41 protein-coding genes (2 of these 41 running past the window's edge) are annotated in these 57,671 nt (G+C 50.6%); 34 read left to right on the top strand and 7 right to left on the bottom strand.

What is annotated here, in order from left to right:
- The 6 genes in view from K7A41_RS02760 to K7A41_RS02735 are tightly spaced (at most 58 nt apart) and all read left to right on the top strand, a layout consistent with a single transcriptional unit that may run on beyond the window.
- Window positions 1-591, top strand: partial view of a RagB/SusD family nutrient uptake outer membrane protein gene (locus K7A41_RS02760; RefSeq protein WP_265712512.1) — the final stretch only. The gene continues 1,137 nt to the left of window position 1, outside the view; the window shows 591 of its 1,728 coding nt (coding positions 1,138-1,728); its start codon lies beyond the left edge, outside the window; the stop codon is at window positions 589-591.
- A 57-nt stretch (window positions 592-648) separates the two neighbouring features.
- Entirely contained in the window at window positions 649-1,104 is a 456-nt protein-coding gene (locus tag K7A41_RS02755) for a DUF5004 domain-containing protein (RefSeq protein ID WP_265712511.1), read from the top strand.
- 37 nt (window positions 1,105-1,141) lie between these two features.
- Window positions 1,142-2,131, top strand: a complete 990-nt coding sequence (locus K7A41_RS02750) for a DUF4961 domain-containing protein (RefSeq protein WP_265712510.1) — start codon at window positions 1,142-1,144, stop codon at window positions 2,129-2,131.
- A 58-nt stretch (window positions 2,132-2,189) separates the two neighbouring features.
- Complete coding sequence (locus K7A41_RS02745) at window positions 2,190-5,294, top strand: SusC/RagA family TonB-linked outer membrane protein (protein ID WP_265712509.1); 3,105 nt, start codon at window positions 2,190-2,192, stop codon at window positions 5,292-5,294.
- Window positions 5,295-5,313: 19 nt separating this feature from the next.
- The gene (locus K7A41_RS02740) at window positions 5,314-6,996 is read left to right on the top strand and encodes a RagB/SusD family nutrient uptake outer membrane protein (protein WP_265712508.1); all 1,683 of its coding nucleotides are present in this window, start codon (window positions 5,314-5,316) and stop codon (window positions 6,994-6,996) included.
- Window positions 6,997-7,025: 29 nt separating this feature from the next.
- Window positions 7,026-10,067, top strand: coding sequence for a SusC/RagA family TonB-linked outer membrane protein (locus K7A41_RS02735; protein WP_265712507.1), 3,042 nt, complete (start codon window positions 7,026-7,028; stop codon window positions 10,065-10,067).
- 126 nt (window positions 10,068-10,193) lie between these two features.
- On the opposite strand, the gene K7A41_RS02730 is transcribed toward K7A41_RS02735, so the two are convergent.
- The gene (locus tag K7A41_RS02730; RefSeq protein ID WP_265712506.1) at window positions 10,194-11,018 is read right to left on the bottom strand and encodes a hypothetical protein; all 825 of its coding nucleotides are present in this window, start codon (window positions 11,016-11,018) and stop codon (window positions 10,194-10,196) included.
- Window positions 11,019-11,082: 64 nt separating this feature from the next.
- Window positions 11,083-11,880, bottom strand: coding sequence for a helix-turn-helix domain-containing protein (locus tag K7A41_RS02725; RefSeq protein ID WP_322784007.1), 798 nt, complete (start codon window positions 11,878-11,880; stop codon window positions 11,083-11,085).
- Window positions 11,881-12,198: 318 nt separating this feature from the next.
- Between K7A41_RS02725 and K7A41_RS02715 the strand changes: the two genes are divergently transcribed.
- The 6 genes from K7A41_RS02715 to K7A41_RS02690 all read left to right on the top strand — a co-directional run bounded on the left by K7A41_RS02715 (window position 12,199) and on the right by K7A41_RS02690 (window position 16,170).
- Window positions 12,199-12,468, top strand: a complete 270-nt coding sequence (locus K7A41_RS02715; RefSeq protein WP_265712503.1) for a hypothetical protein — start codon at window positions 12,199-12,201, stop codon at window positions 12,466-12,468.
- 169 nt (window positions 12,469-12,637) lie between these two features.
- Complete coding sequence (locus tag K7A41_RS02710; protein ID WP_265712502.1) at window positions 12,638-13,465, top strand: helix-turn-helix domain-containing protein; 828 nt, start codon at window positions 12,638-12,640, stop codon at window positions 13,463-13,465.
- 77 nt (window positions 13,466-13,542) lie between these two features.
- Window positions 13,543-14,133, top strand: a complete 591-nt coding sequence (locus K7A41_RS02705; RefSeq protein ID WP_265712501.1) for an NAD(P)H-dependent oxidoreductase — start codon at window positions 13,543-13,545, stop codon at window positions 14,131-14,133.
- Window positions 14,134-14,292: 159 nt separating this feature from the next.
- Window positions 14,293-14,559 carry a hypothetical protein gene (locus tag K7A41_RS02700; RefSeq protein ID WP_028069748.1) on the top strand — a complete coding sequence of 89 codons (267 nt, stop codon included), beginning with the start codon at window positions 14,293-14,295 and terminating at the stop codon, window positions 14,557-14,559.
- A gap of 241 nt (window positions 14,560-14,800) precedes the next feature.
- Window positions 14,801-15,400 carry a hypothetical protein gene (locus tag K7A41_RS02695; protein WP_265712500.1) on the top strand — a complete coding sequence of 200 codons (600 nt, stop codon included), beginning with the start codon at window positions 14,801-14,803 and terminating at the stop codon, window positions 15,398-15,400.
- Between the two features lie 209 nt (window positions 15,401-15,609).
- Window positions 15,610-16,170, top strand: a complete 561-nt coding sequence (locus K7A41_RS02690; protein WP_265712499.1) for a DUF4468 domain-containing protein — start codon at window positions 15,610-15,612, stop codon at window positions 16,168-16,170.
- A gap of 57 nt (window positions 16,171-16,227) precedes the next feature.
- Here the strand turns inward: K7A41_RS02690 and cobA are convergent, their stop codons facing one another.
- A complete protein-coding gene (cobA, locus tag K7A41_RS02685) occupies window positions 16,228-17,001 on the bottom strand; it encodes a uroporphyrinogen-III C-methyltransferase (RefSeq protein WP_028069751.1) in 774 nt (257 codons plus the stop codon).
- A gap of 199 nt (window positions 17,002-17,200) precedes the next feature.
- Here cobA and nirB point away from each other — a divergent pair, with 199 nt between their 5' ends.
- The 4 genes from nirB to K7A41_RS02665 are packed head-to-tail and all read left to right on the top strand — an operon-like array spanning window position 17,201 to window position 21,364.
- Window positions 17,201-19,717 (top strand): nitrite reductase large subunit NirB, encoded by a 2,517-nt coding sequence (gene nirB / locus K7A41_RS02680; RefSeq protein ID WP_265712498.1) that lies wholly within the window; start codon window positions 17,201-17,203, stop codon window positions 19,715-19,717.
- A 32-nt stretch (window positions 19,718-19,749) separates the two neighbouring features.
- Window positions 19,750-20,097 carry a nitrite reductase small subunit NirD gene (gene nirD / locus K7A41_RS02675; RefSeq protein ID WP_028069753.1) on the top strand — a complete coding sequence of 116 codons (348 nt, stop codon included), beginning with the start codon at window positions 19,750-19,752 and terminating at the stop codon, window positions 20,095-20,097.
- 45 nt (window positions 20,098-20,142) lie between these two features.
- Window positions 20,143-20,949 carry a formate/nitrite transporter family protein gene (locus tag K7A41_RS02670; RefSeq protein WP_265712497.1) on the top strand — a complete coding sequence of 269 codons (807 nt, stop codon included), beginning with the start codon at window positions 20,143-20,145 and terminating at the stop codon, window positions 20,947-20,949.
- Window positions 20,950-20,956: 7 nt separating this feature from the next.
- A complete protein-coding gene (locus K7A41_RS02665) occupies window positions 20,957-21,364 on the top strand; it encodes a hypothetical protein (protein ID WP_265712496.1) in 408 nt (135 codons plus the stop codon).
- 72 nt (window positions 21,365-21,436) lie between these two features.
- Here K7A41_RS02665 and K7A41_RS02660 read toward each other — a convergent pair whose 3' ends face one another.
- Window positions 21,437-22,135 (bottom strand): Crp/Fnr family transcriptional regulator, encoded by a 699-nt coding sequence (locus K7A41_RS02660; RefSeq protein ID WP_265712495.1) that lies wholly within the window; start codon window positions 22,133-22,135, stop codon window positions 21,437-21,439.
- 241 nt (window positions 22,136-22,376) lie between these two features.
- Here K7A41_RS02660 and K7A41_RS02655 point away from each other — a divergent pair, with 241 nt between their 5' ends.
- Window positions 22,377-22,901, top strand: a complete 525-nt coding sequence (locus K7A41_RS02655; protein ID WP_265712494.1) for a hypothetical protein — start codon at window positions 22,377-22,379, stop codon at window positions 22,899-22,901.
- 43 nt (window positions 22,902-22,944) lie between these two features.
- Here the strand turns inward: K7A41_RS02655 and K7A41_RS02650 are convergent, their stop codons facing one another.
- Entirely contained in the window at window positions 22,945-23,859 is a 915-nt protein-coding gene (locus tag K7A41_RS02650) for a helix-turn-helix domain-containing protein (RefSeq protein ID WP_265712493.1), read from the bottom strand.
- 61 nt (window positions 23,860-23,920) lie between these two features.
- Window positions 23,921-24,790 carry an SDR family NAD(P)-dependent oxidoreductase gene (locus K7A41_RS02645; protein WP_265712492.1) on the bottom strand — a complete coding sequence of 290 codons (870 nt, stop codon included), beginning with the start codon at window positions 24,788-24,790 and terminating at the stop codon, window positions 23,921-23,923.
- A 190-nt stretch (window positions 24,791-24,980) separates the two neighbouring features.
- Between K7A41_RS02645 and K7A41_RS02640 the strand changes: the two genes are divergently transcribed.
- From K7A41_RS02640 to K7A41_RS02560, 17 genes are all read left to right on the top strand, one after another.
- Window positions 24,981-25,532, top strand: coding sequence for a hypothetical protein (locus K7A41_RS02640; protein ID WP_265712491.1), 552 nt, complete (start codon window positions 24,981-24,983; stop codon window positions 25,530-25,532).
- 186 nt (window positions 25,533-25,718) lie between these two features.
- On the top strand, window positions 25,719-26,180 hold the full coding sequence (locus K7A41_RS02635) for a redoxin domain-containing protein (RefSeq protein ID WP_265712490.1): 462 nt from the start codon (window positions 25,719-25,721) through the stop codon (window positions 26,178-26,180).
- Between the two features lie 2 nt (window positions 26,181-26,182).
- On the top strand, window positions 26,183-26,698 hold the full coding sequence (locus tag K7A41_RS02630) for a DsbA family protein (RefSeq protein WP_028069762.1): 516 nt from the start codon (window positions 26,183-26,185) through the stop codon (window positions 26,696-26,698).
- A gap of 237 nt (window positions 26,699-26,935) precedes the next feature.
- A complete protein-coding gene (locus K7A41_RS02625; RefSeq protein WP_265712489.1) occupies window positions 26,936-30,214 on the top strand; it encodes a SusC/RagA family TonB-linked outer membrane protein in 3,279 nt (1,092 codons plus the stop codon).
- 12 nt (window positions 30,215-30,226) lie between these two features.
- On the top strand, window positions 30,227-31,996 hold the full coding sequence (locus K7A41_RS02620) for a RagB/SusD family nutrient uptake outer membrane protein (protein WP_265712488.1): 1,770 nt from the start codon (window positions 30,227-30,229) through the stop codon (window positions 31,994-31,996).
- Window positions 31,997-32,228: 232 nt separating this feature from the next.
- Window positions 32,229-34,484 carry a GH92 family glycosyl hydrolase gene (locus tag K7A41_RS02615; RefSeq protein WP_265712487.1) on the top strand — a complete coding sequence of 752 codons (2,256 nt, stop codon included), beginning with the start codon at window positions 32,229-32,231 and terminating at the stop codon, window positions 34,482-34,484.
- 365 nt (window positions 34,485-34,849) lie between these two features.
- A complete protein-coding gene (locus tag K7A41_RS02610; protein WP_265712486.1) occupies window positions 34,850-35,431 on the top strand; it encodes an RNA polymerase sigma-70 factor in 582 nt (193 codons plus the stop codon).
- A gap of 97 nt (window positions 35,432-35,528) precedes the next feature.
- Entirely contained in the window at window positions 35,529-36,755 is a 1,227-nt protein-coding gene (locus K7A41_RS02605) for a FecR family protein (RefSeq protein ID WP_265712485.1), read from the top strand.
- A 130-nt stretch (window positions 36,756-36,885) separates the two neighbouring features.
- On the top strand, window positions 36,886-40,395 hold the full coding sequence (locus tag K7A41_RS02600; protein ID WP_265712484.1) for a TonB-dependent receptor: 3,510 nt from the start codon (window positions 36,886-36,888) through the stop codon (window positions 40,393-40,395).
- A gap of 2 nt (window positions 40,396-40,397) precedes the next feature.
- Window positions 40,398-42,185, top strand: a complete 1,788-nt coding sequence (locus tag K7A41_RS02595; protein ID WP_265712483.1) for a DUF4397 domain-containing protein — start codon at window positions 40,398-40,400, stop codon at window positions 42,183-42,185.
- 7 nt (window positions 42,186-42,192) lie between these two features.
- Entirely contained in the window at window positions 42,193-43,434 is a 1,242-nt protein-coding gene (locus K7A41_RS02590) for a hypothetical protein (RefSeq protein WP_265712482.1), read from the top strand.
- A gap of 14 nt (window positions 43,435-43,448) precedes the next feature.
- Window positions 43,449-44,597 carry a fasciclin domain-containing protein gene (locus K7A41_RS02585; protein WP_265712481.1) on the top strand — a complete coding sequence of 383 codons (1,149 nt, stop codon included), beginning with the start codon at window positions 43,449-43,451 and terminating at the stop codon, window positions 44,595-44,597.
- The gene (locus K7A41_RS02580; protein WP_265712480.1) at window positions 44,594-45,874 is read left to right on the top strand and encodes a fasciclin domain-containing protein; all 1,281 of its coding nucleotides are present in this window, start codon (window positions 44,594-44,596) and stop codon (window positions 45,872-45,874) included. The genes K7A41_RS02585 and K7A41_RS02580 overlap by 4 nt, the downstream gene beginning before the upstream one ends.
- Window positions 45,875-45,904: 30 nt before the next feature.
- Window positions 45,905-46,888, top strand: coding sequence for a fasciclin domain-containing protein (locus K7A41_RS02575; protein WP_265712479.1), 984 nt, complete (start codon window positions 45,905-45,907; stop codon window positions 46,886-46,888).
- Between the two features lie 44 nt (window positions 46,889-46,932).
- Window positions 46,933-50,208 (top strand): TonB-dependent receptor, encoded by a 3,276-nt coding sequence (locus tag K7A41_RS02570; protein ID WP_265712478.1) that lies wholly within the window; start codon window positions 46,933-46,935, stop codon window positions 50,206-50,208.
- A gap of 329 nt (window positions 50,209-50,537) precedes the next feature.
- Entirely contained in the window at window positions 50,538-53,651 is a 3,114-nt protein-coding gene (locus tag K7A41_RS02565; RefSeq protein ID WP_265712477.1) for a SusC/RagA family TonB-linked outer membrane protein, read from the top strand.
- Window positions 53,652-53,661: 10 nt separating this feature from the next.
- Entirely contained in the window at window positions 53,662-55,278 is a 1,617-nt protein-coding gene (locus K7A41_RS02560; RefSeq protein WP_265712476.1) for a RagB/SusD family nutrient uptake outer membrane protein, read from the top strand.
- A 216-nt stretch (window positions 55,279-55,494) separates the two neighbouring features.
- On the opposite strand, the gene K7A41_RS02555 is transcribed toward K7A41_RS02560, so the two are convergent.
- Window positions 55,495-57,671 carry the 3' portion of a substrate-binding domain-containing protein gene (locus tag K7A41_RS02555; RefSeq protein ID WP_265712475.1) on the bottom strand. 577 nt of this gene lie beyond the right edge of the window, so 2,177 of the gene's 2,754 nt are visible here — the last part of the coding sequence; the start codon falls outside the window, past its right edge; the stop codon is at window positions 55,495-55,497.

Genomic DNA, 57,671 nt, shown 5'->3' with positions numbered 1-57,671 from the left:
CTGGCCCGCCGGCCGGTCAATATCTACATCGATAAGACCAATCCCAACAACGTGACCTCAGGGCAGGATGCCATCTACCGCGGTACACCGACGGGATACTATACGTACAAGATGGTCAACCGCGAGGTGGCAGCAGACTGGTTCAATACCTATACACCGCGCTGCCTGCCTATCATCCGCTACGCCGAGATCCTGCTCAACTATGCCGAGGCCCGCAACGAATACCTGGCGGCGCCCGACCGGGAGGTGTATGCGGCGGTCGAAGCCATACGTGAGCGCGCAGGACTGCAGCCTTTTGCGCTGCCTGCCGGCCTGAGTCAGGCGGCCATGCGCGACATCATCCACAACGAGCGGCACAAGGAGCTTGCCTTTGAAGGACACCGCTTTTTTGATGTGCGGCGGTGGCGGCAGGCCGAAACGCTTGAAAACCGGCAGCTGCATGGTACAGAACCGGTGCGCACGGCCGCGGGAACGGTTTACAACACCATCAACGTACGAAAACGCGTATTTGACAAACGGATGTACCTGTGGCCGATACCACAGTCTGAGGTGGCCAAGTCGCTCGACCTGATTCAAAATCCCGGATATTGATAGATGCGGCGATGGGCGCTGCCACAGCGCTCAGCCGACGGTAAACGAAAAAATAAAATGATGAAAAAGAACACGATACGACTGCTTCCGATGCTGATGCTCCTATGCGCTGGGCTACAGTCCTGCACAGATGAGCTGGCCAAAATCCCGGCAGAAGAGCCGGCCAAAGATATTACGGGCGACTGGAAGGTGATCCAGCTGACACGCAACGGCGAAGACCTGGGCAGCCGTATGCTGCTCGACCACTTCAGGATAAGCTTTAAGGCCGATGGCACCTACGCTGTTGCCGACCAGCTGCCCTTTGTCGTCCGCGGCAGCGGTACCTACCGGCTGGAGGATCCACAATATCCTTTTCACATCGTCCTGCGGCCCGCAGACGGTCAGGAGAATGTGCTGTTAAAGTTTCAGTTTCCCATTGTTAAGGGCAGACGCCAGCTCAGCTTATCGATGAGCCTGGGCTGTGCGGGCAATTCGTACCAGTACGATCTCGAACGGCAGGACCCCGCAGATTAACAGGAGACAAGGTTATACACTATAGCAAGTTGTTTACATGAAAAAGATAAAAAAATATGCGATTTATGCCTTCTGCGCGATAGGGCTGTTTGTCACGGTCTTTCTGGTACAGTGCGGGCTTAAGGCAATTTCGGTCACGGTACCGGCCTCGGCAGCGGTCAATGAACGGGTGACCTTCACGATGCACTGCGGTGCCGAGCCGCGCATCCAGGGAGGCGGCAGCTACACCACCCAGCTGGTCGCCGGCATCATGGTGCCCAAAGGCTGGAATGCCCGTAAAAACCTGACGATGTCCTTTACCAGCCCCAAAGGCAACGGTACCATGCGGATCATTCCGGATTCGGAGCTCGAACCCGTGTCGGGCCTCAGCTGGCATCAGGCGGCACGCAAAATGTTTGGCATCGGCCCCAACCTGGTGGACGACATGGAATGGATCGTCTTCCGGAGTACCCAGGCCTATTCGTTTGTCAATAACGAGGATATTGACTTTACGGTCAAAGCGGAATGTAATGTGGGCGCCGAAAATATGCTGGTGTCGCTGGGCTTCTACATCGGTTCGTCCATCGAAAATCTGCGTCCCGAGGATACGGACTACAAAAAGTTTACCTTCTCTGCTCCCTTTGAAGTGACGGGCGGTGAGGGCGACCTGATCGACTTTATCAACCCCCAGCTGGGTACCGTGCAGCCGGTCAAAAGCCTGGACAACGATATCATCACGCTGACCTTTGACGGCGGCGTTGCCCATACCGTGCTGGATGGCGCTGAAGCGGTGTACCTGCAGGTGAAAGCCATCGACGAATCGGGCAAAGTGATTGCCGAGGTCAGCAAGCCGGCAGCGGAGACGGCCCTCAAAGATATCGGCGGCAAAAAATACCTGCTCGACATCTGGCCGAGGGGATTTTTTAAACTGGACAAGGACCTGCATATCGCCCGGCTGGAATATTTCTATACGGATGCCACCGGCAGCAAACGCGTGGGCTATGGCAATACGGACCAGCCGTTTAAATATACTTTTAGATGTGAGTGATCTGGAATTTGGCGCTGCCGAAAACAGGATCAAGTACTAACCAATAATCGAAAAACTAATGTTTGACCGTTATATAAAAATAAGTGTTGTCGGTATGGTGCTGGCCGTCTCGGACTGCTATGCTGCCCATGCCTGGCGGCAGGGCGACGCCTTGCGGACTGCGCCACTGTTGCACCGGGTCACACCGGCAAGGCTTCCGAAAATCGTGGATGAATTCGGCAAGCCGCTGGCTGGCGCGAAGATCTATGATGCAGGGCACCGCCTGCTGGGGATCAGCAATGAGGAGGGCGAGTTTGCTGCAGTGGAGACCACCACAACGGTGTTCTGGGTCGAATACCCCGGATATTACCCGCAGCAGATCAGGATAAATGAGGCTAAGCTGGTGCGCCTGGTAACCAGCGTCCTGCGCAGCGACGAGGCGCAGACTGCCCTCTACGATCAGAAGAAGGTAACGGAGCAGCTGGGTGCTGTTACCGTAGTATACAACAGCCAGATCAAGGATACGCCAACCCCGCTCTATGTGAATGCCCTGACCGGGCGGATTCCCGGACTGTACACGCAGGAGTTCAGCGGCTTCAGGTCGCCGGCCATGGCTGCGATTACCTCCAATGACCTGGCGGGATCGCTGCCTTCGGATGCTGTAAAATACCGCTCCAGCCTGAGCGACAACAGCGAAATCGGATTTAACCTGCGGGGTCAGAGCCCGGTCACGCTGATCGACGGCGTGCAGCGCGATATTTATTCCATCGATCCCGAGAGCATCGAATCGGTGACTGTCGCCAAGGACGCGCTGTCCAGCATCCTGCTCGGCCAGCGCAGCTCGCGCGGGGTGCTGCAGGTCACGACAAAAAAGGGGCGGCCGGGGCCACCGCGGATCAGCTTCACCGCGCAGACGGGCATGCAGCAGTCGCTCAAATTGCCCAAGCCGCTCGCGGCACACCAGTATGCCTACCTCTACAATGAGGCTCTGCTCAATGCAGGCCGCCAGCCGGTGTATACCGCCGGTGATTTTAAAGCGTATCAGGATGGCAGCGACCCGCTGTTTTTTCCGGATGTCAACTGGTACGATGCGCTGATACGGGATCAGAGCCCCATCAGCAAGTACAACCTCGGCGTGCAGGGAGGCATCAAGAATGCACGCTACGCCATGTCGCTGAGCTACCTCAACCAGGAAGGTTTCTTTCAATCGGACGATCAGTTTGACTATGAAACCAACCTGCAGAATAAGCGTTACCTGATCAACAGCGCCATTGATGTGGATGTAACCGACGAACTGACCATCGGGCTGCAGTTTTTCGGCAAGATACAGGACGGCAGGCAGCCGGGAGCCAGGACGGGCGAGATCCTGTCGGCCCTCTACAATACGCCCAACAATGCGTATCCGATCTTCAACCCGGATGGCACTTATGGGGGCTCGTCGGTATACAGGACCAACCTGTACCAGATGGCCACCGGTGCGGGCTACTTGCTGGACAACACGCGCGATTTACTGGCCAACCTCGACTTCAGCTACAAGCTGGACCGCTTTCTGCCCGGCCTGTATGCAAAGGGAAAATTCAACGTGTCTTCGTCTTCTTCCAGCCTGATCGACCGCAGTCGGCAACAACCGGTCTACGATCTGACTTATAACGAACAGAAAGAGCTGGTCTATGTCAGGTATGGCAACATTGCGGATCAGCCCAACTCCTTTGCCATCACCTCCACGGCCAATTTCTACTACTTCCAGGGGATGCTGGGCTACGACAGGGAACTGGGCGGCGGGCACCGCGCCGGAGCCCGCCTGTTTGTCGACCGCCAGACGGCCAACTACCAGTTTGACCTGCCCGCGATCTACAGCAACTACGCGGCCACGGCAAACTATGCTTACCGCGACCGCTATTTTGCGGAGGCAGCGGTCAACTATTCGGGCTTCAACCGCTTTGCGCCGGGCCGCCAGTATGGCGTGTTCTATGCCTTCGGCCTGGGCTGGAACATGCTCGGGGAGGACTTTATGAAGGGGCAGGCAGACTGGCTGTCGCAGCTCCGGTGGCGGGTGACGTTCGGACGGACCGGCAACAGCAACGAAGGGGCGCTGGGCTACTATAGCTGGCGTGCTTCCTATGGTCAGGATGGTTCGAATGCCTACGACTTCGGCTCGGAATATGCTCCCACCTACAGCCTGATCGAAAAGGGCCTCGCCAATATCGAGGGCACCTGGGAAAAGGGCAACAAGCTCAATATCGGCCTGGATCTGGGGCTCTGGAACTCGACGTTCAAACTGACGGCCGATTATTTTCGGGATACCTACTTTGATCTGCTGCAGCAGCGGGGATCGACCATCGAACTGATCGGTATTGGTTATCCCAACGAGAATATCGGTAAAAATAGGTATGAAGGGCAGGAACTGAGCCTGACCTATCAGAACCACTGGGGCAGCTTCAACTATTTTGTGACAGCCAATGCCAGTCGTGTCGGCTCGAAAGTGCTGTATATGAATGAGGTATTTCAGAAGTATGACTGGAACCGCCGCACGGGAATGCCGGTGGGGCAGACATTCGGCTACCTGGCGGACGGGCTGATCCAGACGCAGGAGGAGGCCGACCGCGCGCCGCTGCTGTCGGGCAACAAGGTGTCGCCGGGGGACGTCAGGCTGCTGGATCTGAATGGCGACGGCATCATCAACCAGTACGACCAGACGGCCATCGGCAATACCAGGCCGACGCTGTATTTTGGTGCTACCCTCGGCTTTCAGGTGAGCGGCTTTGATTTCAGTGTGCTGCTGCAGGGCGTGCGCAACCGCACTTACCAGCAGACGGATTATTCTTTTGGTAGCAACGGCGAGGGGCAGGGTTTTGACTATATGCTGGGACGCTGGACACCGGAGACGGCGGCTTCGGCGACCTACCCGCGGCTGACGCTGGGGCCGAGCCCGACCAATACGCAGAACGTGTCGAGCTACTGGACGCGCCAGGGTGAGTACCTGCGTATACGCAATATGAGCCTCGGCTATACGTTGCCTGCCAGCTGGACAAGGCGCGTCAGGCTGTCGGCCGTGCGCCTCTTTGCCAGCGCCCACAATTTAGTCACCTTTACACCCTACAGCCGCCTGGATCCCGAGATTTCTTCGGGTACAGCCTATCCGGCACAGCGCACGGTCAGCCTGGGGGTGAACGTAAAATTATAAACCTTTAGCTATTGACGTTATGAACTATAATCCGTTTAAATGGATCGCCCTATCTGCGGTAGCCCTCCTGGTATTTGCCTGCGAGAGCGACCTTGAAGTCGAACCTGTAGAACTGCAGACCCTGGACCAGGTGTTTGACAGCCGCGATTCGGCGGGCGTAAATGCGGGCCGCTTCCTGGCGGACTGCTACCGTTTTTTGCCGGCCCTGGGCAACCGCGTGGGCGGCGACTTTCTCGATGCGGCAACTGACGATGCGGTATCCTCAAATCCGACCAATACCTCCGTACAGCAGCTGGCAACGGGAACCTATACGGCCGACAGTTATCAGGACAACCTCTGGTCTTCCTGGTATCAGGGAATCCGCCGGACGAGTCTCTTCATCCAGCATATCGACCGTGTGCCGGTCAAGGGCAAGCTGGAAAATGGTACGCCCATGCCACGGGTGTGGAAGGCGGAAGCCCGGTTCCTGCGGGCCCTATTTTACTTTGAACTGGTCAAACGCCATGGCGGCGTGCCGCTGCTGGGCGACAAAGTGTATCAGCTCAACGACGATATAGAGCTGCCGCGGGCCAGTTTTGCGGAATGCGTAAATTATATCGTGCAGCAGTGCGACATGGCCATGGACAGCCTGCGCACGGATCCTTTCAACCTAACATTCTATGGCCGGCCCACCAAGGCGGCAGCCATGGCGCTCAAAGCACGTGTGCTGCTGTACGCGGCCAGCCCCTTGTTTAACGGTGGCAACATCGATGGACAAAATGAGCTGACGGGATACGCCAGCTATTCGGCCGCCCGCTGGCAGGCGGCGGAGAATGCTGCCCGTGCACTGATGGACCTCGGCCTGTTCAGCCTGGAACCGGCATTTAAGGATGTCTTCATCACCCGCAACCACGAGCGTATCTTTTCGAAACAGGGCGGCAACAACACCAGTTTCGAAAATAACAATGGCCCGGTAGGCTATGCCAACGGGGTCAACAATGGGCGGACCAGCCCCACGCAGGAGCTCGTGGATGCCTTTGGCATGGCCAATGGCCTGGCGATCGACGACGAAAACTCGGGCTACGACCCAGAGGATCCTTATCAGGGACGCGACAGCCGCTTTTATGCGACCATATTCTATAATGGTGCGCCCTGGCTAAACCGCGCGGTGCAGACCTTTGAGGGCGGTGCAGACAAACCGGGGGGCTCCAAGCAGCAGACCAAGACGGGATACTACCTGCGCAAGTTTATGGGTAACTTCGAAACCCTCAATAACTACAGCAACGTCAACCACGACTTTATCCTATTCCGCTATGCGGAGGTGCTGCTCAATTATGCCGAAGCGCGCAACGAGCGGCTCGACAGGCCGGATGCCGCGGTGTACAGTGCCGTGGAGCAGCTGCGGCAGCGGGCCGGACTCAGCCCTTATCTGCTGCCGGCGGCACTGAGCAGGGAGCAGATGCGCGACATCATCCACAACGAACGCAGAAAGGAACTGGCCTTTGAGGAACACCGCTTTTATGATGTGCGCCGCTGGAAGACCGCAGAGACGGCCTTCAATGCCCAGCTGCATGCCATGCGGATCTACCAGACAGGGACGGGCACCATCCGGCAGCCGGTACCGCTGCTGAAAATGGTCTTTGACAAAAAGATGTACCTGGCGCCGATTCCGTTCTATGAGGTCATCAAAAATCCGAAAATGATACAGAATCCCGGTTGGTAGCCGGTGCATCTAAAAAAAGGAAATCAGACATGAAAAAGAGCATCTATCTTTTAGTTGTAATGGTGCTATCACCATTCATCATATATGCACAGTCGGTCAGCGGGATCGTCAAAAACAGCACGGGCCCCCTGTCGGGGGTGTCGGTCAAGGAACAGGGGGGGGCTGCGACACAGACGGACCAGAACGGCCGCTTCAGGCTGGCGCTGTCGGCAGGCAGGGTGCTGCAGTTCAGCAGCGTCGGCTACAACACGCAGCAGCGGAAGGTCAGGCCCGGCGATAATATCGAAGTCATCATGCAGTCCAGCAGCCAGGATATCGACGAGGTGGTGGTCGTGGGCTTCGGCACCACAAAGAAGCTGACCAGCACGGGTGCCGTCAGTTCGGTCAAGGGTGCCGATATCCGGCAGATACCGACCTCCAGCGTGCAGAACGCCCTGACGGGCAGACTGCCGGGATTTGTGTCGGTGCAGCGCTCAGGGCAGCCCGGACGGGATGCCTCGGACTTCTTTATCCGTGGTGTCAGCTCCCTCAATTCCGAAGGCAATCAGCCGCTCATCATTGTCGATGATATTGAGTATACCTATGAACAGCTTTCGCAGATCAATGTCAACGAAATTGAGAGCATCTCCATCCTGAAGGACGCCTCCACAACTGCAGTTTTTGGGATCAAGGGAGCCAACGGCGTGCTGGTGGTCAAGACCCGGCGCGGCGAACTGGGGAGGCCCAAGATCAATGCACGGGTAGAGTCGGGACTGCAGAGTCCCGTGACCAAACTCAAATTTCTCAATGCCTACGAAAGTGCCCTGCTCTGGAATGAGGCCATCGCCAATACGGTAGGGGATAACTCCCATCAGCCTTTTACGGAAGAGGACCTGGCACATTTCCGCAATGGCGACGATAAGTATGGCCATCCGGATGTCAACTGGTACGAGCGTATTTTTAAGCCTTCCAGCCAGCAGTACAATACCAACATCGATATCACCGGTGGCGGTGAGGCGGTCAAGTACTTTGTGTCTGCCGGGGCCTTTTCGCAGAACGGTAACCTGTATCATTTTGAGAATGAGGGCGACAAGGTCAATAACAACTATTACTACCGCCGCTTTAACCTGCGTTCCAACCTGGATGTGCAGGCCACTAAAACCTTGAAGCTGCGGCTGGACTTCCGGGCCAATTTTAACCGGATCAACTCCCCGCGGGCCGGAAATATCGTCGGCGAAGTGTTTAATTTCAACAAAATAAGACCCTGGTCGGCGCCTTTTCTGAATCCCGACGGCTCTTTCGCCTATGCCAGTGATACACAGGAACTGCTGCCGACGATCAATGCGCGGCTGGCCGCCTCGGGCTACAGCCTGGACCGGCGCAATGACCTCAACATCTTGTTTGGCGGTACGCAGGAGCTCAATAGCTGGCTGCAGGGACTGTCTTTCTCGACACGTGTAGCCTATGCGAGTGTCGAGTCTAATGGCCGCGAGCAGGCCCGGGACGAAATCCCGGTGTACCGCTACGACCCCTCGACCAACGGTTATCTGTTAAAGGGCGGGGCGCCCTATGTACTGGGCAATTATACGCTGCGTGCCTATCAGGGCGATTACAACAACCGTGTGAACGTGCAGGCTAATTTTAACTATGCGCGTTCATTCGGCGACCACAGCGTGACGGGGCTGCTGCTGTACAACCGTGAGTCGTACAAGACCAAGGGTGATCAGAAGACCAACTGGATCCCGCAGAATTTTGAGGGCTACACCTTCAGGGCGGGCTACAATTACAAAGAGAAGTTTTTGCTGGATGCCACTGCGGCCTACAATGGTTCGGACCGTTTTCGGGGGGCACAGCGCTATGGGCTGTTTCCGGCCGTGTCCGCCGGCTACAACCTGGCCAAAGAAACATTCTTTAAGGATGCCTTCGACTTTGTGGAGCTGTTCAAACTGCGGGCCTCATACGGGCTCGTGGGTTCCGACAAGGTGATTGGTGACCGCTACCTCTATCAGCAGGTATACAACCAGGGGGGCAGCTATTCTTTTGGCGAGACACACCAGCCTTCGCTGATTATCACCGAAGGGAATCTGGGAAATGATAACGTGACCTGGGAAAAGCAAAAGTCTTTTGATCTGGGGCTCGATATCAACCTTTGGAAAAATAAGTTCTCGTTGACCCTGGATTACTTCAATAATATCCGCTATGATCAGCTGGTGACCTCCCAGTCGCTGTTCCAGCATATCGGGGTGGGGGTGTCGCCGACCAATATTGCGCGTGTGCGCAACAGGGGGCTGGAGCTGGAGCTGAACGTCAACAACAATATCGGGGCGTTTAATTACAATATCAAGGGGGTGCTGACCTACTTCAAGAATAAGATCCTGTTTCAGGATGAACCCGCACCGGCATTTCCCTGGCTGCGCCTGACCGGGCAGCAGATCAACCAGCCTCTGGGCTACCTGTATGACGGCTTTTATACCGAAGAGAATATTGCCGACAGCCCCAAGCCTTCGGGCGGTTATCAGGTGCAGCCGGGCGACCTCCGCTATAAGGATCTGAACGGCGATGGTATCATCGATGACTACGACCGGACGGTCATCGGCAGGCCCGATATTCCGAATACGAGTTTCGGCCTCACCCTGGGCGGCAGCTACAAGGGCTTTAGCTTCAATGTGCTGCTGCAGGGCACCACAGACTACAGCTTCAGCATCAGAGGCAGTGGTATCGAGCCGTTCCAGAGTCAGTTCCAGCCGATCCATCAGCAGCGGTGGACACCGGAGACCGCGGCCACAGCCAAGTTCCCGCGGCTGACCACCAACCCCACGACCATCAACAGCCCCTCGACCTATATGTCGGATTTCTGGCTGATTGATGCCACTTATCTGCGGCTCAAAACCGTGGAGCTGGGCTATCAGCTGCCCAATAGGTGGCTGCCGTTTAAAATCAACAATGCACGTCTGTACCTCAGCGGGTATAACCTGCTGACCTGGACCAACTATTCGCTGTACCAGCAGGATCCGGAGGTGACGGCCAACAGTGCCGGCGATGCCTACCAGAACCAGCGCGTTGTGAACCTGGGGATCCAGATCGGCCTGTAGGGCTAGATACGCATGGTGTTGCGCGAGCATCAGGCAGCAAAGCAGAGCGGCCTGCCTCCGGAGTATATTTCCGGAAGGGAGGCCGCTGTATGTAAAGGCTGCTGGTCAGCCATTGGGGCGGGGGACTTACCTCAGTCCCAGCTGCCAGGTCTCCTGGACTTTGCCCCGGCTTTTGAGGAGTTCCAGCTGTTCGCCCGTGGCCGCCGCCAGTAGCTTGGGCAGGCTACTGTACTTGTCAAATTCGGGTGGGTACTTTTCGAGCACCCGGAAGCCCTGATCGTAAAAGAACTGCTCGGCCTGGTCGAAAGACTCGAAGTAGTTGGCGTGCACGTTGTTTTTCCGGAAGAAATCGTTCCACCGTCCGTCTCTGTCGCTGCCCACGGCCTGGGTCTCATGCCGGATATAAATATCGGCGGTGGTCCAGGTGCCGCCCTGCCGCTCGAGCAGCCTGCGGATATGCTGCAGGATCTGCTTTTTGGCCGCATCGTCGAAATACAGCAGCAGCCCCTCATTGATGATGGCGAGTTCGCTGCTGGTCTCCGGATAGCTTTCGGTGTGCAGCACGTCGAGTGGCTGTAACTGCAGGTTTTGCGGGACAGCCTGCTGCATGGCCTGCAGCATTTCACTCTTCTGGCTGATGATGGCCGGCAGGTCCGTGTCGATGTAGCTGGCGTCGGGGTGCTTGCGGGCGTAGTCCAGACCGCGCAACGAGAAGCCTGCGGAAAGCTCGAGTACGGTAGGTGCTGCGGTCTTTTCCAGAAAATAATCCAGGGAGCGGTACCGCATTTCGAAGTGCAGCACGCTGGCCCAGAAACCAAAATCCTGTTGTGGAGCGGCGGGGCTTTCGATGCCAAAATAGGCGGCTACCTCTTCCGCAAAGGGAATGGAGCCTGCGGCCGCTTTGAAGGCCAGCAAGGCGCCGGCGGTATCTGTTACGTGTTTTAATCGCATGATTGTGTGTTTTTTTTCTGCAAAGTAACAGCACCCCGGGATGGCAAAATAGGAAAAAGTAGACCTACCGTTTTTTGTTGAAGGCATTGCCCAGCTGGTTGGGGGCGCGCATAAACTGCCGGGGCCGCTGTGCGAATACCTTGCGGAAGTCTTGCAGGAAGTGGGATTCGTCATAGTAAAGGTCATACAGATGGTCTTTGTTTTCCTTTTGCTGATCACGGATATAGAGGTTGTACATCGCCTGCAGGCGCACGATGGAAGCATATTCTTTCGGTGTCAGGCCGACCTGCTGCTTGAACAGCTTATTGAGATGCCGCTGCGAGCCGGGAATATTTTCGAAGACCTCCCGGATGCGGATATTGCCCTGATGCTGGTCGATGGCATCCACTGCGCTGATGACGCGCCCATCGGCTGCAAACTGTATCCGCTCGGCCAGCAGCTGCAGCAGCGAACCGATACTGTCCGCAGGCACACCAGTGCAGGAGTCCAGTACCATGCTGCCGTCCTTCTTCAGGCGGGAGATCGATGTTATCCCGTTGACCAATGTAGGCATGGCAGCACCTGCGATGGCATAATAGCCATAGGGCCTGAAGGTGATGCCGATGGAGCTGACCGGGGCAGAACCGCGGAGCACAATATTTTTGTTGTGAGGGCCCACCAGATGCAGGTCGTACAGCGGATGATGAAACACCGTGTCGTCCACGACATGCTCGTAAGTACCTTGATAGTTCCACAGCAGTACGCATTTACCGGTCGGGATCACCAGGGCCTGCTCGCGCTCGGGGAGCTGCTCCGGGCTTTCGAACGACCAGATGGACTCGATCAATGGAGATAAACTGTCAGGTACGGTATAATACTGCATGCCGGCATGTAAAAAAGCAAATATCGGAACAATGGGCCAGTCGCGCAACAGGGGCTCCGTGAATTCTGATAGCGGTAAGTTAACTTATTTTTTTTCAAACTTTTTGTGTACGGGAGATGTTCAGACCGTAGCAATCATCCCCGACAGGGGCTCTCATAAAATTAGGTAAAATGACAGCACGCCAGTTTCCCAGACTGGCGTGCTATTTTTGTTGCGCCCGTGTCACCCGGTTATTGGGCACAAACCGCCTTCGCTCAGCATGTCCTGCTGCGGGTGTTGCCGAAATCTTTATCTTTGTGTATGTCCAAAAACAAAATAATGTCCAATGCTAATTTGAGCTTGATTGCGACAGGTGCGCATATCGTTATGGCCATTGTGCTTTTTAGCTATCAGGAGAAGCTGTATGTTTACGACCTTGAGGGGGCGGTTATCACCCTGTTGTTCGTGTTGGTGATCCTGGCCCTTGCCCTGGCCATCAATTCGAGAAAGACGACGTTGGGTCTGTTGCTGCTCTTTCTGAATGCGCTTTACCTGCCGGTTTGCCTCCTGCTGCTCTATATTGGGCTGACTTTCACCTTTAGGGTATAACGGCCCCGCGGGTATCTGCTTAACTGAGGCGAATCATAATCTGCTGGCCAGCATGCGACGGACCAATCTGTACTATGTTAATGAAAGGCTGACATTGGCAAAAGTCGCGGGCAAAATAGGGTTTAGATCGGATTTAGGTAGATTTTTTATAAATTGAGCGTACCAAACAATGATGGCCAACAGCGGTTCAACATATCGGGATGTGCGATTGCCGGTTCCGGAAGAATTTTCGGACGTCTTTTCGCATTTTTACTTCGCCGCCAATCGCAGCACGGAGGCCGTGACCAAAACATTGATGCCCTCTTTCCAGACGATAATGGTCTTTAATTTTGGCAGCAGGGCCGTCCTGCATACCCGGCAGGGGACGGCGGCCGAAATGCACAGGTGTATTGTGCTGGGGCCGGTAAAGACGGCATTTGACTATACGCTGCCGCCCGGATCAGAGATTCTGGTTGTCAATTTTAAGGCTGACGCCTTTTTCCGCTTTTTCGGGCAGGCCCGCCTGTCGGACCATCTGCCGGCAGATCCCAACGATGCCTTGGCAGACGACTGCTTTGCCCGGCTATGGCATCAGCTGGACCCGATGTCTGCCGTAGCCGATCGCGTCGGTAGCATCCTGGACTTCTGCAGGCCGTATCTGAGGCCGCAGGATGGTGCTTCATCCCTGCTGTCGGGATTCGAATCGGACTCCCAAAGCGTCATCAAGTCCGTCGCCGGCAGCATCGGACAGACGGAGCGCAACGTGCAGCTGATGCACAAAAAGTACTTTGGCTACAGCGCCAAGGAGCGTGGCCGCTACGAGCGCTTTATCAAAGCGGTGGGCCTGCTGCAACAGCTTGCCTCCAGTGGCGATAAAGTGGACTGGTTTGAAATCATTGGCGCCTGCGGCTACTACGATCAGAGCCAGCTGATCCACGACTTCGGGCATTTTATGAACATCTCCCCTAAAAAATACCTACGGTTGCAGACGGATATCTGCCGGGCCACGGCCGACTAAGCTTTTCGTTTTCTTACAATTTTTCGGATCCGCCTTCCACTACTTTTGTTTCAGTCATTCAAATAAAACAAAAGAATATGAAACATCTGATTATTTATGCACATCCCAACCCAGAAAGCCTCAACCATCAGTTTAGACAGACAGCCGAAGCGGCGCTGCGCATGCAGGGACACGAGGTTGTCGTCCGGGATCTGTATGCATTGAATTTTAATCCGGTACTTTCGCTGGAGGATATGCAGGGTCAGCGGCAGGGCCGGGTGGCCGATGAGGTCCGGCAGGAGCAGGCATATATCTCCTGGGCAGATACGCTGACTTTTGTTTACCCGATCTGGTGGACGGGTATGCCGGCGATCATGAAAGGCTACATCGACCGTGTGTTTAGCTATGGCTTTGCGTACCGCTACGATCAAGGTGTGCAAAAGGGGCTGCTGAGCGGCAAGTCGGTATATGTTATCAATTCCCATGGCAAGTCGAAGTCCGAATACGGGGAGATCGGTATGGACCGGGCGCTCCGGCTGACCTCGGATCGGGGGATCTATGCCTACTGTGGTCTGGAGATCAAACAGCATTTCTTCTTTGATGGGGCGGACCGCCCTGCGGCAGCGCGTGTCGAAACATGGCTGCAGGAGATCGCTGGGGCTTATGCAATCCAGGAAGCATTTTTGTAGGACCTGACATTCGGTCAGGTTAGCAGTCCGTATTACATGTAGGCGATAAAACAAGGGCGGGGGCGGTACTGTAACGTGGAATATCCAATGGTGGATGCGAAAAAAAATCCCTATCTTCATCGAGGCTATAGGAGCCGCTGACTTTTTATGAAAACCGATATGGAAACGAACGAAACGAATGCAAGGCCATTGGGCGAATTGTCCGATGCCGAATTGCTGGAAAAAAAGAAAAAATCCCTGCCCAATAAGATTATCAATGCCTGTATCATTGGCTTCTGTTTTGGTGTGGCCGTCTACAGCGCCGTAAAAAACGGGCTTGGGTTAAGTACGATTGTGCCTCTGGTGTTAGCCTTGCTGGCTTATAAGTATCTGGGCAAAGATGAGCGGATGGTCGATGAAGAGCTAAAAGCCAGAAATCTGAAATAATTTTTTTTTAAAAAATTAAAACTATTCGCTGTTAGCGGATGTCCTGAGGGTAGTCCATTTGAAAGTAATTTAGTTAAAGGTCGGGTTTCGCATGTTCACCCGGCCTTTTTTCGTTGAAAGGGAAACTATCGCTGTGGCGTTATTGTTTATAAAATGGACGTTGCACGGCGGCGCGGGGCAAACAGCTTGCCGCGCTGGCGGACGCGTACCGTCATCATCGTATGTAGTAAAAAATAACACTATGAGAAGAGAACAAATTGAAGAGTGGATTGCTGAAGGATACAATATCCTGGATCATAAGAAGCCGAAAGTCGTCGAAGGGGATATCTGGGAATACCTCAACCAGTGTGATGGTCATGGCACGGATGTGTACGCCCTGTCCGAACTGGCACGCTGGTCTGACCGGGAACTGGCGGAGCTGGATTTACGTAAGTACACCACCGCGTACGGTCAGCTGGGCGAAAAACAGTTTCTCCGCAATGAGGCTATCCGTACCAAAGAATTTGACAAATACGAAGCGTTTTTGCGTCTATTTTTTCCCGACAGTGTCGAAAAGGAAATCGAAGAAGCACGCTTCCTGTCCGAACAGGTCAAACGGGTGACGAAAGAAGAGATGCAGCAATGGGTGGTGACCCATCATATCAATGTGCTGCTTTCGGACCTGTATTGCCTCGATGAAGGGGCGATCCTGACCGGTCTGGTACTGCCGTCGGAAGAAGTGGTCAGCTATACCGATGGCGGGCTGCAGGATACAATGGACTGCCATGTGACACCCATGGAGTTCTTTAGCCATGCCGAACACGATCATTACTGGATCGATCCCCGGGTCAAAGGGGCCTGAGATAGCACGCCGCGTTTCGCTGATTGTGCTTCCTGGACTTGTGTATCCGCTTAACGATGAGTGGCTTGTAGGTTGTATTGGGGTAAAGGGGACTGTATGGTCTGTGGGATGAAAATTCTCGCACTTGGGCAAATTTTATTTAAACGAGAAATATTGTTGACTTTGGCATAATATATGTTGCTGATGGCGTACTCAATAGCTATGGTATTATGACGATCAAACAAATTTTTCTCGCTATTACGTTGTGCATTGTGATGGGGTTCGCGCAGGCGCAGACCATGAAATTAACGCCAAATGATTTTGTCGATGCGGCGGACGAATCCAAAAATTATGTGGTTCTGAACTTTCCCGGCAAATCACAGCAGGAGCTTTACAAGGCGGTGCTGAAATTTGCAAACTCAGTGTACAACAGGCCAGAAAAAGTGATTACCAAGGTGGAGGGCGAGCAGATTGTCCTCGACGCGATGGAAAAGCAAGTTACTTCATGGGGCAGACTGCGCAAGGATCTGGATTTCTTTTACAAAATTACCATGGACTTTAAAGATGGCCGGATGCGTTTTTCGCCCAACTATAAGTATCTCGAAGGTTACGACGGTATTGAGTACCCGCTGGTCAAAAAAAGCAATCTGTGGGTAAAGACAGCGATGTTCAATACAGGTGGTAAGGTGAGAAGGGAAGCGGCACAGCAGGACCTGGAAAAGTTTATCAATGACTTTATCGTGGCCATTGCCAACAGTATCAACAGTAGCAAGACCAATGACAATTGGTGACAAACACCCCAAATAATATATAGATAATGAAGCTCTCAAATTTTTTTGAGAGCTTTTTTATTGCCCTCCTATCTGCCTATACTGCTCACTGGCAGCAAGTGTTTCGGCCTGTTGCAGGCTGACCACATCACCGATCACAATAATGGCCGGATGCCCGAGTCCCTGTTGACGGCAGGCACGCACCAGGTCCTTGACTTTGCAGGTTACCTGTCTTTGCTGGGGTAGGCTGGCATGTTGTATGACGGCTGCTGGTGTATCGCCCCTTCCGTAAAGCACGTAGGTGCGCGCAATCTCGTCCAGCTTGCGCATGCCCATGTAAATGACAACCGTGGAGCGACTTTGTACGGCCAGTGGCAAGTCTGCAGACAAACTTCCATCTTTCTTCATCCCGGTCAATGCCCAGACGCCTTCGCTGATACCGCGGTGCGTCAGCGGGATATCGTTGAGGCCTGCGCCCTGCATGCTGCTGATGCCGGGAATATAGATGACGTCTATACCCTGATCCCTGACGGTCAGCCATTCTTCAAAGCCCCGGCCAAAGAGATAGGGGTCGCCGCCTTTTAGGCGCAGTACCCGGTCGTATTGTGCGCAGTATTGTAGAATGAGTGCGTTGATCTCTTCCTGAGGTACATATTCTCCATAAGGATGCTTGCCGACATAGTGTTTTATGCAGTTTTTGGGTGCTAATTTTAGTATTTCTTCATTAATTAGGTTGTCAAATAGGATGACTTGCGCATTTTTTATCGCTTTATGCGCTTTTAATGTGAGTAATTCGGGGTCTCCCGGCCCAGAACCGACAATAAATAGCGATTTTTTCTTTAGTTTTTTCATTGTTACACTGTTTTTGTCTTGTTTTATATGTAAATGTATTAAAAAATGTGGTATAAATCATGTTTCTTTAAAATATTTTGAAATTTTTATTGAAAAAATATTACAAAAATCATGTTTTTGTTGATTTTTTAATTTTTTATTACCTAAATTAGTGTTGTTAAATCAGTAAATTGGTTTTTATATCAAAAAAACAGGAGTTATGGAAAGAAAAAAGATTGTTATTGTTGGAAATGGTATGGTTGGGAATAAGATTTGTGAAAAATTGAGGTTAAAATCAGCCGACTTGCAAATAACTGTATTCGCCGAAGAGCCAATTCGGGCCTATGATCGGGTGCATTTGACCGATTATTTCAAAATTTCATCTCTTGAAGAGCTTTTTCTCTCAAAAAATGAATGGTATGCCGAAAATAATATCAAAATTCATCTCAATGACCCTGTTGTTGACGTAAATCTGAACAAGAAAGAGGTGGTCTCCCTAAAGGGTGAGGCTGTCCCTTACGATTACCTGGTGTTTGCGACAGGTTCTGCGGCTTTTGTGCCACCCATTCCGGGTGTAGAGAAGGAGGGTGTATTCTTATACCGTACGGTGGAAGATCTGGAGCTGATCAAAGCTTATGCGGTCCGGGCCAGAAAAGGAGCTGTCATGGGCGGTGGTCTGCTGGGTCTGGAAGCGGCCAAGGCCCTGGTCGATCTGGGGATCTCGGAAACGGCCGTGATCGAGTTTGCGCCGCGTCTGATGCCCAGGCAGATTGATGACAGTGCGAGCGCACTATTGCAAAGCAAATTGGCTGGGCTGGGGCTGAGCTGTCTGCTGCAGAAATCTACCCGGGAGCTACTGGGTGACGAACGCCTGACGGGCATTGCCTTTCAGGATGGTTCGGTACTGGAGACCGACCTGTTGGTGATATCGGCGGGTATCCGTCCGCGTGATGAACTCGCCCGGAAAGCGGGGCTCAGTGTCGGCGAGCGTGGGGGCATCCTGGTCAATGCGCAGATGCAGACCTCAGATCCGGCAGTCTATGCCATCGGCGAATGTGCCCTGGTCAACGACATGATCTATGGGCTGGTGGCGCCAGGTTATGAAATGGCCGAGATCGCAGCTTCTCATATCGTAGGCGAAGAAAAGGCTTTCCATGGATTTGATATGAGCACCAAGCTCAAGCTGCTGGGGGTTGACGTGGCCAGCTTCGGGGATCCTTTTGTCAGTGAACCTTATGCACGGACCATCCTGCTGGAAGATCGCAATAAGGGAATTTATAAGCGGCTCAATGTCAGTACCGACGGTACACGTCTGCTGGGTGGTATCCTCGTCGGCGAGGCGGCGAGCTACAATATGCTGCTGCAGATGGTCAATAACAATATGCCGCTGGCCGAGCATCCTGAATTGCTGCTGCTGGGCGAACAGCGTGACAGCAAAGCTCCGGGCACAGGGCTGGAGGCACTGCCAGACCAGGCGCTGATCTGTAGCTGCGAAGGGGTGACCAAAGCACAGATCTGTGATGCTGTAATGCAGCAGGGCTGTGAAAATGCCGACGGCGTAAAAAAATGTACCAAGGCGGGATCAGGCTGCGGTGGTTGCGTGCCCATGGTCAAGGACCTGGTCAATTATACCATGAAAAAGCAGGGCAAGTACATCCGGAGCAGCATCTGTGAGCATTTTGACCTAAGTCGCCAGGAACTTTATGACCTTATTAAAATCCATGAACTGAAGACTTATGACCAGGTGCTGGACAGTCTGGGCAGGGGACATGGCTGCGAGGTCTGTAAGCCGCTTGTGTCTTCGCTGCTGGCCAGCCTCTGGAATGAAATGATCCTCGATAAAGGAAATGATGTGGCGCAGGATAGCAACGACCGCTACCTTGCCAATATTCAGAAAGGGGGGACCTATTCGGTGGTGCCCCGCATACCGGGGGGTGAGATCACACCCGACAAGCTGATCGTCATCGGTGAGGTCGCCAAGAAATATAATCTGTATACAAAAATTACGGGAGGACAACGCATTGATCTGTTTGGTGCACATCTCAATGACCTCCCGTTTATCTGGGAAGAACTCATCGCGGCGGGTTTTGAGAGCGGGCATGCTTATGGGAAGGCCTTACGGACCGTTAAAAGCTGTGTGGGGAGCACCTGGTGCCGCTTCGGGCTGCACGACAGTGTCTCCTTTGCCATCCGGGTGGAGGAACGCTACCGCGGACTGCGGGCGCCGCATAAGATCAAGTCGGCCGTCAGCGGCTGTATCCGGGAATGCGCGGAGGCCCAGAGCAAGGATTTTGGGATCATCGCCACCGAGAAAGGCTGGAACCTTTATGTCTGCGGCAATGGCGGCAGTAAGCCTCAGCATGCGCTGCTGCTGGCAGCGGATATCGACAGCGAAACCTGTATACGCTACATCGACCGCTTCCTGATGTTCTATATCCGCACAGCAGATCCGCTGACCCGCACAGCTACCTGGCTCAATAAGATGGAAGGCGGCATCGACTACCTCAGAAATGTGGTGGTCAACGATAGCCTGGGTATGGCCGAACAATGGGAAGATGACATGCAGAAACTGGTGGACAGCTACCGCTGTGAATGGAAAGTCGCCGTGGAGGATCCCAATATCCGCAAACGCTTTGTCCACTTTGTCAATGCGCCTGAGGAGAAGGATGATACGGTCCGCTTTGAAATGATGCGCGGCCAGAAAAAGGCTGCTGACTGGAACCTGAAAACGTACTAACATACTTTGAAAACCCTTTAAACAACAATCAGATGGAAACGCAATTAGACACGCAATGGCTGCAGGCTTGCCGCATCGAAGATGCCATTGAAAACGGTGGGGTATGCCTCAAATTAAACAATGAACAGATTGCCCTGTTTTATTTCGCGCGCCGCAACGAGTGGTATGCCACCCAGAACGAATGTCCGCACAAGCGGCAGATGATCCTGAGCCGGGGCATGCTCGGATCGCTGGGCGAAACACCTAAAGTCGCCTGTCCATTTCATAAGAAAACCTTTGCCCTCGATACTGGGGAATGCTTGTCTGGCGATGAATGTGCAATCAAAACCTATCCGGTAAAAGTTGAAAACGGCAGGGTGTATATTGGCATGTCAGCCTAGCTGGCAGCTGTGGAATGAGTGATAAACATTAAAAAAAAATATATTATGGATTATATCAGTCCGAAAGAAGTTGCGGGAGCAATGATGAATACCGCTATTTATAAATCGTCACTGCCGATCCGGGACCTATTGATCCGTGGCGCCTTGTCTGGTGCGCTGCTGGCGATCTCGGTGACCCTGGCACTGCTGGCTACGGGGCAGACGGGGCTCAGCCTGGTCGGTGCCTTTGTTTTTCCTGTCGGCTTTGTGATCATCGTGATCCTGGGCCTGGAACTGGTGACGGGGAGCTTTTCGCTGGTGCCGCTGGCCTGGTTTGAAGGAAAAGTAGGCTTTAAGGCGATGGCCAGCAACCTGCTCTGGGTATTTTTGGGCAACCTGATCGGCAGCGTCCTCTTTGCGCTGCTGTTTTGGGCAGCCAGTACCGAGACTGGCCAAGTCAGCCAGCTGGGAAATATCGAGCAGAGCCTGATCGCCATCAGCGAGAAGAAAACACTTGGTTACGGCAGCCACGGTGCTGCTGGCCTCTTTTCGGCTTTTGTCAAAGCCATCCTCTGCAACTGGATGGTGTGTATGGGGGTGGTGATGTCGATGACATCCAGGTCCACTCTGGGCAAAATTCTGGCTGCGGGGATTCCGATCTTTATCTTTTTTGCACTGGGCTATGAGCATGCCGTGGTCAATATGTTTGTGATCCCGGCAGGTATGATGTTTGGTGCGAAAGTGAGTGTGTCGGACTGGTGGCTGTACAATCAGCTGATCGTGACGGCCGGCAATATCGTGGGCGGACTTCTGTTTACCGGAATGGCTATTTATTATACCTACCACAGCAAGGAGAAAGTTGCTGCATCTTAATCGCTGCATGATGATAAAACGGTTTACAAAAATGGTGGCACTGGCCAGTTTGCTGGTGTTCACTGTTGCTGCGCAGGCGCAGCAGGGTAGCGTCAAAGCTAGCCTCTTTGAAGGGGTTGTGGTGGCAGGATACGCGGACGCTGGTGCCTATATCAACTGTACGGGTCCCGCGGTCAAGTATACCTTTGCTCCGGGCCGCAGCCTGATGCTCGGGCTGCTGCCGACCCTGAAACTCAAGGAAGATAAGGTGGAAGAAGGAAAGCCCAAAAATGCATTTGTGACACCGACACTGGGCGTGGGCCTCACGCTGCTATTTGGGCACCTGGCCGTGCAGCTGCCTGCCTTTTACACGGCCAAGACCAGCACGTCGAACGGAAAATGGCGGCCGGGGATAGGACTGGGGTACAGATTTTAGCGTTGACGTATAGATAGGGAAATATTTACGTAGGGGAGGCAGTTGTCGCAGGGCGATATCAGCTCCCCTTTTTTATGAAGCCTGATCAGCGGAAAGCTCCTGGAGCAATTCGGCGTTCTGGATAAAAATCCGGCGCCCTTCGAGGCGGATGGCTGTCAGTTCAGACAGTTCGGCCAGCATGCGGTACAAGGTCTCGTAGGTGGTACCGATATAGGCCGCCAGGTCTTTTTTGCTGGGTGAAAAGCCGATATAACCGTCGGTCGCATCGGCGCCGAAAATACGCTGAAACAACAGCAGGCTCCAGGCCAGCCGGCTCTTTGCAGTAAGCTGATACAGATTGCACATTTTTTGTTCCGATAGCTGGAGCTCGTCGGCAAAAAAGAGCATGAGCTGGTAGCTCAGTTCGGGGTTGACGCGTAGCGTGGACAGGAAAAAGGGAAGGTCCACAAAGCAAAGCTGCGTGGTTTCGAGTGCCGTGGCTGAAATGGGGTATACTGCCGGTTCAGAGGATACACCACGATGGCCCACGATATCGCCGGGGCCTGCAAAGCGGACGATCATTTCCTTGTCGCCGAGCCGACGGTGGACTTTGACAAGTCCGGACTGTACAAAATAGATGCCTTCGGCAGTGGCGCCTTCGTGGATAAACTGCTGTCCTTTTTTTATTTTTAGAAGTTTACGGTGTAGATCTATCTGTCCGAGCCAGTCCTGCAGTACATGGCGGCACATCAGGCAGGAGTGGTCACAGGTGGTTGATTTTTTTGATTTCATCCATTTTTTGGTTTGGCAGTCATGTGTTTTTACACTTCAAAGGTATTATCTATTCCCTGAAATTCCTATCGAAAAGATTTTTTGGCCGCTTGCAACATCCGATTCTTGGTATAACATCCGATTCTCGGTATATAGTATGCCGTCGGGATGAAATATCCGCCTCGGGTATTCTCTGGTATTTTTTGCCTAACTTTATAGGGCTAGTTGATGTTCATAGAAGGTAAATAAACCAGATTAAAGGATGAAAAAGATCGAACTTATCCCGCTTGTCGGAATGCATATCGAAGACATAGGCCAGGTATCCCTGGGGGCCAGCCGGCTCGAAGTACAAGCCTTACTCGGCGCACCATCCGATGCGCTGGATGACCAGTATTATTACGATGACCTGGAGCTGCGCCTGGATTTTAACGAGGCTGGATTTCTGCAGTTTATTGAAAGCATCAATGGACCATACCCCCAAAAAACCGAAATCAGTATCTATGGGGTCAATCCGTTTCAGGTGGAAGCGGATGAGCTGCTCAATATCCTGAGCGAAAAAAATAGGGGGCCGGTCGACGACAGCGAAGCAGGTTATTGTTACGCTTTCCTGAACATATCCGTCGGCGTGTGGCGGCAGCTGACCGAAGAGGATATCGAGGAAGAAATGGAGTCGATAAAAGCGGAGGGCGATTATGAAGAAAACGCGGACATGCTGATTGAGGACCTCGAAAAATCTAAGTTTTTCTGGACCATAGGGGTTGGTGTGGAAGGTTATTACGCGGATTAGACCCAGAATCCGTATGCATAAAGATCGTAGTCTCCGCGGAGGCTTACTGAAAAGACTGCCTAAACTCTACCGGACTCTGCTGGGTGTTCTTCTTGAATACCTTGCTGAACGACTGCGGATGCTCAAAGCCCAGTTCGTAGGCAATTTCGCTGACTGAAAGTGGGCTGTTGCTGAGCCTTTCTTTGGCGTATTCGATCATTTTTCCCTGTATATGTTGCTGTGTGTTCTGACCCGTGTAGATCCGCAACAAGCTGCCCAGATAATTGGGTGAAAGGTGGAGCTGCTGGGCCAGATAAGCAACCGTTGGGATACCTTGATCCAGAAGCTTGTCCCGATCAAATTGGGCGGAAAGCAGCTGCTCAAACCGGGTGACCAGTTCCTGCGTCGATTTTTTACGCGTGATAAACTGTCGCTCGTAAAAGCGTTCAGAGTAAATCAACAGGCGTTCGATCTGCTTGATAATCAATTCGCGGCTGAACTTGTCGATATTGGACTGATATTCTTTTTCGATATTTTGGAGGATATCGACGAGTATGGCTTCCTCTTTGTCCGAAAGGAATAGGGCCTCATGAACCTCGTACTGGAAAAATTCGTAACGCTTGATCGTGTGTGCCAGTTCGCTATTCCACAGAAAGTCGGGATGGATCAGCAGCATCCAGCCGCTGGGTTCTACCTGCACCTCAGGATTGATTTCGACTTTTAGAAACTGCAGGGGTGAAACGAAGGTCAGCACGCCAGAATCAAAATCGTACTGCTGCTGACCATAATTGAAACGGGCATTTACATTCCGCTTTAATCCGATCGAATAAAAATGCTGTATCCATTTCATCTCTGTATCATTGATGGGATATTTTACCTGGCTGTAATCCACCAGGCTGATCAGGGGATGTTCGGGCCCAGGCAATCCACAAAATTGGTGGAACTCCGAAAGCGAATGAAAGCGAAATGTAGTGTCCATATACAAATTTACTGTTTTTACCGATTAGTAAGAGTGCATTAGCTGGCAGCCATAGGAGAGATCAATAACCTGTGGATACCGTATAGGATTTCCACTTCTCGACCTCATCGGCCATCAGGCTGATTTTCTTTTTGGCCATGTCATAGGCATCGGCACCCATCATAAAATGTACCGGCGGCTGTTCCAGCTTGCTGAGCTCGATGAGGACAGTGGCCGCTTTTTGCGGATCGTTGCTCTGGTTGCCGTTGATCTCCTGCAGATGTGTTGCTTCGGACTGTCTGGCGGTGACATAAGCCTCAATAGGCTGTGCCGGGGTCTGGATGGAGCCCGAACGCAGGAAGTCTGTCCTAAAATATCCGGGGTACACCAAGGTGGTGTGCACGCCAAATGGAGCCATCTCTTCTGCCAGTGCTTCTGTGAATCCGGCAACGGCAAACTTGGTCGCGCAGTACACGCCAAAAGCGGGGAAGTTGCCGGCAAAGCCGCCGATCGAGGCGATGTTAAAGATATGTCCCGACTGCTGCTGACGGAGCTGCGGGGCGATGTGGCGGATGGCATTGAGCGATCCGAAGACATTGACGTCAAAGTTGCGCCGCGCCTCCGCATCGCTGAGCTCTTCGATGGCTCCGATCTGTCCATAGCCGGCATTGTTGACCAGTACATCGATCCGTCCGAAATAATCGATAGCCGAAGATACGGCGCCTGCGACAGCTGCATCGTCGGTGAGATTGACTTCGAGCGGCAGGAAGTTGGGGTGATCGCCCACAGCATCGCTTAATGCCTGCCGCGTGCGGGAGGTCGCTACCACCTGATAACCCTGATTCAGAAGTTCTTTGACGAGGTATAGTCCCAGCCCTTTGGAGGCTCCGGTGACAAACCATACTTTTTGTGTTTCCATAACTGTTTTCTTTAAAATATTGTGTTGATACAAAAGTGATGATTTGCCCAAATGCGGATGTAGTCAGATCAACGGATCTCGTAGCAAAATCGTGGATTTGATGTTTTTTAACGATAATTGTACGTGTGAAGAGCAATCCCTATTTCGGGTTCCCACATATGCAATGCTGGAGTGTGCAGAAATAGGGTTCGTTGGGTGTAAATGAATCAACTAAACAAAAAATATGGAAAATCAAGGCGCCTCGGTTGTCATAACGCATCACATTCTGGATGACAGACAACATGAATATGATGAATGGCTGGCAGAAATTGTTCCGCTTACCAAACATGCAGCGGGATTTATCGATCTGCAGGTCATTAGACCTATTCCCAAGCTGACCTTTGTCTACACGGTGATCATTAGATTCGATACCGTGGACAATCTAAAAACTTGGATGGAGTCGGATACCCGCAAAAGAATGATCGAAAAGGCCTCTCCTTTATTCCGTCAGAATGATCGTTATCAAATCAGATCCGGTCTCGAATTCCTTTTTGAAACGCCGGAACCGACCGGTAGGGTGCCGCGCCGCTGGAAACAATACCTGGTGACCTGGTCGGCCATTTACCCGCTCTCATTGCTTATGCCCTTGCTCCTGCTACCTCTCTTTCGTGAGCTGCATATTCCGCAAAATCGCCTTTTGGATGGATTACTGATTTCGGGGAGCATCGTTTTTCTAATGGTCTACCTGGTCATGCCCAATTATACCAGGGTGATACGGAGATGGTTAAACAAGTAACGGTCCTTAGGGCGGACTGTTTCTGAGGTGGAATTGTCCGTGGCTGAGGTGCAAGGTATTGAAACGATCGTCAAGTAAATAAAACAATTTTTACTCGACAAGACTTTGTTTTATGGAACGGGGCCAATGGAGATCAGTAGGATCACCTGTGGCTCTGGAGAATGGTTGAACTTTAAATACCTTAGTATGTTACAAAAAAACGACGTGGCGCCGGATTTTACCTTGTACGCGACCCCCGATCAGAAAATCAAACTGTCTGAGTTTAAGGGAAAGAATGTTGTCCTTGCCTTTTATCCTGCCGACTGGAGTCCGGTCTGTAGCGATCAGATGGCCTTATATAATGAAATGCTCAAATATTTTAAGAAATATGATGCTGAAATTCTGGGTATTTCTGTAGACAGCAAATGGTGCCACCTGGCCTTTGCACAGTCCCGCAATCTGCATTTTCCATTGCTGGCCGATTTTGAGGAAAAGGGCGCGGTAGCCAAAAAATACGGTGTCTATGACGAGGAAGAAGGGGAATGCAAACGGGCCCTGTTTGTGATCGACAAGGAAGGGGTGATCCAATGGAGTTACTTGTCACCGACCGCGGTAAATCCCGGTGCCGATGGTATTATAGAAGCGTTAGAAAACCTTAAATCAAATTAATTATGGCACTCAGACCAAAGGTCAGCAATGCTGACCATTCGCAGGGAAATCAACAAGCTGATCTCACGATTGTCGAATATGGGGATTACCAATGCCCGCATTGTGCTGCTGCGCATGGTGTTTTGAAGCCGATGATGGCTGAGCTGGGGGAGCAGATCCGTTTTGTATTCCGTAATTTTCCACTCTCAGAAATGCATCCATATGCCCGTCCTGCGGCGCGTGCGGCCGAAGCGGCCAGCAGGCAGGGGAAATTTTGGGAAATGCACGATAGGATATATGAACATCAGGATGCGCTGAGCACCCGTCTCCTGTCCGACCTCGCTGAGCAGCTGGGGGTGGATATGGAAAAATTCAGGTCCGACCTGGAGGACGAGGGAATCGAGGAAAAGATCGATGCCGATTTTGAAAGCGGTATGATGAGCGGGGTGAATGGGACGCCGACCTTTTTCGTCAATGGTCAAAAGTTCGATGGGGGCGCCGAAGATCTTGTGCGGATGCTCAACGAAAACCGGATCTAATAGGGTTCGGTACGCTGCTGAAGAAAGGCCCAAATCCCAGTGTGGTCTGCCTATAATAATGACCGTGTTTTTTAAAATTTTGCTTCCCGAAGATTAAATTAGGGTTAAGTACACGTTGCTGGTTAGGGTTTCTTTTGGTTTCGTATGGTTATTAATTAAATATTTCTTAACATTACGGTAAATTATGAACCAAAGGAAAGCATCATCTTTGATGCTAAATTCTAAACCAGACTAAAAATGCAGAAAACACTACTAATCAGTATGGCATTGGGTCTCTCTTACCCAACATGGGCGAATGTAGAGCGTGATCATGTCAAATTGACTAAAGAGACGCAAACTATTGCAGCTCAGTCTACCGTGAAAGGGGTGGTCAAAGACAACAACGGAGCAGCCATGCCCGGGGTTACCATCACAAACCTTTCGACAGGAAAAACAACATCGACTGATGCGTCCGGGCAGTTTAGCTTACCGGCCAATGCCGGACAGAAGCTGAAGCTGACGCTGGTCGGTTATAGCGAAAAGATTGTCACCGTCTCAGGCAATCAGCTCGATATTGTGATGGAGTCCAAGGATACCGAGCTGGAGGAAGTGGTGGTGGTGGGTTATGGTACGCAAAAGAAAGTGAACTTGACAGGAGCCGTGGACCAGGTCGGGTCGGAAGTATTCGAAGGACGTGTGCTGGGCAACGCCAGCCAAATGCTGCAGGGCGTGATCCCCAACTTAAACATCACTCCGGCCGATGGTAAACCCAATCGGGCGCCGAGCTTCAACATCCGTGGTACTACTTCAATCGGGCAGGGTGGAAGTGCGCTCGTATTGATCGATGGTGTAGAGGGCGATCCGGCTTCGATCAATCCCAATGATATCGAAACCGTGACCACACTCAAAGATGCTGCTGCATCGGCTATCTACGGTTCGCGCGGAACCTTTGGCGTGGTGCTCATCACGACCAAACGAGCCAAAGCAGGCAAAACATCCATTAACTATTCGGGAAATGGCTCGTTTCAGAAGCCCATTACCTTACCCAAGTTTGTTACGGATGGTTATGAATATGCGTCACATTTCTTTGAGGCATACAATGCCTGGAATAACTACTCGTCGATCCCAAGCAAGCTAAACAAGACGCAGATCTTTACGATGGATTGGCTCAATGAGTTCAAAAGACGCAAAGAGCAGGGCATCACAGAAGAAGTAACCGTAGATGACAAGGGGAATTATGTATATTATGGAAATGAAGACTACTACGGGGCGCTGATCAAAGACCATACCTTTGTACAGGACCACAACCTCTCCGTGAATGGAAATTCAGAAAAGTTTGATTACTACATTTCTGGCCGTGCCTACGATTACAAGGGGCTGTACCGCTATAACACGGACAAATATAAGATTTACAATACACGTGCAAAGGCCGGTGTGCAGGTCAACGAATGGCTGCGCATAAGCAACAACATTGATTACAACTATTCGAAATATCGCGATCCGGTTACCGCAGGCGAAGGCGGTAACATTTGGCGGAACATTGCGGACGAGGGACACCCATCTTCGCCTATCTTCAATCCCGATGGTTCGCTCAGCTTTTCTGCCGCCTATACGGTAGGTGATTTTATCTATGGTAAAAACCGGGTAGAGACGGAAAACCGCGATCTTCGCAATACCACCTCCTTTGAAACTAAGTTTCTGAACAATACCCTGCGCATCAAGGGGGACCTGACGTTCAGAAACCGCGATCTGAACTCCGTGCGCGTACGGGTGCCTGTACCCTATAGTACGCAGGAAGGCAAAACGCTGAAACTGGAAACGGATCTCAACAACAATATCTATCAGGTTGACCAGAAGTGGAAATACTTGTTTGGAAATATCTATGGCGAATACGAAAAGACAGTGGGTGACCACTACTTCAAGGGTTTGCTGGGATACAACTATGAACAGCGTAGCATCAGCGGGACGTACATCAACAAAATAGGCCTGCTGACGGAGGATGTGGACAACATCAACCTGGCACTAGGACAGAATACGACGGCGACGGCCGAGTATAACAAATACCGTACGGCCGGAATCTTTGTGCGGGCCAATTATATTTTTAAAGACCGCTATCTCTTTGAATTCAACGGTCGGTACGATGGCTCATCCCGTTTTCCGGTAGATCAGCAATGGGCGTTTTTCCCTTCTGCTTCCGCCGGATGGAGGGTCTCTGAGGAACCATTTTTTAACGTGGATAAGCGCATTATTTCAGACCTTAAATTCCGTGCTTCCTATGGCTCTCTGGGTAACGGTGTGGTGGATCCGTATTCGTTTATGGATTTGTACGATATACGTATCATGGATCGCCTCCTCAACGGACAGAAGCCTTCCTATACTTCTGTGCCCAAGGTAATTCCGAATAATCTGACCTGGGAAACGGCCAGGACAGCCAATTTCGGGGTCGACTTTTCATCTTTAAACGGCAAATTGACCTTTACAGGTGATATCTATCAGCGCAAGACCTTGAACATGTATACACTCAGTGTGGAGCTGCCGGATATTTTTGGAGCCGCCTCCCCAAAGGGTAACTATGCAGACATGACAACCAAAGGATTTGAGTTGAGCATTGCCTATAAAGACAGGTTTGATCTGAACAGCTCCCCATTCAACTGGTCCGTGAAAGCTACATTGGCCGATTACCGATCGACGATAGACCGCTATGAAAACAAGGCTGGACTGTTGCAAAATGACCGCTATCAGCAAGATCGCTATTATGAAGGCCAGCGCTTGGGTGAGATCTGGGGTTATGTAACGCAGGGCTTGTTCCAAAACCAGGCTGAAATCGACGGGGCACCGACACAGAAAGTAATCAGATCTTCCAACTCCGGCAAAATATACCCTGGAGATGTACGCTTTGCTGATCTCAACGGTGACGGTGTCATCGACTATGGAAGCAACACCATCTATGACCATGGTGACAAGACCATTATCGGGAATTACGAACCGCGGTATATCTATGGCTTCAATATCAATATGGACTGGAAGAATATCTATTTCTCGACATTCTTTCAGGGTGTCGGCCGACAGCATTGGTACCCGAGCAACGAATCTATCTTTTGGGGACAGTATAACCGGCCATACAATAATCTGCCGGAGTGGCACCTCAACAATTATTGGACTGAGGATAATCCAAACGCATACCTGCCCCGGTATGCAGGTTACAACGAGTCCCTCAAGACGACTCCGCAAACCCGCTATCTGCAGAATATTGCCTATATCCGCATGAAAAATATCCAGATCGGATATAACTTCCCGGCAGCGGTTACATCCAAACTCAAGATCAGTAGCTTGCGTGCGGGCATATCGGGCGAAAATCTTTGGACCTGGTCGCCTTTGTATAAACGCACGAGAGATCTGGATGTCGGAAACCTGGCCAAATCGGACCCGGACGTAAACAGTACCATGCGCCTGGATGCAACAAGCGGCAACAGTGGCGACGGATTTAACTATCCTGTCATGAAGAGCATCAGTTTTAACTTATCCATCGGATTATAACAATAGTGAGAAATGAAAAGAATCTTTTTTATACCTATCATAGCACTTTTATTGAGTTCTTGTGAACTGAATGAGCTGCCAAAAGCTTCGGCAACGGAAGAGGATATCTTCGGTACGGAAAATGGGCTACGCAACTACAGCAACTCCTTCTACCGTAATATTACCTCCAGGAGCGACGCCTTTAAGGGGGATGCGATGGCCGACTATTCGGCTGTCAATAGCCTGAATGACTTTATGGTGCAGGGCGCTTATTCCCCGGAGGTCAGTTCTGGCTGGGATTTTGCCGCCCTACGCAATATCAACCAGATGATCGTCAAATGCACGAGTCCCAACCTGAGTGATGCGGTCAAAAATAACTACATCGGTATCGCCCGCTTTTTCAGGGCCTGGTTTTATTACGATAAAGTGGTGCGTTTTGGGGATGTGCCTTGGGTGGACCACCCGTTAGCGGTGGATGAAACAGATATTCTCATGGCACCGAAGGATTCCCGTGAAGTGGTCATGAAGCATATCATGGAAGACCTGGATTTTGCTTACGCGAATATTACAGATGATGGTGGCGATGGTACCTTGGTCAATAAATGGACTGCATTGGGCCTGAAAACACGTGCGGCCCTTTTTGAGGGAACATTTAGGAAATATCACAACCTCAACCTGGCCACAAAACCTGATGAGTTTTTTAGAATGGCAGTCGACGCAGGCAAGATCCTGATGCAGCAAGGGCCTTATAGGCTGAATATAGGCAGTGATCCAAAGCTGTCGCAGCGCCAGCTGTTTACCAGCAATCAGCTCGTCAAGCAGGAAGTGATGTTTGGTCTCGCCTTCAGCAAGGAGCAGGCCTTGATGAACGACGCCAACTGGTGGTGGACATCGGCAACCTACGGACCAAGACTAAGCCTGGTACGCCCCTTTATCAATAGCATTCTTAATCTGGACGGGACGCCGTACACGGATCGGCCAAACTACATGACTGAAGAATTTTATGAGGAGTGCCAGAATCGCGACTATCGCCTTGCGCAGTTGATCCGTACACCGGGCTATAAGCGTGGCGGTGCGGCAGCGCCACCCAACTTCGCAAGTTATACATACACGGGATACCAGCCTATTAAATATACACTGGATGATCCTTACTATGATAATGGAGCCTATAATATCAATGCGGTGCCACTGATGCGCTATGCCGAAATTCTGCTCAACTATGCGGAGGCAAGCCGGGAATTAGGGCAATTTAACGCAACTGACTGGGCTAATACCATCGGCGCATTGCGTGCACGCGCTGGTATTACCGCAGGGATCAATACCTTGCCGACAAAGGTGGATAGCTACCTCAAAAATACCTTCTTCCCGGATATCAATGATCCGGTACTGTTGGAAATACGTCGGGAAAGACAGGTCGAACTGGCACTGGAAGGTTTCCGTTTCAACGATCTGAAACGCTGGAAATTGGGACCATTGATGGCGACGATGCCGTGGACGGGAATCTATGTTCCTGCCCGGGAGCAGCTTATGGACCTGGACCGTGACGGTACACCTGACGTGATATTTTATGACGGAAAGAAAAAGCCTGAAGATGTTTCGGCACCCAAGGGTGTAGCGAAAGTTGCGATCGGCGGTAGTGACAAAAACTTCCAGACAATGACCGCAGATAACCACCTGGAATGGTACAAGGCCGTGCCGAGGTCCTGGGACAATAACAATAAACAGTACCTCTATCCCATACCGGCGACAGCGATTGTCAAAAACCCCAACCTGAAACAGAATCCGGGATGGGAGAAAAAATAACTAGGCTGCTTTAACTGCCTAGAATTGCAATAAGGGGCCCGGCGGAGTCGGACCCCTTACTTATTTGTACCACCACTGCCAAGAGGTTTGCGAAGACCGCAGCCCCGATCCCAAGTTTTTTAATCCGGTCTATAAGTTCAACGCGAATCTGCCGTGTTTTTTGTGTAAAAACGCTAACTTAGAGACGAAACTAGGGTTTTGTCAAATACCATTGATTACTAAATTCATGATCATGCCAAAAAACAATATCAAATCAGGAACGCAGACATGGCGGCGCGCATTCTGCTGTTGCGCTTTTCTTTTAATTGCTTTGCTAAAAGGTTTTTCTCAATCGAAAGTGACCAAAGACTATGTCGACTACGTCAATCCGTATATGGGAAATATCAGTCATCTGCTGGTGCCGACTTATCCGACGGTGCACCTGCCCAACAGCATGCTGCGCGTCTACCCCGAGCGTGGTGACTTTACTTCAGACCGCCTCAATGGCCTGCCGTTGGTCGTCACAAGTCACCGTGGGTCGTCGGCGTTCAACCTCAGCCCGATGCAGCAGCTACCTGCTCAGCTGAACCCGGTGCAGCGGTACAGCTACGATCAGGAGCAAATTACACCATATCGCTACTCGGTGTTATTGGATCAGGAAGATATCCAGGTCGACTATGCGGTAGCACATCAGTCCGCAATATATGTGTTTACGTTTGCAGGCAAGGGCACCAAATACTTACAGTTCAACTCCCGCAGTGGCGAACTGCAATGGGATGGCCGGGGCCTCTCGGGGGTACAGGACATCGGCAACGGCACGCGCGTCTATATGTATGCGGTACCCGAAGATAAGGCAATCGCGGTGAAGCGTCTGCAGGAGGGGAAGCTACAGCCTGCTACCGAAGCGAAGGGGCGCAATGCCTGTCTCCTGCTGCAATTTGACGGGCCGAACACCTCGCTCAGGATGAAATATGGTATATCGTTTATCGATGCGGCGCAGGCCAAAGCGAACCTCGAGCGGGAAATTGCCGATTTCGATCTGGACAAAGTGGCGCACAACGGACGTCAGGAATGGAACCGTGCACTGGGTAAAATTGCCGTCGAAGGCGAAAATGAATCGGACAAACAGGTGTTTTATACCTCTCTGTACCGGACTTACGAGCGGCCGGTCAACATCTCGGAGGATGGCCGGTATTTCAGTGCTTTTGATGGCAAGATCCATCAGGACGGAGGCCGGCCATTCTTTACGGACGACTGGATCTGGGATTCTTACCGCGCCCATCATCCGCTGCGTGTCCTAATGGATCCGGAAGCCGAATCGAATATCCTGCATTCCTTTGTGCGGATGTCCGAACAGATGGACAGACCTTGGCTGCCGACGTTCCCGGAGATCACGGGCGACAGCCGCCGGATGAACTCCAATCACGGAGTGGCGACCTTATTGGATGCCTACCGCAAGGGCATCCGTGGTTTCGATGTGCAAAAAGCTTACTTGGCCGCAAAGGGAGCGATCACTGAGAAAACCCTGGCGCCTTGGTCGGATAAGCCGGCCGGAAAAATGGACCAGTTTTTTAAAGAAAAGGGCTATATCCCCGCGTTGCATCCGGGTGAAAAGGAAATCTATCCGGAGGTGCATGGCTTTGAACGCCGGCAGCCGGTGGCAGTCACACTCGGCACTTCCTACGACTTATGGTGCCTGGCACAGCTGGCCAATGAACTGGGCATAAAAGACGATTATGAGCTCTTCATGAAGCAGTCCTTCAACTATAGGAATCTCTTTAACGAGCAGACTAAATTTTTCCATCCCAAAGATGAAAAAGGCAATTTTATCATGCCTTTTGACTACGTATTTTCAGGTGGCCAGGGTGCCCGTGAATATTACGGCGAGAATAATGCCTGGATATACCGCTGGGATGTACAGCACAACATCCCGGACCTGATAAAGTTGATGGGGGGCAATCAGCTGTTTGTACAGTACCTGGACGACATGTTCCAGCAGCCGCTAGGCCGTTCTAAATTTGATTTTTATGCGCAGCTCCCGGACCATACGGGCAACGTCGGCCAGTTTTCGATGGCCAATGAACCTGCACTGCATATTCCTTATCTGTATAATTATGCTGGCCAGCCCTGGATGACGCAAAAGCGCATTCATAAGCTGATCGGCGAGTGGTTCAGAAACGACCTGATGGGGGTACCCGGTGACGAGGACGGCGGCGGCATGTCGGCTTTTGTCGTTTTCTCGCAGATGGGCTTTTACCCCGTCACCCCCGGTCTGGCTTCCTACAGCATCGGTTCGCCCTTTTTCCGGAAGACACGCATCAGCCTGCCCAACGGTAAATCCTTTGTGATCAGCGCCAGGAATGCTTCGGCAAAAAATAAATACATACAGTCCGCCACACTTAATGGCAAGGTGCTGGACAAGCCTCAGCTGGATCATAACGACATCCTCAATGGTGGCACGCTAGAGTTTGTCATGGGTGACAAGGCCAATAAAAATTGGGGGAACTGATACTCCTGTATATCAAAACCAGAAAAGCCGCTGCTCCTATCAGCGGCTTTTTTGATGCTCCGACACGACACTCATGAATTGGTCGGAAGGAAAGACGAGATACAGCGCCTGAACACCAGTTTATGGGATAAAGCCGCCAGCGCAACCCGATACGCCCAGTGGCTGCACTTAACAGAAACATAATACTAAACACACACTGCCCACATATTTCTTTATGAATTTAGTGCCGTCAGCAGGATGTCCCTGCGGTACGCTGACCCTGGCATGGCCGGCGCAGAAGTATCACAATAGCTTGCTGCTATGATATGGGGGATATCCCTTGCTGGGAAGCCGACAGATAGCGACAATCGAAAACTTGACCAAGAGTGAATTATACAAACGCATCAGACCGGGAATTATTGGAAAGCTGTTGTCTGCACGATGACCTGAAAGCTTATAACGAACTTGTGGCCCGTTATTCCCCCAAGCTGTATATGACCTGTCAATTGTATCTAAACGACAGCTTCCTCGCCGAAGAGATTGCGCTGGATATCCTGTTTTGGCTCTGGAAAAAACGTCGTGAGTTTAGCATACCGGATAATCTGGGGGCATACCTTCACCGTGCTGCACGCAATGCGGTGATCAGCCAATTGCGGAGGCAGCGCCGTAGTATTGTCGAAACAGTCGCGGATTTCAGTGAAACAGCTGTCGGCGAAGAGCGTATGGCGGACTATGCGATAAGCTGCCGGGAGGGTGAAGAACAGTACCGGAAACTTCTTTCGGGACTTAGCCCACAGCGTAAGGAAGTATTTGTGATGAGCCGCGAACAGGGCTTTAGCTACAAGGAAATTGCCCAAAAGACCAACTTGTCCATCAACACAGTAGAGAATTATATCGCCGCTGCGCTTAAGCACTTTCGCAAGGGCCTGGTGTCCATTGTAGTGGTAGCGCTAATCCTGTTTTATTAAATTTTATCCCTTATTATCAGTGTTTTATAGTTTTTTTTAGCGTACCGTAGGTGGTGGTGCTGTGTTGTTGCGCCTTTATAGTTGAAGAAGCAAAAAAATGGACGAACAACTGATCACCAATGAGCTGCTGAAGCGATACCTGCAAGGAAAATGTTCTGCTGCTGAACAGCAGCTCGTCACTGATTTTCTGGACAATCCTGACAATGTGGCTCGGCTGCACAGGATCATGAGCGAAGAGACCGCTGTCCTCTGGGATCTGCCGGCGCAAGCAACACTGCACAACGAGCAGATTGCGCATTGGCAGCATCGCCTGCACGAAAGAATGGTACGCGAACAATGTGCGCCAAAGGCTAAAGAAGAGCAATCCGTACATACGCCTGCCATTTTTAAAATGCCTCCGTTAAGATATACTGCCGCAGCGCTGCTGCTTGTCGGGCTGGCTGGACTGCTGTGGTTGCTGACCCAGCAGGGAGAAGGGGGCGCGCAAGGAATGGCGCAACAGGAAAATAGTATGCCAGGGACAGATAGGGCCATTTTACAGTTGTCCGATGGTTCGACGATATCACTCTCGGACGCAGCCAATGGCAAACTGGTGGATGAGGCCGGTGTCAGCATACGGAAAACTGCTGCTGGCGAGATCATCTATACCGCCGCTGGAAAGACGGCCTCTGCCAGGTCTTTCAATAGCATCCGCACACCCAATGGGGGACAGTATCGGATCACGCTGCCGGATGGAAGCCGGGCTTTGCTCAATGCGGCTTCATCGCTGACCTATCCAGTTGAATTCGAGAAAAATGAACGGCGGGTAAAAATGACCGGTGAAGTCTATTTTGAAATCGCCAAAGTCAGCAACGACAGCAAACAGCGTGTACCCTTTTTTGTGGAGACCGATAAACAGGTGATCGAAGTGCTGGGAACCACCTTCAATGTCAACGCTTATGCCAATGAACCTTATGACTGTACAACCTTGGTGGAGGGAAGTGTGCGGCTGCTGGCTACAGGCAGTGGAAAGTCCGAGTTGCTAAAACCGGGACAGCAGGCAATGGTGGGGGCAGCTATGCAGCTCTCGACAGCAGACATGCAACAAAATCTCGCTTGGGTGAACGGCTATTTTGTGTTTCGCCGGGAGGAGCTGGGCAGCATCCTGCGTAAAATTGCCCGCTGGTATGACGTTACGGTAGAATGTCCACCGGAATTAAGCTCCATGAAATTTACAGGAAAGGTGTCCCGTAGCCAGTCCCTGGATGCGGTGGTGGAAATGATCAGCTCGATCAATAAAGTGAAGCTGGACATCAAAGAAAGGAGGATTATCGTGAAGCAATAAGTACCCAACCGACTGGCAATAACAAAAAATAAGCGGCGATGCGACCAACATCACCGCCTAAAAATAGCTAAAGTCAGTAAAAAAGATGTGTCGTCAATTTTAACATTTACTATAACTACAAGACAAAAGTATGAATTTTCATCAAGTCATGCGTGTTATGAAAATCACCATGGTATTATTAACCTGTGTACTAGCACATTTAAGTGCAGCTACATTTGGTCAGCGCCTCACTATTTTTAAAGAAAAGGTCCTTTTGGCTGATCTGATGGAACAGATCAGCACACAGACCGGATATGATTTTTTTTATGACGCAGCGCTATTTGATCATGCGCCCCGCATCAGCATCAAAGTGGTGAACGCCCCGCTGGAGCAGGTACTGGAGCGCTGTTTTGAAAAGCTGCCTTTTACCTATACGGTCAAAAATAGAATTGTCACCATTCGCCATACGGGGACCGAAAATCCGGAAGGGAAAAAGACAGTCCGTGGATCCCAGACTGTGACCATTCGGGGACGTGTGCTCGATGCGGATACGGGACAGCCGTTGCCCGGCATATCGGTGACCGTCAAAAACGACCGGAATTCAACCTCCACAGATGCTTACGGACATTTCTCTATCGTAGTCCCCGGGCAGCAGGCGGTACTCGTATTTACCTCGCTGGGATATCAGCGCATAGAGCTTGGTGTCACAGCGGCGCAGTCCGATATCACTGTACGGCTAAAGTCCCTGGCCACCGCATTGCAGGAGGTGGAGGTCACTGTACAGGCCCGTAAACGGGCTAACACGGAAGCTTCGGTACTGGAAGAACGTCGCAAAGCGTCTATCGTGCAGGATGCTATTTCCGCCCAGCTGATCGAACGGACGGGAAGTATCACCACAGCGCAGGCCCTCCAACGTGTCACTGGGGTCACGATCACAGATGATAAATATGTAGCTGTGCGCGGATTGGGCGACCGGTCGGTGATCGGCCAGCTGAATGGTGTGCGCCTGGCGTCCTCAGATCCCGACCGGAGCGCTATACCCCTGGATCTGGTACCGGCCTCTTTGTTGGACAATATCACCGTCTATAAGACCGTAACACCGGATAAGCCCGCCGATGCAGCCTCGGGTATCGTTGAACTGAAAACCAAATCCGTACCGGAGAAGATGACATTTGAAGTCATTGCGCAGACTGGTTTAAATTCGAACATTGGCATTGGAGGCCGTTATAACAGCTTTTGGAATAGCGATATGGGTATATTGGGCACAGCCATCAACAAGAAAGACTTGTCGCAGGACTTTCTGAGTCTCTCCAGACAATACCCCAATGGCCTAAGTTCGATTCAGCAACTGATCGCCTCCAGTAATTATAGCCCGGAAGTGCGTCAGGAAGTCAGCCGCATCAACGGGATCATGCAGGGCTTTGATCCAGTCCTGACCACACAAACCAGAAGGGCTCCGCTGAACCAGTTGTATTCGGCCACGTTCGGCAACAGCTATACCCTGTTTGATACACATAAGCTTGGTGTTATCCTGGGAGGTAACTATTACCGTCGCACAAGCAATATCTATGACGGAGATCTCACGCAGTATAGCATCTATCAGGGTGTCGTGACAGGAAGCCCTTACATTTATAGCCAGCGTAAGATTCCAAATTTTACCACCACAAATAACCTTGTGATGGGGAAATATCAGACTTACAGGGAAAATACGGGCGTGGAAACGCTCAATTATGGCGTGTTAGGCGGTCTGACCTATCGCTTTAACCCCAGGCATGAAGTCAGCTTCCAGTACCTGGGCAGCTGGGGCGGTGAGAATACGGCGACCAACCTCCGCGGCGGCTATTACTACGCGGGCTTGCCGGGCGAGGTGAACAGTACGACCTATTCGCTCAAACAGACCTTCCGAAGCTTGCACACATTCAACCTACAGGGCGAACACAAGTTTTTGAAAAGCGCTTATTCTCCACGGCTGAGTTATAACCTCGCTTCTTCGCAATCCAACCAGAACGATCCGGATTACCGCTTTGTCAATCTGGTGGATTACAAACCGCGAAACGGAGGCACGATTGCCCGACCCAGTATTGGACACCTACCGAATAGCGGCACTATCGAGTATGTATATACCGAACGTTATTATGCGCTGAGTTCAGGATACGTCAATGGTTTTGGCCCTTATGGCATTATCCAGGCTGATCCAAATGGACGGCGCTGGCGGAATCTGGATGAAACCAATTATAATTATAAGGCGGATCTGGCCGTCCCGTTTCAATTATTGGGCCATAAACAGGAGTTTAAAACAGGTTTCAACTACCTGAACCGGGAACGTAAATTTGGTGAAAATGTGCTGTTTCTACCAGGATCCAATTTTACTGGATATGGATCCTATGGCCCCGGCAGGTTCTCCTCCATTCCGCTATACGATGTCGAAGGTAACCTGGACCGCCTGGTCAGCAACGAGGTCGTGGGCCTGCGTATACCTACAGGTGCTGTCGGTGAGGGCGATTTTCCGGTAGGAGGCTTCCTGTACAACATTCAGAAATCACCTAACAATTATACCGGATTTTACGAAACCAATGCATTTTACGGTATGCTGGACTTAAAGCTGACGGACGAACTGCGGATCGCCGGCGGATTGCGTTTTGAGAATACCAATATTCAATCATCGGTGGATACGGCGAATGTATATCTCGACCCTTCGCTGACCGCGGCAAATGCGGATGGGACGGTAAACCTCAATCCGCAGAATCCCAACTCGGCTTACAAACAGGGGTACAAACCGTACTATTCGGCCAATGTGACCTACAGCCTCAACGATCATATGAATTTTAGGGTGGCGTTCAATACAACGCTGGCGCGGCCCGAACTGCGCGAAATTACCAATGTCTACGAGTTTGATGCCTTTCAGATGGGGCTGGTCGTCGGCAACCGGAACCTAAAAAATCAGTCGACCAAAAATTTGGATTTTCGCTGGGAATGGTTCCCCAACAGCGGCGAGGTCATTGCTGTATCGGCTTTTGGAAAAGAGATCAACGATCAGCTGGTGAAGGTATTCAGCCTGCAGACGCAAGGACTGGCAGCGACCTTTCCGGAGTTTCCGGTGATTCAGTTTCAAAACGATCCCAATCGCGGCCGTGTGTATGGGATCGAGCTGGAGCTGGTTAAAAACCTCGGCACGTTCTGGGAGCCGGCACACGATTTCTTTTTAGGCTCCAACCTGCTGCTTGCACAGAGCAATATCAGGAAGACACCCGAACGACAGGCTGCAAACTGGTCCATTGACCGGAACGCCCCGACCAATAGCCCACTTTTTGAACAGGCTCCTTATAGTGTCAATGCCTGGCTGAATTATAACAACAAAACATGGGGAACCGATATCACGGCGACCTATAATACGGTAGGTGAAAGATTGGTGCAGATTAATCTTACCGGCGAACCGGATCTCTACACCAGGCCATTTTCCATGCTGGACCTGGTATTCAGCCAAAAGCTCAACAAAAGGCTCCTGTTTAAAGGCTACGCCAAGAATATTCTCAATCCGGCGATCAAAACCGTCTATGCCAATCCGAATACAGGGGGTAAATGGTATGGCCGTGAATACCTCAACCGCAGTTATAAACGCGGAACAGAAATTATGTTTGGTTTTACCTATAACATTTTATAAGTATGAAACAGCAAGAAAGAAGGAAGCATGCACGCCCCAAAGGCATGGGATGGCTATCCATGCAGCAGTGTCTATTGCTGCTGCTCAGCATTTTTGCACTCTCCTGCAAACGGGAAAATTTAGATTATACCTTTGATTATAGGGCTAACCCAGAAGCAGACAAAGCATCCAATGTACGTTTGATCAATTTGTCCGAGAATACACAGCTGATTGCCAACGGTGATAGTCTGACCAATTTCTTTGTGCCGCCGCAGCGTCCCGGATATATTCCGCCGGAAGAGCTGACGCCGCCCGGAACCCGTTATTTTCCAAAGGACGGGCGCTTGGGGCAAAGCTGGGCGGTGCCGCAGCACCTGTTCCAGACCGACGGAACAATCGATTTTAGGGCCACATTCGTACAGATACCCAACCGGATCATAGTCTCGCATGAAGTGGATTTTACTGTCCGCGAAGCCTACGATACGCCGAAAGACTACTACCTGCTGATCAATCACGAACAACGGGTGCAGCAGCCTGATAAGCTGGTGGAAGTTCCGCGAAGCGTGACTGCGCCGACACGACCGGATCATTTTAAAATCCGCATCATCAATTTCGCGAAGAAATTGATGCCTTCAAGCTCCATGGAAGATATCACCGGAGCGATCACGTTGGCTTATGCGGATGGAACGCCTGTTAGCAAGACCACAAGTACCATTGCAGGCGACACCTGGTCAGATTATGTTGAACTGCCTTATGGTACGTATCAGTTTAAAGTGCTGACGGCGGATGGCCGGCAGATCCCGGCAGTGGGACATACGTACTACAATTATATTGACCGTTTCAATTCGACCATGGAGATGGGAGGGGCAACATTCAGCCGGATGTCGTCGGGGCTGACCTACGCGCCGATACAGACCTTTCAGCCGGGCGGCATTTACACGATTGTCGTGCATCCCAAGGAATTTACATGGAATACTGGAATTGATGATATCCGTGAGCTGCAAAATGGGTTCCAGATCATCGCCGATAGCCCCGAACCGATCAACCGCAGTTATGCACAGATACAGGTGGCCAATACCATCCCGGGACAACAGGCTGTATTGGAAGCTAAAGGCCAGAAAACAGGAGCGACAGCTTATGGAGCAGCATCGGATTATCTACGGGTAGTGGCCGGTGCGCAACAGGTTGTAATAGCGACAACCTCCGGACAAGCCCTGGCCAAAGCCGATGTGGAACTACAGGCCGGACAAAATTATACGGCATGGCTTTACCAAACGGCGGACAAAAAAATGAGCATTTTATTAGCTGCCAATAATCTGGCTGGCACAGCTTATACGGGCAAAGAGGGCAATGGTAACAATGCCAGCATAGACCGGATTCGCTCCAGTTACATGTTTAACTTTCGTTTTCTGAATTTCTGTGAGCAACTGCCGTTTGCAACCTTCACGAATGGAGAGGGGCGACCTTTCGGTACGCAGGTGATGGACAGCGGTATTAATGTCGCGCCGGCCGTCTTAAATACCCTGCAACCTTATACCTCCTTGCTATACACCGCTTCAAATGACGCTGGGGGGCCGTATCAGTTTATGGCCTACAGTTCAGATCCAACACGTATTCCCGGCGACTGGCTGGAACAGATTCAGCCACTGTCCAGCACGCAGCTTGTTGCCAATCCGGCGCTTTATACAGCCGTGGGCCGCAAAGTTCCGCTGCACGAACCGGGTGTATATTCGATCGCACTTATCGGCGATCTGAAAAGCAATGCCGCAGCTGACAAAGCCAGGTTTATGGTCGTAAAACATACAAAATAGCATTTTTATGAAATACAAGATTTTCAAGAGCCTTCTTGTTGTGGCCTACGCATCAATTTTTGCTGCCGTCATTGCAAGCTGTACAAAAACAGAATACCGTACGGTTGACAATCCGGCCTATATCCGGGTGTTCAATAACTTGACCTATACCATTACATTGGATAATAAAGAAGAGGCACAGCCCTTTTTCTGTATGTTCATCGATCCCGAATTTGACGCAACAGGTAAACCCATCGGTGGATTGACGGTAAGCGATTTTCTGGACAAAAGGAATATTTATGCTGCTCCCAATGCTGCCCATGCAGGGCTCAGCACCTCCCGCTTCAATCCGGAATATCCGGGTAAGGAGCTGGTTCCGACAGCACCGATATTGAACGGTTTTGATTTGACCAACTGGGCACAGGTGCCGGCAGGCAGACGTCGTTTTTTATTTATGACACGGCCGATCAGTAATGTCCCTTTCTCGAAGCTGCCGGATGAACAGCAACGTAAGGTTTTTCTCGACACCATTATTGATCTTTCCTCCCGTGAGGTGTATACCCTGCATGTGCTGCAGAAGGATTTCAAAACAAAGGAAAATGGCCTCTATGTACGGCAGGAAACGTTCCATAAACAGGCCTTTTCGGATACCTTGACTTATGTCAATTTCTACAACCTGAGCGCGAAAGGTTTTCAGCAGGCCGAACTGGATCTGAAACTGCCGGTGCCGCTTACATCACGTTCGCTGCGTTATGGGCTGCGTGACACGATGAATATTTTCATTACCCATATTCAGCCCAGTGTGAATGCAGCAGGAGCGACCGTGCAGCAGCGGATTCCAAATTTTAGCTTTCAATATGCCGGACAGATGCTGCGCAACGTTGATGTACCGAAAGTGAGCCCCTACTACAGCTTTCCGATCTTTCTACAGGAGAAAAATAAAGTTTATGCGAATACCTGGCAATATATCCAGTTTTTTGCACCGCCCATCGATCCGCGTACTTCCGGATCCTATCTCGAACCTCCATCGGTACCGATCGGCCTGCAGGAACCGGCGGTCAAAGATGGAACCTTTGGCTATATCCTAATGGATCATGCACAGTATGCACCGACGTATTATCTCAACACCTTTTTTCCGGGACTGACGGTCAACGTCCATTCTGGCAAAGACAATCCCCGGACATTTGGTGTGGTCAGCAGTATTGAGATCGTTAACGGCAATGCATTTTTAACCACGGTACAACGTACCTATCCGCAACCCATTTATTAATTATGACACCAGATATGCTAACCATAAATAAGCGAAAAACAGTCCGGCTCAAGGTTCATTGCCCGGGGTGGGCTGGAGCGAAAGCCATGCGGCTGCTGGCTTTGCTACTGAGCGTGCTTTGTTTTAGTGCATGCAACAATAAAGATCTTGATCTGTATGTCGAGAGTGACAACTATAGTAATGTTGCAGATTTTATTGGCAACAACTATAACCTCAGCTTGTTTTATGCGGCATTAAAACAGGCTGATTTATTGGATCTATTGAAGCAGGAAGGACCATATACACTGTTTGCACCCAATAATAAAGCATTCAACGACCTGGGCATTGTCCGCGCCAGTGACTTTGCGGAGATGAACCGGGATAGCCTAAGGCAGTCCCTGCTCTATCATATCCTGCCCCGGAGGCTGTATACAGGGGATGTTCCCGTCAACACCATCGATAATAAGTATATCAACATGGTGGATAAAGAATTGTTTATTGGCTATAAATACCAAAAGGTCTGTACAGAATGTCTGCTAACTTCGGATTTATATGTCAACGGTTCTAAATCCGTTGCAACTACACAGAATATCGTGCTGGCCAATGGCGTACTGCATATGGTGGACAAGGTCCTAAAATACCATAGGACGGTGCAGGATATTTTAACCGCAGATCCAGCTTATAGCCTCTTTGTTGCTTTCCTCAAGCGTACAGGTGACTGGGACCGCCTGGCGCAACCGGCCTTTACAACGGTTTTCGCTCCCGATAATGCAGCGTTTGAAAAAGCGGGCATTACAGCCAGCGATATCGCTGATTTGGATCCCGGTCAGTATGGCAAACGCCTGTCGCGCGTGTATCTGCTGTATAATCACTTCTTTCTTTCGGACATGAGTATTTACGGGCAGCTACCTGGATCTGGCTATTATGGAAGTCCATTTTATCGTGCCCGGATTGTAGGGGATGAACTCTACTATTTTGGCATTTCCGCCAGTACACCGATGGAACCATTTATCATTCACAGCCAGGCACCTAATCCCAACGGTCCGATCCGGATCAGCAATTTTCAGCCTCCTTACCGGACAGATCACAAAGCTGACAACGGAATTGTGCACGGTATCACGAGCCTGCTGGTATTGCCGGAAGAAGCGCTAATCAAGGAAGAAACCCATACAGATCAACGATGAAAAATAAGCTAAATCTACTTATAATAGGTGTACTATACAGTATATCGGCATTGCTTGCCGCCTGTCATAAAACCGAATTTATGCCCGAACCCGTTGGCGAACAGATCCCAGCTCCTACATACCCCGGGCTGCTGGAAGGACTGCCTGCGGAGGCAAGCCTGTTTAAAACGATGTGGCAAAAGGCCGAAATGGACGCTATACTAGCCTCTGAGCAGCCTCGTGTCAAACTGACTTTCTTGGTCCCCAGCAATGGCGCGCTCGAAAGCGCTGGATATACCGCTGCAAAAATACAGCAGCTGACCAAGGACTCTTTGCAGCAGGTGTTGCGCTATCATGTGCTCAACGGTGCAGTCAGCTCCCAGCAGCTCGCTCTGGCGGGGGGTGATCTGACGTTTTTTACCTTATTGAAGCATCCTAAATTCCTGGACGGCGAGCCCCGCGAGAGCTCATTGGTCAGGACGGTCCCTTATACCTATCGGCAGCAACTAAATATGGACCAGTCAGATCTGATTGCCGATGGGAAGAAAATCAAAATCGTGAAGGAGCTACCCGTCGCACAGGGACATGCTTTTGTCATTGAAAAAGTCCTCAACGTACCACAGCAGCAGATGTATGATTTTTTGGTAAAGGACGGCCGCTTTACCCTATATCTAAAAGCCATGGCGCTTAACAATATCGAATATGCCAATGATTTTATGATGAACATGTATCCGAGCTTTGCGGTGCCAATACGCTTTATGCTAGACTGGAACTATTATTTTGAAGGTACTTTTCACCATAGTGCGCAGCGGCCAAGGCATATCATCCATTGCACCTTGTTTGCGCCGACCGACGAAGCTTTTCACCGTGTGGGCATCTATACGGAGGCGGATCTGCGCGAACTGAATGGGAGAATTGAAACGCCGATCTATTACGAACAAAACCAGACGACACCGGTAGATAGCCTGCTAAAGTATCAGTATATCGGCAACGCAAGTATGGATATAGGCTATAACGAAGATTATTCCATGTTTGCGCTGGACGTGCAGATAAGCCGTTTTTCTAACAATCCGACCATTTTCTCGCCGATGATGGACGATCGTAAACTAGCTGATTTCAAGGATATCGGACACCGTTTTTACCGCTCAGGCAGCCGCATACAGGTCGGTCATGAGCACAGCAAGGTACCGCCGGTGGATATCACTGAAGAAAATATCAATACTGTCCAGGGACCGGTCCATGTGGTGGACAGGATCATAGTGCCGGAAGATTTCAGCATGTGGCATAAGAAAAAATAGACGCGAATAGATTAAACGATCAGAAAAACAATGAAATCACTACACTATCTATATGTTATCCTCTTTGGATTGGCCCTGGCAAGCTGTTCGAAAGATCCGGAGAATACCGGTACGGTGCCAGAGAAAAATACCCTAAACGATGTGGTTCGGGACAATTTTGGACTGACCTATCTCGCGACCGCGCTGTATAAGAGCGGTCTAAACAGAACGTTGACGCGGGAAGGCACCTATACCTTGCTTGCGCCCTCCGATGATGCTTACCGGGCAGCCGGTTATCTGAATCCGGCTGCCCTATATGCCGAGCCGGCAGGTAAGCTCGCCGAGCAGGGGAATTACCATATCCTGAAGAGCCCCGTACTGTTTACGGGGAAGGACTTAAAAATGAATCAGGAGGAAGAAACACTATTGGGTACCAAAATCTATTGGAGCCGTGTACTGCGGGGTAAGGATACTTTGACGACCATCAATGGCGGACGGCTCCTGCAGGCTGATATCACAGCGTCCAACGGTGTGATGCAGGTCCTGGACCGGTTGCTGGCACCCAACCTGCACGGCAACCTCAAGCAAGCATTGGCGGCGGAGGCTGATCTCAGCCTGTTTTATCAGGCCTTAAAGACCGCTGGACTATTGGAATCGCTGGGTGGTACCACAAGTTATACGGTATTTGCCCTGACCAATACGGCAATTAAGCAACTGGGGTACGCAGATCTGGAAGCAATAGAGAAGGCCGATGCCGCTGAACTGCGAAAATTGCTGAGTTATCATATTGCCAAGCAGCGCAAGTTTGCACAAGATTACTTCCTGCTGACGCCCGATGGGACAACAACCTATACCGAAACCATGTTGAACGAAAAGACGATCACGATCAACTTGCTTGGTCAGTATAATGTACCCAATAGTTTTACCGGGATTACGCTTCAGGGCCCCGGCAATTCCTGGCCGCTCACGCCCGTGCGTACGGATGTGCTTGCTGGAAACGGAGTCATTCATGTGATTGGCGGGGCGCTCCAATAAGTGGACAGGCACGCAATTAAAAGGTGAATATAAAAACGGTTTAGATGAAAACAATTAACAATACACTATATCGTTGGGTAGTGGTGCTTGCCGCGTTATTTTTGCTGCAGCTGCAACCAACAGACAGTCGGGCCCAGGAGACATCGGGGGCGCTGACGGGCCGGGTGCTGGACGGAGCAAAAGCGGCCGTACCGGGTGCATCCATCGAAGCGGTACATACGCCTTCGGGAACGAAATATACGCTGTCAGCTGATAAAGACGGGCGTTTTACGATCAATAATATGCGGATCGGTGGCCCATATCGTGTCAGCGCCACGGCTGTCGGCCTACAGTCGGACGTCCGGAATGATATTTTCATCCGTCTGGGGGGAGCACAGGAACTAGAACTCCAGCTGCTCGCTGCTACGCAACAGATCGGAGAGGTGCTGGTCAGCGCCCGTGCACGGGGTCAGCGCGCCGACACTTTCGGGGCGGGGCAGAATATTTCGGCCGGACAGATCCGTAATATGCCGACGGTATCGCGTTCGATTACGGATGTCACACGGCTGACGCCGCAGGGAAGCCGCGACAACAGTTTCGGAGGAACCAACTTCCGGTACAACAACGTCACGGTGGACGGGGCGATCAACAACGACGCTATCGGTTTCTCTCCCTCGTTGGGTGGGCAGACGGGTACCTCGGGCATGGCGGGAAGTTCGACACGTACCAATCCAATCTCGATCGATGCAATCCAGGACATACAGGTATATCTTGCGCCCTATGATGTCAAGATCGGTAATTTTACAGGTGGATCGGTGAATGCGGTAACCCGTTCGGGGACGAATAAAGTGGAAGGATCCGTATATGGCTTTGGACGTAATGCAACACTGACGGGAAAAGACCGCGTAGGGACACTGGGAAAGATGAACAGCGACTTCTACGATTACCAGTCCGGTTTTCGAATCGGTTTTCCGCTCATTAAAAATAAGTTGTTTTTCTTTACCAACGAGGAAGTAACCCGCCGGCAGGATCCGACGCAGCTCGTAGTCGGTACGGCAGAGACGGCCCAGATATTGAGTGTGGCGGATGCTGAAAAGATAGCTGCTACAGTCAGGGACCGCTATGGTAGTGTATTCGATGCTGGCACTGCCGGCAGCTATACCAACTGGAGCAAGTCGGTCAAGTTCTTTAACCGTGTGGACTGGAATATCAATGACAGGCACCAGCTCGCTGTCCGGAACAACAGCATCCGCAGTTCGGCCACGCATATGGACCGTGATCAGCAGGATTTTCGCTTTTCCAGCATGGCTTTTAAGCAGACTAACAACCAGAGCAGCACCGTGGCAGAACTGAAAAGCCGCTTTTCAAATACGCTGTCTGCCAATGCCGTCATAGGCTATACCGTCGTCAACGACCGCCGTGATCCACTGTCTGATCCGACTCTGCCGCAGGTGCAGATCCAGGGCCGTACCCCCGGAACGACGATTTACATCGGTACAGACCGCGAAGCGAGCATTTTTGACATGCGGCAGCGTACCTGGGAATTTACGGCCAATCTCACCTGGAATACCGGCAGGCATAAACTGCTGCTGGGTACACACAATGAACTGTACAGCATCCGTTATGGTTTTGTCAACAGCTGGAATGGGCGCGTCGACTACAACAGCATCGAGGATTTTGTCAGCAATAAGCCCTACAGGGTGCGCGGTAGCTATAACTATGTTGACAACACCCGCGGTTATATCCTGGCACATCCCGCAGCAGACTTTAACATCAATATGTATGGTCTGTATGTTCAGGATGAAATCCGTGTACACGACCGCCTGCGTATAACGCCGGGTCTGCGCGCTGATCTGGCGAGCCTGCCGGAGATGCCGCAGCTGAGCGAAAAGGTGAAGAACATCCTCTCCGATCCCAATTTTGGGACGAGCTATCAGTATACCCCACTTAACCGTTTGCGCAATGATTTTATGAACCGTGTGCAGCTGTCGCCGCGGGTGGGATTCCGCTGGGAGGTAACGGAGGACCGTAGGCTGGTTATGCGCGGTGGCGCTGGGCTGTTTACGGGGAGGATCCCTTTCGCCTGGCTAGCTTATGCGTATTACAATACCGGAAACAGTTACGGCGCTTTTGACCAACGGGCAGATCAGAAACCTTTTGCGCCGGGCAGCGATGCGATACGTCCAAGTGAACGTGGGCTGGCGGATTTCATCGCCCAAAATGGTGCTGTTGTCAATGATCCGAACAGTGGAAAGACACAGGTGGATCTGGTCGACAATGGTTTTACATTGCCACAGGTGCTCCGTGGAAGCCTAGGAATGGACTATGAGGCAGCTGGTGACTGGAAGTTTACCGTTGAGGGTATCTACACCAAGAATATCAGTGATGTGCTGTTCCAGCAGCTCAATACTCCTGACAATCCACATTGGTACGGTTATGACCGGGAGCATAAACAGCCGGTATACAGTGGTACGGTGGATAACCGTTTTTCAAATATTTATTTGCTGAGCAATACCAGCCAGGGATATAAATACAGTATTACGGGAACAGTGGTAAAGAAATATAAAACTTTGAATGCGAGTGTGAGCTACACCTACGGAATGTCAAAAGATCTCTCCAATGGGGTCCGAAACTCCATGGAATCGAACTGGCAGCTCAACCAGTCGCTGGTACCCAACAATCCGGGGCTGGCCTATAGCAATTTTGATATCCGGCATCGCATCATCGCGAGCGTGGGGTATGAAAAGCCGTGGCAACGTGCGGGACGCAGCTATGTGACACTGTTCTTTTCGGCGCAGTCGGGTTCGCCCTTTACGTATGGTATTGTGAATAACAGTATTCAGGGACTGCCGCAGCAAGTGTCGCTGGTGTATATACCGACGGTGGAGGAAGCTATTCATTATTTTAAAGATATTGCCGGAGGACAGACGGCGGCGGAGCAGGCTACTGCATTCAATACATTTATTGATGCAAACGCCTATTTGCATGGACGTCGGGGTAATTTTACCGAGCGGAATAAGGCGCGCACTCCATGGAACGTGCAGGCTGACCTGCGTCTGGCGCACGAGCTCCCAGTCAATAAACAAGGGCATGTGCTGACATTTTCGGCAGACTTGGTGAACCTGACCAATCTGCTGTACAAAAAATGGGGGCGACAGTACTTTTCACCGAATACGTTTAACTCGACAAGTTCGGTAGGTTTGACGCCAGGTCTGTTTCCTCCACAGCAAAATCAAGGAAACTGGCCTGTATTTGAGTTCCGGGATCCGGGGACTCCTTATAGTATAGATTATTTTAATTCGCGTGCTCAGGTGCAGCTGGGCTTGCGGTATTCATTTTAATCCTCAGAAAATAAGATGGACACCCTTGCCGCTTGAGATGTCAGGGGTGTCCTTTTTTAGTCCGCAAGTCAGGCCAGTGATAGCATGCCAAATGTATGATCGTTAGCTTTCAAAACATACTACATACCGTATAGATCGCGAGCTACCTCGCTTCCGCGAAAAGTGACATAAGCGTCTTTTTTTATCAATAAACAATCGATTGCGCGATTGACGCAATCGATTTCGTTGATCCGTTGTTTTTTTCCCCGTCAATATCCAAGTATTTTAACGGCCTGAACTAGTCAATCTTAAACTGAACGACTGACGCAATAATAACTAACTATTTAATTATGATTTCAAAATTTACAAGTAACCAAAAAGTAAGCCTGCTTGCTGTTGCTCTTCTTGTGACTTCTGCGCAATGCGCTATGGCAGCAGAAGCGCCTGCTGTATGGAAGTCTACAGCGACTATGGTCCAGCAAAATCCCGTCGTGGGAAAAGTGACTGCCAAGGATGGGCCGGTAGTGGGCGCCACGGTGTCGGTAAAAGGGACTTCGCTGTCGACATCAACCGATGCGAATGGTGGATTCTCAATCAAAGCCAAGTCCGGGGACGTCTTAGTTATTAGTAGCTTAGGTTATAAATCCCGCGAAATAGCGGTGACCGGAAACAGCTTGTCTATCCAATTGGAGAGCGACAATTCGGCCTTGGAAGAGGTGGTTGTGGTGGGTTTTGCCAAACAGAAAAAGGTGAATCTCACGGGAGCGGTGCAGGCCATTACCTCAAAAGATTTGCAGGACCGTCCAGTGACCAATGTGTCTTCGGCTATACAGGGAAAATTTTCCGGCGTGACGATTACGCAAAACTCTGGCCAGCCGGGTAAAGACAATGGTACAATTCGCATCCGTGGTCTGGGTACCATCAACAATGCGAATCCCTTGGTCATCGTTGACGGTATCGAAAGTTCGATGAATAATATCAATCCCAATGATATTGAGAGCGTATCGGTCTTGAAAGACGGCCCAAGTGCTGCTATCTATGGATCCAAAGCGGCCAATGGCGTTATCTTGATTACTACAAAAAAGGGGGGGAGTGGTAAGCCCCAGCTCAATTATACCGGATATGCAGGGATCCAAGATCCTACGCGTCTGCCTGAATACATGAATTCCTACGATCATGCAGTGATCTTAAACGAAGCACTCAAAAACGAAGGAAAAAGCCTTCGTTTTTCCGAGCAGGATCTCGAACTCTTTAAAAATGGTTCGGATCCTGATGGCCATCCCAATACAGATTGGTTAGGGCTATTGTACAAAGGTTCTGGCTTCCAGCAATCGCACAACTTACAGGTGAGTGGAGGCACCGAAGATGTGCAATATATGGCTTCAGGTGGATACCTCGGCCAGAAGGGAGTAATCAAGGTGGCAGGTTCAGACCGTTACAACCTGCGTACCAATGTTGGTGCTAAAATATCCGAAAGATTACGCTTTGATCTCGGCTTGGCTTATAATTATCAGCGGATTACCGAGCCCGTCAACCCGTACACCGGCGATATGGCGCAGATCTTCAGACAGGTCAACCGGATCCCGGCTTTTATACCGTATAAGTACAGTAATGGTGTTTATGGACGTGGAAGTGATGGCAATCCCATCGCGTGGATGGATCTCGAAGCTAAGGATAATATGATCTACAAGCATACGCAGGTCAACTTCGCCGGAGAGTTTAAGATCCTGGAAGGACTTAAAATCAAACAGGTGGTCGGTTTTCAGCCCATCGACAACATGTCTTCGAAGTTTGTCAAAGATATCCAGTACTATGCACCAAATGGGGACATAGGACCTAAACAAGGGGTAAATAACTTAACGGTGTACAATTTTCAGTCTGAGCGTTTAACTTTCCAGACGCTACTGACTTACGACAAGAAAATAGGAGATCACCAATTTAATTTCCTCGGTGGTTTTATGGATGAAACATTCCGAGTAGACTATTCCAGCGCCTATGCTCAAGGCTTTCTGAATAATGATTTCTCAGAATTGAATTTGGGAAGCAAAGACGGTATGAAAGTGGATGGTGGCGCCAAAAAATTAATCTTAAGATCATTCTTCGGTCGGATCAATTATGCATTTGCGGACAAATACTTGTTAGAAGCGAATGTGCGGCGTGATGGTACCTCACGATTCATAGGTGCCAACCGCTGGAGTACCTTCCCGTCATTTTCGGCCGGCTGGCGGATATCGCAGGAAGAGTTCTTTAAGGAGTCTTCCTGGTCTGAAGCTATTTCAGAGCTCAAGATTAGGGGTGGCTGGGGTAAGCTAGGCAATCAACAGCTAGCGTCGACTTCGGATAATACATACCCGACTTCTGATGCTTATTATCCTGGGCTGTTTACGATTTCTCCTGGCTACAACTATTCCTTCGGTGGCGAGATCAGTTCCGGAGGGGCTATTGTCGAATCTGCGAATCCATTATTGAAATGGGAGGCGACGACAAGTACAAATATCGGTCTGGACTTAAATTTCAGAAACAACCTCGGTTTTGTATTTGAGTATTTTGACCGCCGTACCGATGGTGTATTGTTGAAACTTCCAGTTTCGAATCTATATGGCCTTCCAGCTCCTTTTCAAAATGCAGGTAAAGTGCAAAACAATGGGGTTGAACTACAAGTCAACTACCAAAATAGTGTCGGAGATTTTAGGTACAGCATCGCCGCCAACGGCTCGTATATCAACAACCAGATCAAAAAATGGGCGAGCGATGAGCCACAGGTCAATGGAACGTTTTATATCTACGAGCAGGGCCGGCCAATCCGTTCATTTTATGGTTATGAATCGGCGGGGATATACCGCTCAGATGAGGAATACAAAAATAGTGGCATACAAGGTGTAAATGGAAATATTGGTGCTGGTGACATTATTTATAAAGATCAAAATGGCGACAAAAAGATTGATGGCAACGACCGTGTATATCTGGGCTCTCCTGATCCAAAATATATTTTTGGATTGACCACAAATATGAGTTATAAGAATTTTGATCTAAGTCTATTCTTCCAGGGGGCTGCTAAAGTGAAAGGTTATCTTTGGGGAGAAGCTATTGGCGGCATCTCCGGATCGGACAAACCGACGACCATCTTTGCAGACCGCTTTAATGCGGAGACCAATCCAAATGGATCGATGCCGAGGGCGCTGACCAGCTGGGCACAAAATAGCCCATCTAACAACCCTTCGGACTTCTGGATTCAGGATGCGAGTTACCTGCGCCTCAAAAATATCACCTTTGGCTATACTTTACCAAAGTCATTTACAGACCGTATCGGCATCAAAGGGGCCAAAATCTATTACAGTGGGCAGAATCTGCTGACCTTTACTGGCTTTGCGAAAGGCTTTGATCCAGAAGCACCAGCAGATTCCAGAGGTAACTATTATCCACAGGTAAAAACCAACGTCTTTGGCCTTAACGTAAACTTTTAATTGAACCATCATGAAACTTAGAAATATAACAATTGCATTGAGCGTGGCGGCACTGCTGTTTTCGTGTCAGAAGTTAGATCAGGAGCCTTTGGATGCTTACAATGCGGACAATTTTTGGAAAACTGAAGCGGAGACTGATTTTGCCGTTACGGGACTTTATAGCGGTACCCGGGGGAGCGACGGAAAATTAGAAGAGGGAACGGCTTGGGAAACAGGTACGCAGATTTTTTATATGGACTGTACCTCTGACAACTCGAATAGTGACTTTCCTTGGGAAGGGTTTCAGGCATTGGGCAATGGTACGGCAACGCCTACCAATTCGGGGAATGCGGAGTCCCGATATTCATACGAACATATTCGCCGGGCAAACTATATTCTGGAAAACATTGATAAATCACCTGTATCCGCAGACAAGAAAAAACGGTTGATCGCCGAAGTGCGTGTGATCCGCGCATATAAATATCTGGATATGGCGACCTTGTTCGGTGGCGTTCCTATCATCACCAAAACCTTATCGACGGAAGATGCTTTTGTTCCGGCAAATACACAGCAAGAAGTGTTTGAATTTGTTGAGAAGGAATTGAAAGAGGCGGCGGCTGATCTGCCTTTTGCCAAAGGTGGTGGACGTATGTCCAAAGGTGCTGCCCTCGGTTTGTTGGCACGATGCTATGCCTTCCAGAAAAAACATCAGGAGGTCATCAATGCCACGCAGCAAATTATTGCCTCGGGTACCTACAAGCTATTTGACGATTATGCCGGTCTTTTTGAAGAAGCAAATGAAAATAATAGCGAAGTAATATTGAATATTGAATATCTCGTCAATGTGCAGGGATATACCTCCTTGGGTATTATGTTGCCCAACTCCATGGGGGGCTGGAGTTCTATTGTGCCAACACAGAGCCTCGTGGATACATATGAGACAGCGGATGGTAAAACCATCACCGAAACGGGTAGCTACAATCCAGCGAATCCATATGAAAATAGAGATCCACGATTGGCTGCTACCATTGTGTATCCCGGAGCCCGTTATAATGGTAAGTACTTTGACCCGTTGAATCCCAAATCGGAAGATTATCCTTCTGGTCCCGACAATGCTTCCAGTACAGCTTATAATTATAGAAAATATATCCAAAATCCAAGCAGTTATGCTAACATCTGGAACGTAGGAACCAACATTATCGTAATGCGTTATGCGGAAATACTCCTATTAAATGCCGAAGCGAAAATCGAATTGGGACAGATCGACAATACCGTTTATGAAAATATAGATCTGGTACGTCAGCGTGCTAAAATGCCAAAAGTGGATAAAGCTGTGTATGGCAGCCAGGGAAAATTGCGTGAACTGGTGCGCCGTGAACTTCGTGTAGAATTGGCGGGAGAAGGCCGACGTCGCTTTGATATCATCCGTTGGGGAATTGCCAAGGATGTGATGAACGGTCCTGTCAACGGCGCCTTGTCTAAGGGAACGGTAAACCCAGAGACCGGTAAAGTAACTTATACTTCATTAACGGATCGCTTCTTTTCTGAAAATCGGACATTCAAAACGGGAAAAGATGAACTGTGGCCGATTCCGCAGGTGGTCATTGATAACAGCAAAGGTACACTGAAACAAAACCCGGGCTACTAGTCAGCAGATCGTAGCGAAGGAAACGGTTAAGCGGAATACGCTTAACCGTTTTTTTGTTTTGAGATCATCGGAATAGGCGGTCTTTCGCCAGTCACTATCGTTGTTCGCATAACCATATGAATTTAATTGCATGTGGTTTACTGGTATTGATAATCCTCGTGGTCGAAGCCGTATTCACCTCGTTGGCGTAAGTGGGTGTATGCTGATACTTTTCGCTTACTGCCTTTTGTCCAACTCTTTTTTGAATGCACTTGGCGATTGCCCGTATCGCTTTTTGAATGCCGAAGCAAAGTAGGAAGCAGAAGAGAAACCGACAGCACTAAAAACTTCACTGATGTTGAGCCCATCCGCAATCAGGTTTTTGGCCTTTGTCAGTCGCCGCTCGACAATGTATTCGTTGATACTGCAGTCTAAAAGCTGTTTCACCTTGCGGTAAAGCTGTACGCGGGAAAGGTTGAGTTCCCCGGCGATATCGTCTACACTGAGCCGCTGATCCGATAATCGGGATTCGACAATAGTCGAAAAATTGTTGAGAAACCGACGGTCATTGTCGCTGATGTGGTCGGTAGATGGCGGATCAAACTGTTCGACATTGCTGCTGTATTTTTCTTTGAGCTGCTGGCGCGATTGCAGGATATTGGCAATACGTACGCGAAGCAAGGCTGCATTGAATGGCTTGGTCATATAGTCATCGGCCTGCAACAAGCTGCCCTCTATAAGGCTCTCTTCATTGGCCAGCGCGCTGAGCAGGATGACGGGAATATGCGCGGTCTGATAGAATGTTTTGATGTCTTTGAGAATATCCAGTCCGCTGCCGTCGGGTAGCATGATGTCGGTGAGCACGAGATCGGGAAACTGCGATTTTAGTAGGGTGCTGGCCTGCTGGACGTCCCTAGCCAAAAAAAGGTTATAATCGCTTTCAAGGACTGTTCGCAGGTAATCCCGGATTTCGTCATCGTCCTCCACGACCAGTATACTCTTTGATTTGCTGGAGTGAAAGGAGCGGTCCTGCGTCAGTGGCCTGATTTCCATATCCACCAGCTCGGACTGCGCGGGAGTTGCTTTCTCATCCCGTCCATGCCGCACAAATTCTTCTGGCTGATAATGGCTGTTGCCCGTAGGCATACGCAATGTAAAGATGGAGCCATGTCCGAGCTTGCTGCTGACGGTGATCTGGCCGTGGTGCAGCTCGACAATCTGTTTTGCATAAGCGAGGCCGATGCCCGAGCCGCTGCGTACACCCGAGCCCTGATAGAATGGATCAAAGATATGTTCGATGTCACCCGGTGCGATGCCCAGCCCGTTGTCGAGAACGCGCAGGTAAAAGTAGTCCTTAAAGCTGTTTTCCTCCACGGAGATTTCAATCCGTCCACTTACCGCGGTATGTTTTATCGCATTGGACAGTAGATTGGAAAGAACCTGTTCCATCAGGTATTCGTCCATCCAGACCTCTTTGAGCGCCGATTTATTGATGTAGCTGATGGATATCCGACTTTTCTTGAGCAGGGGCTTAAAACTGTTGATCGCCTGTTGTATAAATGCGTCGACAGGAACGGAAGATACGTGCAACTTGATTTTTGCTTTGCTGATGCGGTGAATGTCGATCAGGTCGCTGACCAGCCGCTGCAATTTCTTTGCGCTTCTTTTGACGCGCGACAATTGGTCACGTATAGCCTCGGGCAGGTCCTTACGTAATTCGAGTTCTTCGATGGGCGCGAGAATCAGCGTCAGGGGTGTTTTAAACTCGTGGGAGATATTGGTAAAAAAGTTGTTTTTGATCTCTGCAGCCTGCTGAATCTGGTTATTCATCTCGACGATCTGTTTTTGCTGGGATAGGATTTCGCTGTTCTGCATTTCGAGATGTTTGTTTTTCTCCCAGTTGCTCTTGATGACAATGATGGAAATGCCTCCAAATACGACAGCCAGGACGAGACTTACAACCAGAATATTGAGCACAGACTTTTGGTTTTGGTAGATTCGATTCTGCTCGGTGATAAATTCCTGTCTTTTGTCGATATCCAGCTGCTGCTGCCTGATCTTTTGTGACTGCAGCGCGAGCAACTCTGCATTGGTTTTGTCGATCACGGAAGTCGCCAGGATGTTCTCTCGTTTATAACGCTGCTGCTTGATGATGGCCAGTGCAGTACGGATGGCTTCGGTCCCGCCGGTCGGATAAAGCATCGAAGCATACATACGGCCTTGTATAATCTGCTCAAGTCCATTTCCCGGACCCGGCAATGCGTCTACACCGATGATCTTGATCTCTTTTTTGATCTGGGCGTCGTCCAGGGCCTTTCGGACACCCATGGCCATCTGATCATTGAAGGTGAAGATGACGTCGCTGTTGGCGAACTGATCGATATGCTGTCGCATGGCGGTATAGGCCTTGTCCT

This window comes from Sphingobacterium sp. InxBP1, from assembly GCF_026191775.1.
In the GTDB taxonomy this organism is placed as follows: Bacteria; Bacteroidota; Bacteroidia; order Sphingobacteriales; family Sphingobacteriaceae; genus Sphingobacterium; species Sphingobacterium thalpophilum.
The sequence above is the reverse complement of the archived record's forward strand: the minus strand, read 5'-3'. Positions and strand labels throughout refer to the sequence as shown.

Bases quoted from the DNA above. Each gene is read 5' to 3' on its own strand.
- K7A41_RS02715 (WP_265712503.1), top strand. From the start codon at position 12,199: ATGTCCAATGCTAATTTGAGCTTGATTGCGACAGGTGCGCATATCGTT.
- K7A41_RS02640 (WP_265712491.1), top strand. From the start codon at position 24,981: ATGGAAAATCAAGGCGCCTCGGTTGTCATAACGCATCACATTCTGGAT.
- K7A41_RS02565 (WP_265712477.1), top strand. From the start codon at position 50,538: ATGATTTCAAAATTTACAAGTAACCAAAAAGTAAGCCTGCTTGCTGTT.
- nirD (WP_028069753.1), top strand. From the start codon at position 19,750: ATGGAAACGCAATTAGACACGCAATGGCTGCAGGCTTGCCGCATCGAA.
- nirB (WP_265712498.1), top strand. From the start codon at position 17,201: ATGGAAAGAAAAAAGATTGTTATTGTTGGAAATGGTATGGTTGGGAAT.
- K7A41_RS02660 (WP_265712495.1), bottom strand. From the start codon at position 22,135: ATGAAATCAAAAAAATCAACCACCTGTGACCACTCCTGCCTGATGTGC.
- K7A41_RS02570 (WP_265712478.1), top strand. From the start codon at position 46,933: ATGAAAACAATTAACAATACACTATATCGTTGGGTAGTGGTGCTTGCC.
- K7A41_RS02705 (WP_265712501.1), top strand. From the start codon at position 13,543: ATGAAACATCTGATTATTTATGCACATCCCAACCCAGAAAGCCTCAAC.
- K7A41_RS02750 (WP_265712510.1), top strand. From the start codon at position 1,142: ATGAAAAAGATAAAAAAATATGCGATTTATGCCTTCTGCGCGATAGGG.
- K7A41_RS02595 (WP_265712483.1), top strand. From the start codon at position 40,398: ATGAAACAGCAAGAAAGAAGGAAGCATGCACGCCCCAAAGGCATGGGA.
- K7A41_RS02605 (WP_265712485.1), top strand. From the start codon at position 35,529: ATGGACGAACAACTGATCACCAATGAGCTGCTGAAGCGATACCTGCAA.
- K7A41_RS02620 (WP_265712488.1), top strand. From the start codon at position 30,227: ATGAAAAGAATCTTTTTTATACCTATCATAGCACTTTTATTGAGTTCT.
- K7A41_RS02655 (WP_265712494.1), top strand. From the start codon at position 22,377: ATGAAAAAGATCGAACTTATCCCGCTTGTCGGAATGCATATCGAAGAC.
- K7A41_RS02700 (WP_028069748.1), top strand. From the start codon at position 14,293: ATGGAAACGAACGAAACGAATGCAAGGCCATTGGGCGAATTGTCCGAT.
- K7A41_RS02710 (WP_265712502.1), top strand. From the start codon at position 12,638: ATGATGGCCAACAGCGGTTCAACATATCGGGATGTGCGATTGCCGGTT.
- K7A41_RS02560 (WP_265712476.1), top strand. From the start codon at position 53,662: ATGAAACTTAGAAATATAACAATTGCATTGAGCGTGGCGGCACTGCTG.
- K7A41_RS02650 (WP_265712493.1), bottom strand. From the start codon at position 23,859: ATGGACACTACATTTCGCTTTCATTCGCTTTCGGAGTTCCACCAATTT.
- K7A41_RS02665 (WP_265712496.1), top strand. From the start codon at position 20,957: ATGATGATAAAACGGTTTACAAAAATGGTGGCACTGGCCAGTTTGCTG.
- K7A41_RS02730 (WP_265712506.1), bottom strand. From the start codon at position 11,018: ATGCGATTAAAACACGTAACAGATACCGCCGGCGCCTTGCTGGCCTTC.
- K7A41_RS02690 (WP_265712499.1), top strand. From the start codon at position 15,610: ATGACGATCAAACAAATTTTTCTCGCTATTACGTTGTGCATTGTGATG.
- K7A41_RS02755 (WP_265712511.1), top strand. From the start codon at position 649: ATGATGAAAAAGAACACGATACGACTGCTTCCGATGCTGATGCTCCTA.
- K7A41_RS02590 (WP_265712482.1), top strand. From the start codon at position 42,193: ATGAAATACAAGATTTTCAAGAGCCTTCTTGTTGTGGCCTACGCATCA.
- K7A41_RS02585 (WP_265712481.1), top strand. From the start codon at position 43,449: ATGCTAACCATAAATAAGCGAAAAACAGTCCGGCTCAAGGTTCATTGC.
- K7A41_RS02695 (WP_265712500.1), top strand. From the start codon at position 14,801: ATGAGAAGAGAACAAATTGAAGAGTGGATTGCTGAAGGATACAATATC.
- K7A41_RS02635 (WP_265712490.1), top strand. From the start codon at position 25,719: ATGTTACAAAAAAACGACGTGGCGCCGGATTTTACCTTGTACGCGACC.
- K7A41_RS02735 (WP_265712507.1), top strand. From the start codon at position 7,026: ATGAAAAAGAGCATCTATCTTTTAGTTGTAATGGTGCTATCACCATTC.
- K7A41_RS02575 (WP_265712479.1), top strand. From the start codon at position 45,905: ATGAAATCACTACACTATCTATATGTTATCCTCTTTGGATTGGCCCTG.
- K7A41_RS02615 (WP_265712487.1), top strand. From the start codon at position 32,229: ATGCCAAAAAACAATATCAAATCAGGAACGCAGACATGGCGGCGCGCA.
- K7A41_RS02725 (WP_322784007.1), bottom strand. From the start codon at position 11,880: ATGCAGTATTATACCGTACCTGACAGTTTATCTCCATTGATCGAGTCC.
- K7A41_RS02600 (WP_265712484.1), top strand. From the start codon at position 36,886: ATGAATTTTCATCAAGTCATGCGTGTTATGAAAATCACCATGGTATTA.
- cobA (WP_028069751.1), bottom strand. From the start codon at position 17,001: ATGAAAAAACTAAAGAAAAAATCGCTATTTATTGTCGGTTCTGGGCCG.
- K7A41_RS02630 (WP_028069762.1), top strand. From the start codon at position 26,183: ATGGCACTCAGACCAAAGGTCAGCAATGCTGACCATTCGCAGGGAAAT.
- K7A41_RS02745 (WP_265712509.1), top strand. From the start codon at position 2,190: ATGTTTGACCGTTATATAAAAATAAGTGTTGTCGGTATGGTGCTGGCC.
- K7A41_RS02740 (WP_265712508.1), top strand. From the start codon at position 5,314: ATGAACTATAATCCGTTTAAATGGATCGCCCTATCTGCGGTAGCCCTC.
- K7A41_RS02580 (WP_265712480.1), top strand. From the start codon at position 44,594: ATGAAAAATAAGCTAAATCTACTTATAATAGGTGTACTATACAGTATA.
- K7A41_RS02625 (WP_265712489.1), top strand. From the start codon at position 26,936: ATGCAGAAAACACTACTAATCAGTATGGCATTGGGTCTCTCTTACCCA.
- K7A41_RS02670 (WP_265712497.1), top strand. From the start codon at position 20,143: ATGGATTATATCAGTCCGAAAGAAGTTGCGGGAGCAATGATGAATACC.